The 57,288-nt window shown below is 66.3% G+C and carries 50 protein-coding genes and 1 tRNA gene (1 of these 51 only partly in view); 18 read left to right on the forward strand and 33 right to left on the reverse strand.

Annotated features, from left to right (window positions below; all coding sequences use genetic code 11):
• Positions 1-805, forward strand: partial view of a sigma-54-dependent transcriptional regulator gene (locus ACYKG1_RS16860; protein ID WP_478470952.1) — the 3' portion only. It extends 569 nt beyond the left edge of the window; only the last 805 of its 1,374 coding nucleotides appear in the window; the start codon falls outside the window, past its left edge; it ends in the stop codon at positions 803-805.
• Positions 806-887: 82 nt separating this feature from the next.
• Here the strand turns inward: ACYKG1_RS16860 and pilB are convergent, their stop codons facing one another.
• The 3 genes from pilB to ACYKG1_RS16875 all read right to left on the reverse strand — a co-directional run bounded on the left by pilB (position 888) and on the right by ACYKG1_RS16875 (position 3,783).
• Positions 888-2,618, reverse strand: a complete 1,731-nt coding sequence (gene pilB, locus ACYKG1_RS16865; RefSeq protein WP_478470953.1) for a type IV-A pilus assembly ATPase PilB — start codon at positions 2,616-2,618, stop codon at positions 888-890.
• Between the two features lie 224 nt (positions 2,619-2,842).
• Entirely contained in the window at positions 2,843-3,250 is a 408-nt protein-coding gene (locus tag ACYKG1_RS16870) for a pilin (protein ID WP_478470954.1), read from the reverse strand.
• A 116-nt stretch (positions 3,251-3,366) separates the two neighbouring features.
• Positions 3,367-3,783 (reverse strand): pilin, encoded by a 417-nt coding sequence (locus ACYKG1_RS16875; RefSeq protein ID WP_478470955.1) that lies wholly within the window; start codon positions 3,781-3,783, stop codon positions 3,367-3,369.
• 356 nt (positions 3,784-4,139) lie between these two features.
• Between ACYKG1_RS16875 and ACYKG1_RS16880 the strand changes: the two genes are divergently transcribed.
• The 3 genes from ACYKG1_RS16880 to coaE are packed head-to-tail and all read left to right on the forward strand — an operon-like array spanning position 4,140 to position 6,893.
• Positions 4,140-5,399 carry a type II secretion system F family protein gene (locus tag ACYKG1_RS16880; RefSeq protein ID WP_478470956.1) on the forward strand — a complete coding sequence of 420 codons (1,260 nt, stop codon included), beginning with the start codon at positions 4,140-4,142 and terminating at the stop codon, positions 5,397-5,399.
• 7 nt (positions 5,400-5,406) lie between these two features.
• Positions 5,407-6,270 (forward strand): prepilin peptidase, encoded by an 864-nt coding sequence (locus ACYKG1_RS16885; RefSeq protein ID WP_005418626.1) that lies wholly within the window; start codon positions 5,407-5,409, stop codon positions 6,268-6,270.
• 11 nt (positions 6,271-6,281) lie between these two features.
• On the forward strand, positions 6,282-6,893 hold the full coding sequence (coaE, locus tag ACYKG1_RS16890) for a dephospho-CoA kinase (RefSeq protein WP_478470957.1): 612 nt from the start codon (positions 6,282-6,284) through the stop codon (positions 6,891-6,893).
• Positions 6,894-7,687: 794 nt separating this feature from the next.
• Here the strand turns inward: coaE and ACYKG1_RS16895 are convergent.
• The 7 genes from ACYKG1_RS16895 to rimK form a co-directional block, all read right to left on the reverse strand.
• The gene (locus ACYKG1_RS16895; protein WP_262227604.1) at positions 7,688-8,074 is read right to left on the reverse strand and encodes a hypothetical protein; all 387 of its coding nucleotides are present in this window, start codon (positions 8,072-8,074) and stop codon (positions 7,688-7,690) included.
• A gap of 492 nt (positions 8,075-8,566) precedes the next feature.
• Positions 8,567-9,937, reverse strand: a complete 1,371-nt coding sequence (locus tag ACYKG1_RS16900) for a sensor histidine kinase (protein WP_100473729.1) — start codon at positions 9,935-9,937, stop codon at positions 8,567-8,569.
• Positions 9,900-10,577 (reverse strand): response regulator transcription factor, encoded by a 678-nt coding sequence (locus tag ACYKG1_RS16905; protein WP_005410804.1) that lies wholly within the window; start codon positions 10,575-10,577, stop codon positions 9,900-9,902. The genes ACYKG1_RS16900 and ACYKG1_RS16905 overlap by 38 nt, the downstream gene beginning before the upstream one ends.
• Before the next feature lie 161 nt (positions 10,578-10,738).
• Positions 10,739-11,200, reverse strand: a complete 462-nt coding sequence (locus tag ACYKG1_RS16910) for a hypothetical protein (protein ID WP_478470958.1) — start codon at positions 11,198-11,200, stop codon at positions 10,739-10,741.
• A 115-nt stretch (positions 11,201-11,315) separates the two neighbouring features.
• On the reverse strand, positions 11,316-11,786 hold the full coding sequence (locus ACYKG1_RS16915) for a hypothetical protein (protein ID WP_100473731.1): 471 nt from the start codon (positions 11,784-11,786) through the stop codon (positions 11,316-11,318).
• 95 nt (positions 11,787-11,881) lie between these two features.
• Entirely contained in the window at positions 11,882-12,361 is a 480-nt protein-coding gene (locus ACYKG1_RS16920) for a hypothetical protein (protein WP_478470959.1), read from the reverse strand.
• A gap of 258 nt (positions 12,362-12,619) precedes the next feature.
• A complete protein-coding gene (rimK, locus tag ACYKG1_RS16925) occupies positions 12,620-13,498 on the reverse strand; it encodes a 30S ribosomal protein S6--L-glutamate ligase (protein WP_100475240.1) in 879 nt (292 codons plus the stop codon).
• Positions 13,499-13,665: 167 nt separating this feature from the next.
• Here rimK and ACYKG1_RS16930 point away from each other — a divergent pair, with 167 nt between their 5' ends.
• The gene (locus ACYKG1_RS16930) at positions 13,666-14,031 is read left to right on the forward strand and encodes a hypothetical protein (protein ID WP_238381612.1); all 366 of its coding nucleotides are present in this window, start codon (positions 13,666-13,668) and stop codon (positions 14,029-14,031) included.
• Positions 14,032-14,110: 79 nt separating this feature from the next.
• Positions 14,111-14,533: an acyl-CoA thioesterase gene (locus ACYKG1_RS16935; protein ID WP_478470960.1), complete on the forward strand. Its 423-nt coding sequence runs from the start codon at positions 14,111-14,113 to the stop codon at positions 14,531-14,533.
• 178 nt (positions 14,534-14,711) lie between these two features.
• Here the strand turns inward: ACYKG1_RS16935 and ACYKG1_RS16940 are convergent, their stop codons facing one another.
• Positions 14,712-15,746 (reverse strand): hypothetical protein, encoded by a 1,035-nt coding sequence (locus ACYKG1_RS16940; protein WP_478470961.1) that lies wholly within the window; start codon positions 15,744-15,746, stop codon positions 14,712-14,714.
• Between the two features lie 79 nt (positions 15,747-15,825).
• Between ACYKG1_RS16940 and ACYKG1_RS16945 the strand changes: the two genes are divergently transcribed.
• Entirely contained in the window at positions 15,826-16,866 is a 1,041-nt protein-coding gene (locus ACYKG1_RS16945; RefSeq protein ID WP_478470962.1) for a PoNe immunity protein domain-containing protein, read from the forward strand.
• A 1-nt stretch (position 16,867) separates the two neighbouring features.
• On the opposite strand, the gene ACYKG1_RS16950 is transcribed toward ACYKG1_RS16945, so the two are convergent.
• The 3 genes from ACYKG1_RS16950 to ACYKG1_RS16960 form a co-directional block, all read right to left on the reverse strand.
• A complete protein-coding gene (locus ACYKG1_RS16950; RefSeq protein ID WP_100473737.1) occupies positions 16,868-17,272 on the reverse strand; it encodes a DUF805 domain-containing protein in 405 nt (134 codons plus the stop codon).
• 303 nt (positions 17,273-17,575) lie between these two features.
• Positions 17,576-17,649, reverse strand: a tRNA-Gly gene (locus ACYKG1_RS16955).
• Positions 17,650-17,764: 115 nt separating this feature from the next.
• The gene (locus tag ACYKG1_RS16960) at positions 17,765-19,618 is read right to left on the reverse strand and encodes an autotransporter outer membrane beta-barrel domain-containing protein (protein ID WP_478470963.1); all 1,854 of its coding nucleotides are present in this window, start codon (positions 19,616-19,618) and stop codon (positions 17,765-17,767) included.
• Between the two features lie 207 nt (positions 19,619-19,825).
• Here ACYKG1_RS16960 and thiS point away from each other — a divergent pair, with 207 nt between their 5' ends.
• From thiS to ACYKG1_RS16980, 4 genes are all read left to right on the forward strand, one after another.
• On the forward strand, positions 19,826-20,026 hold the full coding sequence (gene thiS / locus ACYKG1_RS16965; RefSeq protein WP_087923463.1) for a sulfur carrier protein ThiS: 201 nt from the start codon (positions 19,826-19,828) through the stop codon (positions 20,024-20,026).
• Positions 20,027-20,144: 118 nt separating this feature from the next.
• Positions 20,145-20,939 carry a thiazole synthase gene (locus ACYKG1_RS16970; RefSeq protein WP_005418798.1) on the forward strand — a complete coding sequence of 265 codons (795 nt, stop codon included), beginning with the start codon at positions 20,145-20,147 and terminating at the stop codon, positions 20,937-20,939.
• The gene (gene trmB, locus ACYKG1_RS16975; protein WP_010481468.1) at positions 20,939-21,673 is read left to right on the forward strand and encodes a tRNA (guanosine(46)-N7)-methyltransferase TrmB; all 735 of its coding nucleotides are present in this window, start codon (positions 20,939-20,941) and stop codon (positions 21,671-21,673) included. The genes ACYKG1_RS16970 and trmB overlap by 1 nt, the downstream gene beginning before the upstream one ends.
• A 27-nt stretch (positions 21,674-21,700) precedes the next feature.
• A complete protein-coding gene (locus ACYKG1_RS16980) occupies positions 21,701-23,548 on the forward strand; it encodes an SLC13 family permease (RefSeq protein WP_100473739.1) in 1,848 nt (615 codons plus the stop codon).
• 299 nt (positions 23,549-23,847) lie between these two features.
• On the opposite strand, the gene ACYKG1_RS16985 is transcribed toward ACYKG1_RS16980, so the two are convergent.
• A complete protein-coding gene (locus ACYKG1_RS16985) occupies positions 23,848-24,183 on the reverse strand; it encodes a Rieske (2Fe-2S) protein (protein WP_012511947.1) in 336 nt (111 codons plus the stop codon).
• 179 nt (positions 24,184-24,362) lie between these two features.
• Between ACYKG1_RS16985 and ACYKG1_RS16990 the strand changes: the two genes are divergently transcribed.
• The 4 genes from ACYKG1_RS16990 (at position 24,363) to ACYKG1_RS17005 (ending at position 27,546) form a co-directional block, all read left to right on the forward strand.
• Positions 24,363-24,644 carry a hypothetical protein gene (locus ACYKG1_RS16990; protein ID WP_262083495.1) on the forward strand — a complete coding sequence of 94 codons (282 nt, stop codon included), beginning with the start codon at positions 24,363-24,365 and terminating at the stop codon, positions 24,642-24,644.
• A gap of 75 nt (positions 24,645-24,719) precedes the next feature.
• Positions 24,720-25,436 (forward strand): fumarylacetoacetate hydrolase family protein, encoded by a 717-nt coding sequence (locus ACYKG1_RS16995; RefSeq protein WP_019660190.1) that lies wholly within the window; start codon positions 24,720-24,722, stop codon positions 25,434-25,436.
• 55 nt (positions 25,437-25,491) lie between these two features.
• The gene (gene mscL, locus ACYKG1_RS17000; RefSeq protein WP_478470964.1) at positions 25,492-25,896 is read left to right on the forward strand and encodes a large-conductance mechanosensitive channel protein MscL; all 405 of its coding nucleotides are present in this window, start codon (positions 25,492-25,494) and stop codon (positions 25,894-25,896) included.
• Positions 25,897-26,124: 228 nt separating this feature from the next.
• Entirely contained in the window at positions 26,125-27,546 is a 1,422-nt protein-coding gene (locus ACYKG1_RS17005; protein ID WP_262083493.1) for a M28 family peptidase, read from the forward strand.
• Positions 27,547-27,691: 145 nt separating this feature from the next.
• Here ACYKG1_RS17005 and ACYKG1_RS17010 read toward each other — a convergent pair whose 3' ends face one another.
• The 10 genes from ACYKG1_RS17010 to ACYKG1_RS17055 form a co-directional block, all read right to left on the reverse strand.
• Positions 27,692-29,143 (reverse strand): alanine/glycine:cation symporter family protein, encoded by a 1,452-nt coding sequence (locus ACYKG1_RS17010; RefSeq protein ID WP_478470965.1) that lies wholly within the window; start codon positions 29,141-29,143, stop codon positions 27,692-27,694.
• A 10-nt stretch (positions 29,144-29,153) separates the two neighbouring features.
• Positions 29,154-30,146, reverse strand: coding sequence for a hypothetical protein (locus ACYKG1_RS17015; RefSeq protein WP_100473745.1), 993 nt, complete (start codon positions 30,144-30,146; stop codon positions 29,154-29,156).
• 256 nt (positions 30,147-30,402) lie between these two features.
• On the reverse strand, positions 30,403-31,239 hold the full coding sequence (locus ACYKG1_RS17020) for a TrmH family RNA methyltransferase (RefSeq protein WP_478470966.1): 837 nt from the start codon (positions 31,237-31,239) through the stop codon (positions 30,403-30,405).
• Positions 31,240-32,748, reverse strand: a complete 1,509-nt coding sequence (locus ACYKG1_RS17025; RefSeq protein WP_478470967.1) for an alanine/glycine:cation symporter family protein — start codon at positions 32,746-32,748, stop codon at positions 31,240-31,242. It lies immediately after the preceding gene.
• Between the two features lie 210 nt (positions 32,749-32,958).
• Complete coding sequence (locus ACYKG1_RS17030; protein ID WP_478470968.1) at positions 32,959-33,498, reverse strand: GNAT family N-acetyltransferase; 540 nt, start codon at positions 33,496-33,498, stop codon at positions 32,959-32,961.
• Complete coding sequence (locus tag ACYKG1_RS17035) at positions 33,491-36,616, reverse strand: efflux RND transporter permease subunit (protein WP_100473749.1); 3,126 nt, start codon at positions 36,614-36,616, stop codon at positions 33,491-33,493. Before ACYKG1_RS17035 ends, ACYKG1_RS17030 begins: the two co-directional genes overlap by 8 nt.
• Positions 36,613-37,719, reverse strand: a complete 1,107-nt coding sequence (locus tag ACYKG1_RS17040) for an efflux RND transporter periplasmic adaptor subunit (protein ID WP_100473750.1) — start codon at positions 37,717-37,719, stop codon at positions 36,613-36,615. The genes ACYKG1_RS17035 and ACYKG1_RS17040 overlap by 4 nt, the downstream gene beginning before the upstream one ends.
• Positions 37,720-37,990: 271 nt before the next feature.
• A complete protein-coding gene (locus ACYKG1_RS17045) occupies positions 37,991-40,054 on the reverse strand; it encodes a TonB-dependent copper receptor (protein ID WP_478470969.1) in 2,064 nt (687 codons plus the stop codon).
• 72 nt (positions 40,055-40,126) lie between these two features.
• Entirely contained in the window at positions 40,127-40,558 is a 432-nt protein-coding gene (locus tag ACYKG1_RS17050) for a DUF2946 domain-containing protein (protein ID WP_100473752.1), read from the reverse strand.
• Between the two features lie 465 nt (positions 40,559-41,023).
• Positions 41,024-42,007 (reverse strand): LysR family transcriptional regulator, encoded by a 984-nt coding sequence (locus tag ACYKG1_RS17055; protein WP_262227622.1) that lies wholly within the window; start codon positions 42,005-42,007, stop codon positions 41,024-41,026.
• A 208-nt stretch (positions 42,008-42,215) separates the two neighbouring features.
• Between ACYKG1_RS17055 and cysK the strand changes: the two genes are divergently transcribed.
• On the forward strand, positions 42,216-43,175 hold the full coding sequence (gene cysK / locus ACYKG1_RS17060) for a cysteine synthase A (protein WP_087923478.1): 960 nt from the start codon (positions 42,216-42,218) through the stop codon (positions 43,173-43,175).
• A gap of 210 nt (positions 43,176-43,385) precedes the next feature.
• Positions 43,386-43,985 carry an O-acetyl-ADP-ribose deacetylase gene (locus ACYKG1_RS17065; protein WP_100473754.1) on the forward strand — a complete coding sequence of 200 codons (600 nt, stop codon included), beginning with the start codon at positions 43,386-43,388 and terminating at the stop codon, positions 43,983-43,985.
• A 92-nt stretch (positions 43,986-44,077) separates the two neighbouring features.
• Here ACYKG1_RS17065 and ACYKG1_RS17070 read toward each other — a convergent pair whose 3' ends face one another.
• The 8 genes from ACYKG1_RS17070 to gap all read right to left on the reverse strand — a co-directional run bounded on the left by ACYKG1_RS17070 (position 44,078) and on the right by gap (position 55,924).
• Positions 44,078-45,223: an ABC transporter substrate-binding protein gene (locus ACYKG1_RS17070; protein ID WP_478470970.1), complete on the reverse strand. Its 1,146-nt coding sequence runs from the start codon at positions 45,221-45,223 to the stop codon at positions 44,078-44,080.
• Positions 45,224-45,352: 129 nt separating this feature from the next.
• Positions 45,353-46,357, reverse strand: a complete 1,005-nt coding sequence (locus ACYKG1_RS17075; RefSeq protein ID WP_100473756.1) for a class I fructose-bisphosphate aldolase — start codon at positions 46,355-46,357, stop codon at positions 45,353-45,355.
• Positions 46,358-46,553: 196 nt separating this feature from the next.
• Positions 46,554-48,020, reverse strand: a complete 1,467-nt coding sequence (gene pyk, locus ACYKG1_RS17080; protein ID WP_049442695.1) for a pyruvate kinase — start codon at positions 48,018-48,020, stop codon at positions 46,554-46,556.
• A gap of 180 nt (positions 48,021-48,200) precedes the next feature.
• Positions 48,201-48,854, reverse strand: a complete 654-nt coding sequence (locus tag ACYKG1_RS17085) for an HAD hydrolase-like protein (protein WP_478470971.1) — start codon at positions 48,852-48,854, stop codon at positions 48,201-48,203.
• The gene (locus ACYKG1_RS17090; RefSeq protein ID WP_478470972.1) at positions 48,851-50,026 is read right to left on the reverse strand and encodes a phosphoglycerate kinase; all 1,176 of its coding nucleotides are present in this window, start codon (positions 50,024-50,026) and stop codon (positions 48,851-48,853) included. Before ACYKG1_RS17090 ends, ACYKG1_RS17085 begins: the two co-directional genes overlap by 4 nt.
• A gap of 707 nt (positions 50,027-50,733) precedes the next feature.
• Entirely contained in the window at positions 50,734-52,110 is a 1,377-nt protein-coding gene (locus ACYKG1_RS17095) for a DUF3999 domain-containing protein (RefSeq protein ID WP_478470973.1), read from the reverse strand.
• Positions 52,107-54,794: a DUF2339 domain-containing protein gene (locus ACYKG1_RS17100; protein WP_478470974.1), complete on the reverse strand. Its 2,688-nt coding sequence runs from the start codon at positions 54,792-54,794 to the stop codon at positions 52,107-52,109. Before ACYKG1_RS17100 ends, ACYKG1_RS17095 begins: the two co-directional genes overlap by 4 nt.
• A 125-nt stretch (positions 54,795-54,919) precedes the next feature.
• Complete coding sequence (gene gap, locus ACYKG1_RS17105; RefSeq protein WP_005414333.1) at positions 54,920-55,924, reverse strand: type I glyceraldehyde-3-phosphate dehydrogenase; 1,005 nt, start codon at positions 55,922-55,924, stop codon at positions 54,920-54,922.
• A gap of 193 nt (positions 55,925-56,117) precedes the next feature.
• Here gap and ACYKG1_RS17110 point away from each other — a divergent pair, with 193 nt between their 5' ends.
• Positions 56,118-56,747 (forward strand): OmpW/AlkL family protein, encoded by a 630-nt coding sequence (locus ACYKG1_RS17110; protein ID WP_478470975.1) that lies wholly within the window; start codon positions 56,118-56,120, stop codon positions 56,745-56,747.
• Positions 56,748-57,288 lie beyond the last annotated feature (541 nt).

Here is a 57,288-nt window from a genome sequence, read left to right on the forward strand (position 1 = left end):
CCCGTTCGTGCCGGTCAACTGCGGCGCCATCCCCGGCGAGCTGATGGAGAGCGAGTTCTTCGGCCACCGCAAGGGCAGCTTCAGCGGCGCCCACGCCGACAAGCCCGGGCTGTTCCAGGCCGCGCATGGCGGCACCCTGTTCCTCGACGAGGTGGCCGAGCTTCCCCTGCAGATGCAGGTGAAGTTACTGCGCGCGATCCAGGAAAAATCGGTGCGCGCGGTCGGCGCCGCCAACGAAGAGCCGGTGGACGTGCGCATCCTCTCGGCCACCCACAAGGACCTGGCCGAGCTGGTCGAGGACGGGCGCTTCCGCCACGACCTCTACTACCGCATCAACGTGATCGAACTGAAGGTGCCGCCGCTGCGCGAGCGTCGCCAGGATTTGCCGGAACTGGCCGCGTCGGTGCTGGCACGGCTGGCCCGCAGCCACGGCCGCCCGACGCCGCTGCTGGCGCCGTCGGCACTGGACGCGCTGGCCCAGTACGCCTTCCCCGGCAACGTGCGCGAACTGGAGAACATCCTGGAGCGCGCGCTGGCCCTGGCCGAAGAAGACCGCATCGGCGCCGACGACCTGCGCCTGCCGCAGCACGCACCGCGCGCCCCAGGCAGCGCCGCTCCCGCCGAAGCCGTGGCGGACCTGCAGCCGGGCAGCGCCGCCCTGCCCTCGTACATCGAACAGCTCGAGCGCAGCGCCATCCAGCGCGCGCTGGAAGAGAACCGCTGGAACAAGACCCGCACCGCCGCGCAGCTGGGGATTACCTTCCGGGCGCTGCGCTACAAGCTGAAGAAGCTGGGGATGGAGTAAGGGCCGGGTCGGATCCCTTTCCGCAGGAAAGGGCTCTGACCCGATGCCGGCCGACGTCATCCACGCACGGCGTGGATCTACCTCAATCCTTGGTAACGCGGTTGATCTCGGCCAGGCTGGTGATGCCCGCAGCCGCCTTCTTCAACGCCGACTGGCGCAGATCGTTCACCCCGATCTGCTGTGCGGCCTCGGCAATCTGCAGCGCATTGCCACCGGCCAGCACGATCGTGGCGATCTCGTCGGTCATCGGCATCACCTGGTACAGACCGGTACGGCCCTTGTAGCCCTCGGTGCACTCATCGCAGCCGACTGCCTCGTACAGATCGATACCCGCATCCAGCTGCGCCTGGGTGAAGCCTTCGGCCAGCAGCGCGTGCTCGGGCAGGTTGGATGGGCGCTTGCAGTTGTTGCACAGCCGGCGCGCCAGGCGCTGGGCGATCACCAGGGTCACCGAGCTGGTGATGTTGTACGGCGCGATGCCCATGTTCATCAGGCGCGCGATGGTCTGCGGTGCATCGTTGGTATGCAGCGTGGACAGCACCATGTGGCCGGTCTGCGCCGCCTTGATCGCGATCTCGGCCGTCTCCAGGTCGCGGATTTCGCCGACCATGATGATGTCCGGATCCTGTCGCAGGAACGAGCGCAGTGCCGCGGCGAAGGTCATGCCGCGCTTGTTGTTCTGCTGCACCTGGTTGACGCCGGGCAGGCGGATTTCCACCGGGTCTTCGGCGGTGGAGATGTTGCGCGTCTCGTCGTTGAGGATGCCCAGCGCGGTGTACAGCGATACCGTCTTGCCCGAACCGGTCGGGCCGGTCACCAGCACCATGCCGTAGGGCTTGTGGATGGCTTCCAGGAACAGCTTCTGCTGGTCCGGCTCGTAACCCAGCTTGTCGATGCCCAGCTTGGCCGCGCTGCCGTCCAGGATACGCAGCACCACCTTCTCGCCGAACAGGGTCGGCAGCGTGCTCACGCGGAAGTCGATCTGCTTGCTCTTGGACAGGTTGAGCTTGATGCGTCCGTCCTGCGGCACGCGTTTCTCGGCGATATCCAGCTGCGCCATCACCTTCAGGCGCGCGGCGATGCGCTGGTTCAACTTCACCGGCGCACGCGCCACCATCTTCAGCAGGCCGTCGATGCGCAGGCGGACGCGGTAGTCGTCTTCATAGGGCTCGAAGTGGATGTCCGAGGCGCCCTTGCGGATCGCGTCCACCAGCACCTTGTTGACGAACTTCACCACCGGGGTGTCATCGCCCTTGGCATCGATGCCGGAGTCGCCACCGGCACCGAGATCCTCGTCTCCGGCCGCAACGTCCAGGTTGCCCATGCCATCGTCATCGCCCCCCAACGCGTCGCCCAGCGTGTCATGGCTGGCATGCCACTGCTCGAGCGTGCGGCGGATCTGGTCTTCATCCACCAGGATCGGTTCCACCACCAGGTTGGTGTGGAACTTGATCTCGTCCAGCGAATGGGTCGGGTTGCTGGTACCCACGAACAGCTTGCCGCCGCGTTTGAACAGCGGCAGCACGTTGTGCTTGCGCAGCAACTCCTCGCTGACCAGGCTCATCGCGTTCTGGCTGGCGTCGAACGTGGACACGTCGAACAGCGGCATGCCGAACTCGACCGCGTTGGCCGCCGCCAACTGGGCCGCCCCAACCACCTTGTTCTGCGCGAACCAGGTCGGCAGCGGCTGCCTGGCGGAGGCGGCCTTGGCCATGGCATCGCGGGCGGAAGCCTCGTCCAGCGCACCATCCTGGACCAAGCGACGGGCCAGGCCGGTGATGCCGACGAGATTGGCGGTGGTTACGGCGTTCATATGGATCCTTGGCTCATCATGGGTCAGGCAGTGCGGCGCGCCTTCCAGGGGCACCGCACAGGGCAGCAGAACCTGCCGCGACCCGATGGCCGACGACGACGCCAATCCTTCAGCATGACTGCCTCGCCCGGCACTCCCAGCCCGGCAGGCACGATCCTGACTCCCCCGGGGATGATAGCCCCGTCAACGGCCCGCCAACATCCCATTGGCAGGCCGAAGTGTGATCAACAGCCGGTTGGGCGATAGCGCGCTTCGAAGGCGCTGCCGTCGCAGGTCCAGGTGCCATCGGCTGCGCGGCGGAGGATGAGGTCCTTGCCTTGCACTGCTCCACCTCCAGTCACTTTGCATGTGATGCTCCCCACTCCTGCATCAGAAAGCTCGGCCTTTACCACAGAGCAACGTTCCGTCGTCTTCAATCCAATATATGTGGCCGTAACGTCTGCGGCGTTCTTGCTGTCCTGCGCGACCGACTCAAGCGTTGTCTTGCCAGGGCGAATGTCGGAAAGCGCAGCCGCCAATTGCGCGCGCGACACGTAGTTCATGTAGATCGGAATGGACACCGCGGCAAGAATCGCGATGATTGCGATGACAATCATCAGCTCAGTCAACGTAAAACCACTGTTCCTCTTCATGCCCCCCTCCCCAATGAGAGACTTCTTCACAAGATGCCTACCCCTGTGGCATTTCATCATCCGCTAAACAAAAGGCCCCGATGAACGGGGCCTTTTGCCGAATGCAGAGTTAAGTATTACTTCTTCTCGGTGCAACCGCCCGGGATGTACTTCGCATCCAGGGTGGTCGCGGTGCAAGCCCAGGTGCCATCAGCGGCACGAGCCAGAACCAGCGAGCCCTTGGCAACCTTGGAATTGCCCGACAGCTTGCAGGTGATCGAAGCGGTACCAGCAGTCGAGTCGCCGTCAACCGTAATCGCGCAGCGGTCCGAATTCTTCAGGCCCAGCTGCGCCGGAGTCTTGTCGAAGGTCTTGCCTTCATTCAGCAGCACTTCTGCCTGGGTCTTGCCGGGGGTGATTTCGGCGAGACCAGCGGTAGCCTGCGACTTGGCCACGTAGTCCTGGTACATCGGCAGAGCGATGGCGGCCAGGATGGCGATGATCGCAACGACGATCATCAGTTCGATAAGGGTGAAGCCCTTCTGGTTCTTCATTTTGGTACATCCCCAAGATAAGTGGTGGTTGATTTCAGAGCGCAGGATCGGTCTGGCCGGCGGCCAGCTGAGCGGGTCCTGCCCCCTGCGGGTGGATCAACGCAGGTTGCGTGCCAACCCCGGCACGCCTCCCCTTGGATTTCCCCGCGCCCATGATGGCAGCTATTTCACGGATGGGAACCCCCTGAATGCGAATCTGCGATGGACGCGGCAATGTGACGCAGTGCGTCACCTTTGGTCGGCACCCGGCACGAATTCGCATGATGGGCCCTCCAGCAACTGCCCAGACGGGCATGAACCCGCTACCATCGGCGGCTAGACGCCCGCCTGGGGATGGCGGGTCTTGGGGAGCCGATATGTCTGTCAGTCGCAGTGCGATCAAGAAGGAGCCCGTGGCGCGCAGCACCACGGAACTACAGCCGTTTGTCTGGGAGGGGACCGACAAGCGGGGCGTGAAGATGAAGGGTGAGCAGACCGCGAAGAACGCGAATCTGCTGAGAGCAGAGCTACGTCGTCAAGGCATCACCCCAGGCACAGTCAAACCGAAGCCCAAGCCGCTGTTCGGTGCTGCAGGCAGCAAGATCACGCCGAAGGAAATCGCCTTCTTTAGCCGGCAGATGGCCACCATGATGAAGTCGGGCGTACCCATTGTGGGATCGCTGGACATCATTGCGAACGGGCATAAGAACCCGCGCATGAAGAAGATGGTGGATGGCCTGCGTACCGATATTGAAGGCGGCTCGTCACTCTATGAGGCCATCAGCAAGTACCCGGTGCAGTTCGACGAGCTCTACCGCAACCTTGTACGGGCTGGTGAAGGCGCTGGCGTCCTGGAGACGGTGCTGGACACTGTCGCCAACTATAAAGAGAACATCGAAGCGCTGAAGGGCAAGATCAAGAAGGCGATGTTCTATCCCGCCATGGTGCTGGCGGTCGCCCTGCTGGTCAGTGGCATCCTGCTCGTCTGGGTGGTGCCGCAGTTTGAGGACGTGTTCAAGGGATTCGGCGCGGACCTTCCCGCCTTCACCCAGATGATCGTGAACATGTCGCGCTTCATGGTCTCGTGGTGGTGGCTGATCCTGCTGGTCGTCATTGGTTCGATCGTCGGCTTCATTGCCGCCTACAAACGGTCGCCGAAGATGCAGCACAGCATGGACAGGCTGGTCCTGAAGCTGCCAGTCATCGGGCAGATCATGCACAACAGCTCGATCGCCCGCTTTGCCCGTACCACCGCCGTGACCTTCAAGGCCGGCGTGCCGCTGGTTGAGGCCTTGGGCATCGTGGCAGGCGCCACCGGCAATACGGTTTACGAGCATGCCGTATTGCGCATGCGCGACGACGTGTCGGTCGGTTACCCGGTCAACATGGCCATGAAGCAGACTGCCCTGTTCCCGCACATGGTCATCCAGATGACCGGCATCGGTGAAGAGGCGGGTGCCCTGGACGCCATGCTGTTCAAGGTGGCCGAGTACTATGAGCAGGAGGTCAACAATGCCGTTGACGCCCTCAGCAGCCTGCTGGAACCGATCATCATGGTGATCATTGGTACCATCGTCGGCGGCATGGTCATCGGCATGTACCTGCCGATCTTCAAGCTCGCTTCCGTCGTCGGATAATCACTACATGGCATTTCTCGACCAGCATCCCGGCCTCGGCTACCCCGCCGCGGCCGCCCTGGGGCTGCTGCTGGGCAGTTTCCTCAACGTCGTCATCCTGCGCCTGCCCAAGCGGCTGGAGTGGCAGTGGAAGCGCGATGCGCGCGAGGTCCTGGAAGAACCGGACTTCTACGAGCCCCCACCACCGGGAATCGTGGTCGAGCCCTCGCACTGCCCGCACTGCAAGCACAAGCTGAGCTGGTACGAGAACATCCCGCTGTTCAGCTGGATCATCCAGGGCGGCAAGTGCCGCCACTGCAAGGCGCCGATCTCGCTGCAGTACCCACTGGTCGAGGCCCTGACCTCGGTGCTGGTGCTGGCCTGCGTCTGGCAGTTCGGCTTCGGCTGGCAGGGCTTCGGCGCCATCGTGCTGACCTGCTTCCTGATCGCCCTGTCCGGCATCGACCTGCGCACCCAGCTGCTACCCGACCAGTTGACCCTGCCACTGATGTGGCTGGGCCTGATAGGCAACATCGACAACCTGTACATGCCGGCCAAGCCTGCCTTGGTCGGCGCGGCCGTGGGCTACCTGTCGCTGTGGATGGTCTGGTGGCTGTTCAAGCAGCTGACCGGCAAGGAAGGCATGGGCCACGGCGATTTCAAGCTGCTGGCCGCCCTCGGCGCCTGGTGCGGGCTGAAGGGCATCCTGCCGATCATCCTGCTGTCGTCGGTGCTGGGCGCCATCATCGGCTCGATCTGGCTGTATACCCGGGGCCGTGACCGCGCCACGCCCATCCCGTTCGGCCCCTACCTGGCCATCGCGGGCTGGCTGTACTTCATGTGGGGCGCACCCGTGGTGGAGCAGTACCTGGTGTTGAGCGGACTGCGCTGAGGGGAATCCCCATGAGCCGGTATGTGGTTGGCCTGACCGGCGGCATTGCCGCCGGCAAGAGCGAGGTGACCCGGCGCTTCGAGGCGCTGGGCATCGTGGTGGCCGACGCCGATCTGGCCGCCCGCGCGGTGGTCGCCGCCGGCAGCCCCGCCCTGGGCCGCATCGCCGAGCGCTTCGGCGCCGACATGCTGCAGGCGGACGGCAGCCTCGACCGGTCGCGCCTGCGCGCCCACGTATTCGCCGATCCGGCCGAACGGGCGGCGCTGGAAGCGATCACTCACCCGGCCATCCGCCTGCTGATGCAACAGCAGTGCGAGCAGGCCGCCAGTCTCTATGCGATTGCCGCCATTCCGCTGCTGACCGAGGTCGGTGGGCGGCAGGCCTACCCGTGGTTGGACCGGGTATTGCTGGTGGATGCGCCCGAAGCCGTGCAGCACGCCCGGCTGATGCAGCGCGACGGCATCGACGCCGCGCTGGCTGACAAGATGATCGCCGCCCAGGCCAGCCGCGCGCAGCGGTTGGCACTGGCCGATGATGTGGTGGTCAACGATGGTCACCCGGAAGACCTGCAGGCGCAGGTGGAAGCGCTGCATGAGCGGTATCTGGGGTTGGCTGGGGATTGAGTCCTAGTGTTGCGCGGGAATGCATTCGCGCATGGCTTGGATCCACTGAGACATTGCCACCCCCTCATCTCGATCAACGTCGACGTTGCCTTTTCCGCCTACGCCTATCCGCCGATCCTTTTCCGTGCCAAACCACAACGGAAACAAAAATGAACATCACTCCCGCGACAGCCCAGGAAAAGCCCATCAGTTTGTTATAGGCCGACTGCCCGAACAGACGAATCAAGGCGCTGTACAGGCTGCAGTTCGCTCGGCAAGGCCCCGTTCCAATCAATGCATCGTCCATGACTGCAACGCCATAGACGACCATCAATAGACCCACAAGAAAGCCAAATATCCGTAGGAACACCACTTACCTGCGCCCCTTCCAATTGATTAACGTGTCGCGCACTACCTCAATGATATCGGCAGACTCGACCTCGGGCCTTGAGAGAAGTGGCGGATACGGATTTATACAGTAGGCGCTCGCACAAGAGCAGCCGCGCGCATGAACCTGCGCCACAAACGATGGCCAGCCCGAGGACCTGCAGGCGCAGGTGGAAGCGCTGCATGAGCGGCATCTGGGGTTGGCTGGGGGCTGAGCCCTAGCTACCGGCCAGCGGCCGGCACTACCAAAGCAAATCCACGCATGGCGTGGATCTACTGGACGGCTCGATTGCCGGCCAGCGGCCGGCACTACCGGAGCGAATCCACGCATGGCGTGGATCTACTGGACGGTTTGGTTGCCGGCCAGCGGCCGGCACTACCGAAGCCAATCCACGCACTACCGAAGCGCATCCACGCGTGGCATGGATCTACTCCAGCTGCAGGCGGGCATAGCGGGCCAGTTCGCGGGCGCCGAGCAGCAGGCCGTCGACGACATCCGGGCTCAGCTGCTGGTGGGCACCACCCTGCTCGCGCGCGGCTTCGGCGGCGTGCAGCACCTGCATGAGTGCATTCAAGCCGGCCAGGGTGCGGCTGAGGCCGGCCATGGTGGCCGCCTGTGCCGGGCTGAGGCCCGCAGCTTCCAGCCGCCGGCCGTCGGCGGCATCGCGGCCGTCCATGCGGGCCAGCAGGGCTGGCAGCAGATCCTTGGGGTCATCGAGCAGGGTTTCGACGCGCTCAGCGACGTCGGCCGGCAGCAGGTCGGCGGCTTCGCCGATCAGGGCGTGCAGTTGGGGGAACACTGGGCGTGCGGACATGGTGAGGCTCCTCGCAGTCGGCAGGCCACCTGCGGATGCAAGGTGGCGGACGGTGCGGGTTGGCGTACCGGAGACCCAACAACTCAAAAGCTAAGGAAAAAGACTCCAGCGGATTCTGATGAATCCCCACGCACCGTCCGCCGAAACGAGGCAGGCGATGCATTTTCCATGATGGCCGCGGCGCATCTGGAGCTTTTGAATTGTTGGTTTTTTTCAGGACGCCAATCCCGGCCAGGGCACCTGCCCCAGCTGCCCCATCTGGCCATCACGCAGCAGCGTGATCTGTAAGGAAATTCTCAAGCCGCAGTTGGGTGCACGAATGCGTGCATGCGGACACGCGCGCGACGTGGCGGCGATCACGGCGATGTCGTGTTGGGCTTCTGGCCCGGAGTTCCCGTGAGGGGGATTCGATGGCACAAGCGACACAGGGCGCTATGCGAGGTCGGCAGGATTCGTGCCGAACAAGGTCGGCACCCACCAATGCAGGGGCTCTTACAACGGCTTCGGCGAGAACGTCAGGGTGGCGATCACGCCGCGCTCGCCACCAGGGCGCACGCTCACCTGCCAGCCGTACAGATCGCACAGGCGGCTGACGATCGACAGGCCGATGCCACCACCCTGCGAATGGCCTGCGTGCGTACCGCGATAGCCACGCTGGAACAGCTTGGCGGCGTCTTCTTCGCTCAGGCCCGGGCCACTGTCAGTCACCGACACCGAATTGCTGCCGACAAAGACGCGCACTTCGCCATCCTGCGAGTACTTCACCGCGTTGCCGATCAGGTTGCCCAGCGCCACCGACAAGGCCGCCTCGGGCGCATCGATCACCAGGTTGCGCTCGCCTTCCAGCGCCAGTTCCAACGGCTTGCCGCCCAGCTGTGCGCGGTGTGCATCCAGCAGCTGTTCGGCCACGCGGGCGACGTTGCTGGTGCCCTGCCCGCGCTCGTTGCGCGACAGCAGCAGCAGCGCGCCGATCAGGTCGCTGCACTGCTGTTCGGCACGCTGGATGCGCTGCAGGCGCTGCAGCACCTTCTCATCCAGGCCGGGCCGGGTCAGCAGCAGCTCGGTGGCGCCACGGATCACGGCCAGCGGCGTGCGCAGCTCGTGGCTGACGTCAGCATTGAACTCACGGTCGCGCTGCACCACTTCGGTCAGCCGCGACGAATAATCATCCAGCGCCTGCGCCAGCTGCCCCACTTCGTCATCGGGGAAACGCGGCGCCAGCGGCTCGGGATCACTGGTGCCGCCGCGATAGGCACGCAGCCGCGCGGCCAGGTCCGAGACCGGCTTCATCACCTTCGATGCCGACCACCAGCCCAGCACCAGCGACAGCAGGCTGAACACCAGCACCGACAGCACCAGCGCGCGGTTGAGCTGCTGCCCACCGCGCACGCTGTCGGTCATGTCGTAGGCCAGGAACGCCCAGGCGTCGGGCGTCTTGCGCACGGCCAGCTTGTAGGAATAGCGCTGGCCACGCTCGTCCACGCCGCCCATGTTGTACAGGCCATCCTTGAACTCATACCAGTCCGGCTCTTCCTCGCGCAGCGCATCAAACTTGTCAGGCTTGATCAGGCGCGCACGCATCTGCTGCACGGGCAGGTCGGGGTTGCGATCCGGGCTCTCGTAGAACCGCCGCACATACTCGTTGATGTTGCGGTTCATCACGTCTTCCACCAGCTGGTTTTCCACGCGCATGCGGGCCCAGTTGGTGGCGAACGCGAACAGTGTCGTCAGGCAGAAGCCCAACAACACGAAGGAGACGATGATGCGGCTGCGCAGGCGCCGCCGATACGGCGAACGCCGACGCTCCCCCTTGGTTGCCACGGAATCAGGCTTCCGGGGTGGCGATGCGGTATCCAATGCCATGGCGGGTCTGGATCAGCGGCACTTCAAACGGCTTGTCGACCACAGCGCGCAGGCCGTGGATGTGGACGCGCAGCGAATCCGAATCCGGCAGCTCCTCGCCCCAGACGCGGGTTTCCAGCTCCTGGCGGGTCACCACGGCCGGAGCGGCCTCCATCAGGGCCTGCAGGATCTTCAGTGCGGTCGGGTTGAGCTGCAGCAGCTTGCCCTGGCGGCGCACTTCCAGCGTGTCCAGGTTGTATTCCAGATCGCCGGTTTCCAGCACGCGGGTCTGCACGCCCTTGCCGCGGCGCGACAGTGCGTTCAAGCGCACTTCCACTTCCTGCAGCGCGAACGGCTTGATCAGGTAGTCATCGGCGCCGGAATCGAAACCGGCCAGCTTGTTGTCCAGCGAGTCGCGGGCAGTCAGCATCAGCACCGGGGTCTGCTTGCGCGCTTCGTTGCGCAGCTTGCGGCACACTTCGATGCCGTCCATGCCCGGCAGGTTCAGGTCCAGCACGATGGCGTCGAACTCGTGGACCACGGCCAGGTGCAGGCCGGTCACGCCGTCGGCGGCGAAGTCCACGGTGTGGCCACGATCCTCAAGGTAGTCGCCAAGGTTGGCGGCGATGTCGCTGTTGTCTTCGATTACGAGAATGCGCACTGGGACCTCTGGTTCTTGAAGGGTCGTCGGGGGGCCAGGCCCACCCGCTCAGGATGGCCCTGCGCGGGTGGACGCGACGTCTACCCGCTGAACGATACAGGTTCCATTCTTAACATTTCGTACCGAAGGGGCGACACCGGCAAAAGCCCCGGGGCGAGCGGTCAGCGGCTGATGCGCTGCTGGTCGGTCAGCGCCCGGCGGCTGTCTTCCTGGGCCTTGCGACGCTGGGCCACGGTCAGGCAGACGCTGGTCGGCATGTTGCTGCCGGTAAGGCGCTCGCGGCGGCAGATCATGCGGCTGTCGGCCTGGGCGCGGGTCATGATGGTGTTGACGATCTCCTGCTCGTTGAACAGGTCGTTGCGCTCCTGCGGCGCCAGCTCATCCACCTTCTCGCGGCCATTCATCTTGATCCGGATCCGGTTCAGTGCCTGCTGCACGCGGCTCTTGTCCTCCAGCCCGATCTCGCTGTAGTCCTCACTGCCCATGGCCGTTTCAACGCGGCGGATCTGTTCGGATACCGGGGTGAAGGAATCCATCTGCACGGTGTCCTTCTGTGCCCTGGCCTGCACGGTGGCAACCAGGCCCAGCGACAGCATCAGGGCGAGCGTAGTCTTGCGGTACATGACGAGCTCCATGTTCGTCCATGAATAGGGTCTCGACTTTACGGTTCCGCCGATGCGTCCACAAGGGACGCACGGCAGGGTGACCGATGGCGGCGTGCGATCGGCCCGCCAGCAATCAGGGCTTGTAGTTGTTGAAGCGCTGGTTGTCGTTGAGCGCCTTGCGGCTGTCTTCCTGCGCCTTGCGGCGCTGGGCCACGGTCATGCAGACGCTCTGCGGCATGTTGCTGCCGGTGGTGCGTTCGCGGCGGCAGACCATGCGGCTGTCGGCGTGGGCGCGGGTCATGATCGTGTTGATCACTTCCTGGTCGTTGAAGATCTCGGTGCGGTCCTGCGGACTGACCTGCTCCACGCGTTCGTGGTCGCCCATCTTGATCTTGATGCGGCCCAGCGCCTGCTGCACGCGGCTCTTGTCTTCCAGCCCGATCTCGCTGTAGTCCTCGGTGTTGATCGCCGCTTCGACGTTGCGGATCTGTTCGGCCACCGGGGCGTTGGCGTCGAACTTCACCTGCCCTTTCTCGGGCTTGGCGTGGGCAGTGGTGGCCAGGGCCAGGCCCAGCATCAGGGCGACGGGGGTCATGCGCTGCATCGTTACCTCCAGGTTCTTCCATGAGTGGAACATTGACCCTGCGGTGCCACCGCCATGCCACCAGTGCACGTTCGGTGGGCCGGAGGGCGGTGCGGTCAACGCCCGGCGGGCGGTGGGCTGAGCGTGTTGTAGCTGCGCTGGTCGTTGATCAGCGCCTTGCCTTTCTCTTCGATCCGGCGCCGTTCGGCCACGGTCAGGCAGCGGCTCTTGGGCATGTTGCTGCCGGTGGTGCGTTCGTACCTGCAGATCTGGCGGCTGTCTTCATGGCCACGCGCCAGCAGGGTGTTGATGCGTTCCTGCTCGTTGAAGACCTCGGCCTGCAGCTGCGGCGGCAGCTCCTGCACGCTCTGGCGCTCGCCCATGTACTGGCGGATACGCGACAGCGACTGCTGTACCTGGCCGCGATCCTCGGCAGACAGTTCGGCATAGTCGGGGGCGGCCAGGGCGATCTCCACCTGGCGCATCTGCTCGGCGACCGCCCCCTGCCGGTCCATCTGTACAGCGACCTTCTCCGGCTTGGCGGCAACAGCGCCAGACAGGCCCAGCAGCAACGCGATCGTCATGATGCGGTACATCGCCAACCTCCCGATCCATCCCGGAACGAAGGGCCAACTCTACGACCGTCACGCGGCGTCCACAAGAGACCTTGGGCACAGGGCCGACAGGCATAAAAAAGGCCCAGACGGTGCACCCGCCTGGGCCTGAAGTCGTATCCCGATACCGATCCTGCTGAGAGGCAGAGCTGCGGTTCGCTGAAGCCTACGCCGGAGCCGATTAAAGCCTCGTTAAAGCGCCGGATCATTTGGCCATGAGAATCGCAACCACCTGAATAATCAGGGCTTTTTGATCTTTTCCACGTGCTCGATGATGCGTGTGGCCACGTCGACCCCGCAGGCCGCTTCGATGCCTTCCAGCCCGGGCGTGGAGTTGACCTCCAGCACCAGCGGGCCGCGCGCGGAGCGGATCAGGTCCACGCCGCATACCGACAGGCCCAGCGCCCTGGCCGAGCGCACCGCCACCTGCTGCTCCGCGCGGCTGGCCTTGGCCGCCACGGCGGTGCCGCCGGCGTGCAGGTTGGAGCGGAAGTCGCCCTCCGGTGCCTGCCGCTGCATCGACGCCACCACCTGGTCGCCCACCACGAAGCAGCGCAGGTCCGCGCCCTTGGCCTCGCCGATGAATTCCTGCATCAGGAAGTTGGCGTACAGGCCGCGCAGCGCTTCGACGATGCCGCGCGAGGCACTGGCCTTTTCGGTCAGGATCACGCCGCGCCCCTGGGTGCCTTCGTTGAGCTTCACCACATGCGGCGGCGGGCCGAGCATGGACAGCAGATCGACGGTGTCGTCGGGGTTGTCGCCAAACACGGTGACCGGCATGTCGATGCCCTTGGCCGCCAGCAGCTGGTGCGCGCGCAGCTTGTCGCGCGAACGCAGGATGGCATCGGACGGATTGGGCGTGCGCGCCCCCATCAGCTCGAACTGGCGCAGCACCGCGGTGCCGTAGCGGGTGATCGAGGCACCGATGCGCGGAATGACCATGTCCACGCCGGTCATTGGCCGGCCCTTGTAGTGCATGGAAAAGCCATCGGCGGCGATGCGCATGTAGCAGCGCAACGGGTCGAGGATGCGCACGGTATGGCCGCGCGCGCGCGCCGCCTCGACCAGCCGACGGGTGGAATACAGAGAGCTGTTGCGGGACAGGATGGCGAGCTTCATCGCGGTGGGATCGGTCGGCAGGCGCGCAGCATAGCGCGGGCGTGTGGCGGGTGGATGATGCCCTGCCGGCAGGCGCATCTGCGTGCCTGCCGGGGCTGTGCGAAGATGCCTGTCGCCGGCTGCAGGACAGGACACGGCCGGCTTACACAACCCAAGGAGAACCACAGATGCGAATGGGAATTCCGCTGTTGTTGCTGTTTGGCCTGGTGGGAAGCGCCGCTGGAGTGCAGGCCGCGCCGACCCACGCAGTCTCCCGGCTCTACTTCGATGCCAACAACACCCTGATCGGCCAGGGCTTGCGCTATTGCACGGGCAAGACCCAGCACCAGGGCATTGCCTCACACGCCAATACCCGCTGGATCGATGTGTCCTACGCCTGCCAGGGCGACTCGACCGACGTCTCCTACGGCAGCTGGGTGCCTGCGCAGCTGCGGCAGGACTTCTGCACGCTGTATGACGCCTGCACGTCACTGATGCCGTGGCCGGAACCCGGCCTGCCCGGCACGCTCGGCAACGGCTTCTACTCGGACTGACGGCCGGTAACCGCTGCGCCATCTCCGGCGATGGCAGCGCCATCGCCGGGGACTCCACCCGCTACGCCCCGGAGACTTCATGCCACTGACGATCCTTCCGCGCTTCTCCGAAGTGGATGTGCTCGGTCACGTCACCAACACCGCCCTGCCCGTCTGGTTCGAGGAAGGCCGCCAGGAGATCTTCCGGCATTTCAGCCGCGAGGCCAGCATGCGCGACCTGACACTGATCCTGCGCCGCTACGAGATCGACTTCCTGCAGCAGATACAACCGGGACACGAAGTGCGCATCGAGACCCGCATCGAGAACATCGGCCGCTCCTCGCTGTCGATCGTGCAGCAGGCGTTCCAGTTCGAGGCCCTGGTGGCCAGCGGGCGCTGCGTGATGGTGCATTTCGACTATACAACCAACGCCTCGTGCGCCATTGATGCGGAGCAGCGCCGGGCGTTGTCAGGGCTGTTTACCGAGGAGTATGCGCAGCGGGTGCAGGCGGCAGGCGCATGAGCCGTGCGGAAATCCGGTCATCCGCACTCAGTACTGCCCGCAGCGCATTTCCTCAGCGCTTCCAGCGCTTCCAGCGCTTTCCCGGCATGCATCCCGGTATGCAACGTGACCGTCATGATGCCTTCCACTTGCACGTCTCCGGCGGTGGGAGGGCCATCGCCGGTGACATCCTCGTGACTCATCCAGGGGACACGTGCCGCTGATCCGCGCGGGGAAGGCGCAGCGAGAAGCAGCCATCGCGGACACGCACGGCCAGTGCGGTTTCCCGCCATTCCACAGGCAGCGCCAATGCCGTGTGGGGCGTGGGGATGCGTGTGATCGCCTCGAACGTCCAGTGTTCCTCATAGGCTTCGCAGCGAAGCGTTCCGTCATCGCCGACCTCGACCACATCGATCCAGGCCCCACTCCGGGCCTTGCCGCTGCCGCCCATCGCACGGCGGCCAATGGCCTGCCAATGCCCTTGCCAGTGGACGAGCCATACGCCCTCGATGGGACGCAGATCCCCATCAAGCACGCTGCCCGCGACTACCACGCATCGTCCGGACGGGCTGGCGATGACCGTCTGCAGATCACACGCGTGACGGTCACTGGGCTCGCCATCAAGACAGAGGGCGTACGGACAGATGCGTGTAAAGAGGGTCGGATGCGCGGTCAGGCGCAGGTCGTCGGGAAGCAGCGGGATGGCCTGCAGCACCCGGGCATCAGGCAGGACATGCCGCAATACCTGCGGCAACCCGGCGGCCAGCGCCGGATGCTGCTGTTCCAGCCATAGACCCCGGCAGGGGCGCAGCGTGGTTGCTCGGCCGGGAAGATCCCGCAACCACATCGCGGCTTCTGCATCCCCGCCAAGCTGCCGGCGCTCGTGCAGTTCCTGCCAGAACAAACTGGGAACAATCGCCTGCAGGTGCATCACCCTCTTGTCCGCTTCGTCGTAGACGATCACCGCTTCGCTGCGATCACTGTAGCCACTGGCCACACGCAGCGCGCTGCCCGCCAGCGCCTGCCACTCGCCGCTGGCATCGTGGCTGCCTGCGGTGGATACACCCTCGACAATGGCGCCATCGCGCAGCATCACGGTGCCGTAGGCAGGCCCGCCCATGCCCAGCTCGCCCCAATCCAGCAGGACATCATGCGTGGGCGGCCGGGTGGCGAAGGGCAGCTTCGCCCGTGAGCGCAGCAGTGCGCCACCTACGGCGTCGCCAACCAGATCCAAGCGCTGCAGCACGCCGCCCAGGGCAAAGCATGCGGCCAGGCCAACGACCACGCCCCAAGGCGACCACCACGCCACGCAGATGGCGACCCATATCAGGAATGGCAGCCACTGGGTGAAACGGCGGAGGGCGATTCGATCAACGGTCATGCGGGTTTGGTGGCGGCGACTGCGCACCATTCAAACCTTCAACGCTGTGCCAGGCAATGGGGTTCGAACCGGCAATGCCGCTAGACTCTCCCTGATGATGGAATCGATGACTGCCGTGAAGCGCCGGAATCGGCTGCAGGAAATCTTGCCGCGATGGAGAGCACTGGCCAAGGCCCCGGGCCTACCGCGTCGCACGCTTCGCCTGCCTGATTGGCAGGCGGACTGGAACGCAGGCATGGCCTTGCTTGCACGCCATGCGCGCAATGGCGGTGAATCTGCGGAGGAACCGCTGCACGGACATGCGGCCCTGGAGCATGCCTACGATTGGGAGACGGCCGCACAGACCGGCAGCAACCTGCTGCTGAAAGGCATCGACCGGGGCTTCGCCCCCGCGGCGTTGCAGCAGATGCATGCCGACGTAGCAGATCTCTGGCTCGAGCACGCGCGTTTGCTGGCCGTTGCCCGGGACAGCCTGCAACAGCAAGGCCACGACATCGCGCTGGCTGCGCCGTTGCAATCGCGTACAACGCAGCACTATGAATACGCGCTGCAACTGCTGTCACTGGGCGTGCTGCTGGATGCGCAGGAGCGCCTGCCGGCGCTGGTGGAGAAGGTGCTCTGCTTCGACACCGACCGCGTGCTGGACTACCTCACCGCGCCGGCGCTGGGCCTGGTGGAAGCCAGTGATGAGGTCTTTCATCCGCGACCGTTCGCCGAGCTGTTCGCGCCGCTGCGCGACGATGAAGCGTTCGACCCTTCGCTGCTGGCCGGCTACCTGCAGGTGCAGTACCGCGACTTCTTCCTGCTGGCGCCAAAGGCCCAGAAGCGGACCCGACGCCTGACCGGACCGAATGCATGGGGATACTGGGCGCTTGAGGTAGCAGCGCTGGTGGTGCTGTATGGCGGTGACGACGCCACACTGCGCACCTGCCCACACTACCCTTCCGACCTGGTGGACTTCGCCCGGCGCTGAGTCACGCACCCGGCAGGCCGGAAACATCGCCGAATCGATTCTCTTCCTCGTTGCCCGGCAGGAGCATGAGAGGGAACAGGACGAATACACCCAGCGGGATGAAGGCGATCACGACGTACCAGCCAGACTCGTCGATGTCGTGCAGTCGTCGAACGGCCAGGGCCAGCATCGGCGGAAGAAGGACGACGACCGCGCAAACCGTCATCACGCTTCCCAGCGTCCGGAACGGCCCGAAGGCCTCCCAATCGAGCAGCACGGTGCCTGTCAGCCAGTATCCCCCGTCCATCAAGGTGTAGCCCACTGCCACCGCAAGCGCAGCAAACAGAGAGTACGACCAGAACTCCTTCCGGTTGGATCGCCCTGAAAAATCAAAGCAACGCCTGATGGGCACGAGTGCGGCGATCATTCACGCTCCGGGCAGCGGACGAGGGGAGGCTATGGTTAACGATCTTTTAGCATCCCCGAACCCAGCACGAACTGAACCCTGCGGCCCGACGGCGTGGCAGACAGCGGAGGTTGCAAGAGCCCGCGTCGACGATTCAAATGCGATTGCAATGCGCCTTGTAAACAAGTCACTCGGGCTGTGGTTCGGAGAAGCCACAGTCCAACGCATTGAAGAGAGAAATCAGGGCGCTGTCGCCACACGCTGGACTTCGGCGTGGTTCCATGAGTGCGCCGCGTCTGTTTGGGGGTGGATACCCTGCAGACATGGAGCGGGCGATGGGAATCGAACCCACGTCAGTAGCTTGGGAAGCTACAGCTCTACCATTGAGCTACGCCCGCATTACAGGTGAAAGTCTATGCGGAGCGGCCGGTGTTGCGCAATGGTGGCCATCGCATCCGCGAGGGGTCAGAGCCCTTTCCTTGCGGAAAGGGATCCGACCCCGGCGGTTGCCGCTTAGAACGTGCCGCTGAAGTTGGCGAACAGGGTGGCGTCCTGCGCGCGCTTCTGGCCGGTCGAAGCGCTCAGGCCGAAGTTGCTCTGCAGCCCGAACAGTTCGGTACGCGCACCCAGCACGACGGTGGCGTAGTTCTTGTCGAAGTTCAGGCCCGGCACGCGGTAGTTGCCCAGTTCCGGCAGGGTCTGCAGCCAGGCGCTGGCCTGCTTGGTGTCCTCGAACTCGTGATCGTAGGTCACCTGCGCGTACGGCTTGACGGTGCCGCCATCGAAGCGGGCCTGCCAGCCGATGCGGCCGACGGTCGAATCGACGTTCTGGCGGTCGTAGCCCAGTGCGGTGGCCAGGGTGCCGGCCGCGGCGCTTTCGGTGTAGCCGTCGATCTTCACCTTCTGCCAGATCACCGAGGCGATCGGGCCGTGGCGGAAGCCGCCTTCGGTGCCGAACTCGTAACCGGCGTTCAGGGCGGCGGTCAGGTTGCTGCCGTCCGGCGAACCGCCGTGCTCGCGGGTGGCCGGGCCCAGCTGGACCTTGCGGTTCACGTCATAGGAGAGCCAGGTGTAGCTGACCTGGCCGTTCACCCAGATGCGGTCGCCATACCAGCCGGCGAACAGACCGGCGGTGGTGTCCTTCTGGGTGAAGTCGCCACGGCTGTTGCCGAAGTCGGCATTGAGGCGGCCGAAGCCGGCGAACCCGCCGAACACCATGCCGTCGCGCGCCCAGTCGATGCCGAACAGGCCGGCCGGGGCCAGGCCGTCGTACAGATCGGCGTGGTCGTAGCGCTGCAGGTCACCCCGCACGCCCCCCCACCAGGACAGGCCGTCAGCCGGGCGACCGCCCAGGTGCATGCTGACCTGGTCGGCACGCGAGCGGCCGATGGTCTGTGCCGAGTGGCTCAGCACCTGCTGCAGGCGCGGGCCTTCCAGCACCGAGATGGCGTACTGGCCCAGCAGCTGATGGCCGGCGGTGGTCGGATGCACGCCATCGGCGAACAGGTAGGTGTTGGCCGCATCGGGGCTGACGTAGCTGGTCGGGTTGCAGCCGATGATGCTCTGCGTCGAATTGGCCGGGTCAATCTTGCAGGCGGTGCCGGTGACGTTGGTAAAGCCGTACATGGCCGGATTGGCAGTCACCTCGCGCAGGATGCTGAAGGTGTCGAGCGGAATGAACTCGATGCCCGCCTGCTTCAGGCCACCGTACAGGGCCTTGTTGTAACCGGCCGAAAGTGCGGTGGCGGCGGCGGCGTTGGGGCCACGGAACTGCGGAGTGATGCCCACGTCCGGCAGATTGGGCACCAGCACGTACTGGGCACCGGCCTGCTTCAACGCGCCCACCAGCGCGATCTGGTCGGTGACCGCGGCGCCGATGATGCCCTGCACCTGGGCCTGCGATGCACCGCCGGCCGCTGCGCGCGTGGCCGCGAACAGATCATTGGCACCGCCCCAGACGGTGTACAGGGCATTGGCGTCAGCCTTGCCACCATTTGCGGCAAGGTAACGGGTGGCCTGCGACTTCAGCGACGGAATGGCTCCGAGGCCACCCGCTTCGTCGGCCGATACACGGGCGCCGCCGACGGCGTAGTTGTCACCGTTCTGGCCATTGCCGTTGGGCGTGCCGTTGACGCCGTAGTAGTTGGCCACCTGCTGCGACCACACCCAGCCCGGGTTGGTGGTGAACTGGCCGGTGACCGGCTGCACGCCCGGATCAAGCAGTGGGCGGAAATAGCCGGCATCGGTCAGGCTGTCGCCGAAGAACACGGCCCTGGAATACGGGGATTCGCCTGCCATGGCCGGAAGCGCGGCCAGCGCGATCGCGGCCGCCATCAGGGTGCGGATCGGGCGTTTGCTGAGCAGCATGTAAGAAACTCCTGTGGGGAAATCGTTGAGGACCCGGCGGACGTACGCCGGCGCACGGTGAATGGTTTCACTGCGCCGCATTTTGCTCACGCTGCGCCGCCGCATGGATTGTCGCCCGACCACGTGAAAACACGCTGTGCCAGAGCTGGCGTCCGGTTCAAATTGCAAACGTTCCGATCCCGGCGGGCTATCAGCGACAATGCACGGATGAACATCCAGCTCAATGGCGAATCCCGCACCCTGCCCGCTTCGGCGACCCTCCATGACCTGCTGCTGGCCGAGCAGCTGCTGCAGCGCCGGGTGGCGGTGGAGGTCAACGGCGAGATCGTCAGCCGCAGCCGCCATGGCGAGCACGTCCTGGCCGAAGGCGACGTGGTGGAGATCGTGCACGCGCTGGGCGGGGGTTGAGGCCTGCACGGGTGTTCAGGGGTCAGACCCCTTTGCCGGTGGCAAAGGGATCTGACCCCACACTCGACCCCGCCCTCTACGTGACCCCATCTTCAGGCGGATAAGCGATAATCGCGCCATGAACGTTCATGTCTCCCCCGATTCGCTGGTGATCGCCGGCAAGACCTATGGCTCGCGGCTGCTGACCGGCACCGGCAAGTTCAAGGACCTGGAAGAAACCCGCCTGGCCACCGAGGCCGCTGGCGCCCAGATCGTCACCGTGGCCATCCGCCGCACCAACATCGGGCAGAACCCGGGCGAGCCGAACCTGCTGGACGTGCTGCCGCCGGAGCGCTTCACCATCCTGCCCAACACCGCCGGCTGCTACACCGCCGAGGACGCGGTGCGCACCTGCCGCCTGGCCCGTGAGCTGCTGGACGGCCACAACCTGACGAAGCTGGAAGTGCTGGGCGACCAGAAGACCCTGTACCCGGACGTGATGCAGACCCTCAAGGCGGCCGAGCAGCTGGTCAAGGATGGCTTCGAGGTGATGGTCTACACCTCCGACGACCCGATCCTGGCCAAGCGCCTGGAAGAGATCGGCTGCGCTGCGGTGATGCCGCTGGCCGCGCCGATCGGCTCGGGCCTGGGCATCCAGAACAAGTACAACCTGCTGCAGATCATCGAAGACGCCAAGGTGCCGATCATCGTCGACGCTGGCGTGGGCACCGCGTCGGACGCGGCGATCGCGATGGAGCTGGGCTGCGACGGCGTGTTGATGAACACCGCCATCGCCGGTGCCCGCAGCCCGGTGCTGATGGCCAGCGCGATGCGCAAGGCGGTCGAGGCCGGCCGCGAGGCCTTCCTGGCCGGTCGCATCCCCCGCAAGCGCTACGCCAGCGCCTCCTCCCCGGTGGATGGGCTGATCGGCTGATGACCAATCCTTTCGACAGCGCCGGTTCCAAGGCCCCGCCCAAGCCCTTCACCGTGAGCGAGGGCCGCCGCGAGGTGCGCAGCTTCGTGTTGCGCCAGGGCCGTTTCACCCCTGCCCAGCAGCGCGCGTTCGACGAACGCTGGCCACGCTTCGGCATCGACTACAACGGCCAGCCGCGTGACCTGGACGCCACCTTCGGCCGCCCCGCGCACAAAGTCCTGGAGATCGGCTTCGGCAACGGTGCCGCGCTGCGCTTCGCCGCCCAGCACGACCCATCGCGCGACTACATCGGCATCGAGGTGCATGCGCCCGGCGTGGGCCGGCTGCTGAACGCACTGGCCGACGACAACGCCGACCACGTGCGCCTGTACCACCACGATGCGGTGGAAGTGCTGCAGAACGAGATCGCCGATGGCGCGCTGGATGAAGTGCGCATCTACTTCCCGGACCCGTGGCACAAGAAGCGCCACAACAAGCGCCGCCTGCTGCAGCCGGCATTCGCCGAACTGCTGGTGCGCAAGCTGCGCCCGGGTGGCCGCCTGCACTGCGCGACCGACTGGGAAGACTACGCCGAGCAGATGTGGGACGTGCTCGATGCCACCGCCGGCCTGGTCAACCGCGCCGGCCCGCGTGGCAGCGTGCCGCGCCCGGACTGGCGCCCGCAGACCCACTTCGAGACCCGCGGCCAGAAGCTCGGCCATGGTGTCTGGGACCTGCTGTACGACCGCACCTGACGATCGCCTGAGGACACCGCGCCCCACATGGATACCGCGCTGACGCTGACCAACGACATGAAGCTCGTGCTCGGGCTGGTCGGCTTCACGATGGCGATGTTCCTGTTCGAGCGCATCCGCGCCGACGTGGTCGCGCTGGTGGTGCTGGTGGTGCTCGGTGTCACCGGCCTGATCGCGCCGGAGGAAATCTTCGGCGGTTTCTCCGGTAACGCGGTGATGAGCATCATCGCCACCACCATCCTCGGTGCGGGCCTGGACCGCACCGGGGCGCTGAACCGGCTGGCCGCCTGGCTGCTGCGGCGCGGACACGGCATCGAGCAGCGGCTATTGATGATGACCACGGCCATCGCCGGCCTGAATTCGTCCTTCATGCAGAACCCCTCGGTGATGGCGTTGTACCTGCCGGTCGCCTCGCGACTGGCAGCGCGCACCGGGCTGACCCTGCAGCGGCTGCTGCTGCCGATCTCGGCGGCGATCGTGATGGGCGGCGCGCTGACCATGGTCGGCAATTCGCCGCTGATCCTGCTGAACGATCTGCTGGCCTCGGCCAACAACAACCTGCCCTCGGGCCTGGCCACCATCGAGCCGCTGCGCATGTTCGCGCCGCTGCCGATCGGTGTGGCACTGCTGGTCGCCTCGCTGCTGTACTTCCGCTACTACGGCGACCGCAAGCTGATCGAGGAAGAGAACCTGGTCAACGACGGGGTCACCCCGGCGCGCACCGAGAGCTACTTTGCCAAGACCTATGGCATCGAAGGTGATGTGTTCGAGCTGGTGGTCAGCGCTGAAAGCCCGCTGGTCGGCATGACCCTGGGAGAGGCCGAGAACCTGCACGATGCGCCGCTGCTGCTTGCCCTGAAAACCGGCAACGACACCCGCCTGGCGCCGCCGGCGGAGATGCGCATCTGGGTCGGCAGCGTGCTCGGCGCGATGGGCCCTCGCCAACAGATCAGCGATTTCGCGCAGAACCAGTTCCTGCGCATGTCTTCGCGCCTGAAGCACCTGGGCGACCTGTTCAATCCCAGCCGCGCCGGTATTTCCGAAGCGGTGGTGCCACCGACTTCGAATGTGATCGGCAAGAGCGCGGCCGACCTGCGCCTGCGCAAGGAGCGCGGCATCAGCCTGCTGGCGATCAACCGCGACAAGCAGGTGATTCGCGAGGACGTGCGCGACGTGCAGCTGCGCGCCGGCGACATGCTGGTGTTCCACAGCATCTGGACCGACCTGGCGCAGGCCGCCCGCAGCCGCGACTTCGTGGTGGTGACCGACTACCCGACCGGCGAGCAGCGCCCGCACAAGTTCAAGATCGCGATGGCGATCTTCGCGTTGACCATCCTGATCGCCCTGACCAGCAAGCTGCCGGTGGCGCTGACCCTGATGACCGGCGTGGCCGGCATGCTGCTGACCGGCGTGCTGCGCATGGACGAGGCCTATGCTTCGATCAACTGGAAGACGGTGTTCATGATGGCCGGGCTGATTCCGCTCGGCTGGGCGATGGACTCCAGTGGCGCGGCGGCGTGGGTGGCCGGCCACACCATCGACAAGCTGCCCACCGGCATTCCGGTGTGGGTGCTGGAAGTGGCGCTGGCACTGCTGACCACGGCGTTCTCGCTGGTGATCAGCCATGTGGGCGCGACCATCGTGATGGTGCCGATCGCGGTGAACCTGGCGTTGGCGGCGGGTGGCAACCCGACCGCGTTCGCGCTGATCGTGGCGCTGTCGGCATCCAACAACCTGATGACAGCCTCCAACCCGGTGATCTCGATGATCACCGGCCCGGCCAACTACACCCCACGTGAGATGTGGCGGGTCGGCGGACCGTTGTCGCTGATCTACACCTGCGTGGTGGTGTTGATGATCAACCTGATGTTCTGAGGGTTGGGGTTTGTTGGCAGGGCTGCGCCCTGCACCTGCAGAACGTCAACGTCAAAAGCTGTTTTCCTGGGGGATGGCGGGGCGGGTCCGGTTGCGGGGGACGCCGTAAACCCATCCATGGGGGCTTGGTCGCGGCATCCATGCCGCTCACACCCCCGCAACCGGACCCACCCCGCCTTCGACAATTTCCGTCGATCTGTCGGTGGATGAATCTCTGGATACCCATTGATGTGGATACCCATTGATGTGGATACCTATTGATCCTGTGGGTGCGAACCTTGGTTCGCACGCCGGTTGCCTCAAGCCAGGTAGACCTGCCCGTCGCGCACGTCCACCGGCACCGCACGCAGGCGGTCGCCCTTGCACGGGCCGGCGATGCAGTCGCCGCTGTCCAGCGCGAACGAGGCGCCATGCGCCGCGCACACCAGGTGGCCCTCACGGCTTTTCAGGAACTGGCCTGGCGCCCAGTCCAGGCGGCGGCCGGCGTGCGGGCAGATGTTCAGGAACGCGCGCACCTGCGCACCGTCGCGGTACAGCACCAGCGATTCGGCATCGCCATCGACCACCGCTTCGACCTCGGCAAACGCGCCATCGGCAATGGCATCAAGGGCGATCAGGGCAGCAGCGGCAGTCATGGCGAAGGCTCGGACACTAAAACCCGCATTGTCGCACGCCCACTCAGGTGACTGGCTGCGACATGAACACAAGTCATTGATCCGTAATAAGCACAGGCTATATTTAACGAGTTTTTCACTCAATGACAGTGGCGCGTCCCGATACTCTGGTTTCGCTGATCCCAGCCTATCGAGCCGCCATGTTCAATCGTGCATCCGCCGTCAACCAGTTCCGCACTTTGTTCGCGCCGCGCAAGCCGCGCCACCCGCTGGTGCGCGTAGCCGTAGGCCTGCTCGGCCTGGCGATCCTGGCCGCGATGGTGTTCATCGGTGTGTTCGTCGGTGCGGCAATGATCATGGTCGGCCTGGCGTGGAAGCTGCTGGCCTCGCGCAAGCCGGGCGTCGCCCGTCCGGTCGACCCGACCGTGGTCGAAGGCGAGTACCGCGTGGTGCGCAAGCCGGTGTTGCCGGCCTCGCGCTGATCCAGGTCTTCCGCGCCCGCTGACGGCGGGCGTCTTGCGTTCTAGACTGCGGGCACGCCCTTCCTGGATGCCCGCATGTCCGATGTCTCCGATGTGATCCCTGCCGTAGCCCTGCCGCGTGTGCCGGTAGCCGGTGGCGGCAGTTTCCCCGTGCACCGCATCTACTGCGTCGGCCGCAACTTCGCCGACCACGCCCGCGAGATGGGCGCGGCGGTGCCGGCGGCCGATGACCGTGGCCGCCCGATGTTCTTCAGCAAGCCGGCCGATGCGATCGTGGTCGGCCACGACGATGCCATCCCCTATCCGCCGGCGACTGCCAACCTGCACCACGAAGTGGAGCTGGTGGTGGCGATCGGCCGCGATGCGCCCGCCGGCGAGCTAGCCGTGGCCGACGCCGATGCGCTGGTCTATGGCTACGCCGTCGGCCTGGACCTGACCCGCCGCGACCTGCAGGCCGCGGCCAAGGACAAGGGCCACCCGTGGGATGCGGCCAAGGGCTTCGATGCCTCCGCGCCGATCAGCGAAATCGTCCACGCCGAGGAAGTCGGCGACCTGGCCGCGCTGAACCTGTCGCTGGAGGTCAACGGCGAGGTGCGCCAGCAGGCGCTGCTCGACCAGATGATCTGGAACGTGCCGGAGATCCTGCATGAGCTGTCCAAGCTGTGGCAGCTGCGTGCCGGCGACCTGGTGTTCATGGGCACCCCGTCCGGGGTGGCTGCACTGAAGCCCGGCGACCGCTTCAGCGCCCGCCTGGAAAACGTGGCCGAGCGCCACGGCGTGATCGCCGGCTGACATCACCTGCGTTACCCTGCGCGCTGTCCACTTTCCCCACCGGAGAAAAACAACAATGGGAATGCTCACCGAGTTCAAGGAATTCGCGATGCGCGGCAACGTCATCGACCTCGCCGTCGGCGTGGTGATCGGCGCGGCCTTCGGCAAGATCGTGACCGCGCTGGTCGAGAAGATCATCATGCCGCCGCTGGGCCTGCTGATCGGCAAAGTGGACTTCTCGCAGCTGGCGTGGACGTTGTCACCGGCCAGCATCGGTGCCGACGGCAAGGAGATCCCGGCCGTGGTGATCGGCTACGGTGACTTCATCAATACACTGATCCAGTTCGTGATCGTGGCCTTCGCCATCTTCCTGGTCATCAAGGTGATCAACCGCCTGTCGCGCAAGAAGGAAGCCGCGCCGGCGGCACCGGCCGAGGAAGTGGTGCTGCTGCGTGAGATCCGCGACAGCCTGAAGAAATAAGGCGGTAGCGCCGGGCCATGCCCGGCGGGACGCCATCTTGCCGCTGCGCTCGCCGGGCATGGCCCGGCGCTACCGCAGAAGCATGTGAAAGAAAGCCCCGCCCCGGCGGGGCTTTCGCTTTGCTGGACATGGCGGAAAACAGCGTTCGCGCCAGCCATGACCTCCCGCCCATGCGCCGGGCTGAACGACTGTTAAGCTCCAAGGCTTAGGTCCCTTCCGGAGTTGTCCATGCGTCGCCGCCTCCTTGCCATCGCATCCTCCCTCGCCCTGCTGGCCGGCCCGGCCTTCGCAGCGCCGCACACCACCACCCTGCCCCCCGCCTCGCTGGCCACCGCCGCCCAGCTGCGCGACCAGGCGCTGGCCGACGACACTGGCTGGAAGGTGGTCGAATCGCTCACCACCGAGATCGGCCCGCGCATCGCCGGCAGCGAGGCGGACGCCCGTGCGGTGGCCTGGGCCGAGGCCAAGTTCAAGGCACTCGGCTTCGACAAGGTGTGGAAGGAGCCGGTGACCTTCCCGAAGTGGGAGCGTCGCAGCGAACATGCCGCAGTAACCGGCAAGAACCCGCAGCCGCTGCAGATCACGGCACTGGGCGGCAGCCCGGGCGGTACGGTGGAAGCGGAAGTGGTGCGCTTCGCCGACCTGGCCGCATTGCAGGCCGCACCGGCCGGTTCGCTGAAGGGCAAGATCGCCTTCGTCGATTACCAGATGCTGCCCTTCCGCGATGGCCGCGATTACGGCCGCGGCGGTGCGATCCGCAGCAAGGGCCCGTCCGAAGCGATCCGCAAGGGCGCGGTCGGTTTCCTGATGCGCTCGGCAGGTACCGACTCGCACCGCGTGCCGCACACCGGCATCACCCGGTTTGACGATGGCCTGACGCCGGTGCCGTCGGCGGCGCTGTCGGTGCCCGATGCCGACCAGCTGGCCCGCCTGCTGGCGCGTGGCAGCACCACGGTGAAGGTGGCGCTCGATTGCGGCTGGGACGGCACCGCCACCTCTTACAACGTGATCGGCGAGATCACCGGCCGCAGCCTGCCGAAGGAAGTGGTGGTGATCGGTGGTCACCTGGATTCGTGGGACCTGGGCACCGGCGCGGTGGATGACGGCGCGGGCGTGGGCATCACCATGGCCGCCGGCCACCTGATCGGCCAGCTGAAGCAGGCGCCGAAGCGCACCATCCGCGTGATCGCCTTCGCCAACGAGGAACAGGGCCTGTACGGCGGCAAGGCGTATGCCGAGGCGCATGCCAAGGACGTGGCCCTGCACCAGCTGGCCGCCGAGAGCGACTTCGGTGCCGGCCGCATCTATGCCTTCAATACCGGTTCGCCGAACCCGGAAGGCTCGCGCGAGGCAACGAAGCAGATTGCCGAGGTGATGAAGCCACTGGGCATCGAGTACCAGGCCGACAAGGGCGGCCCGGGCCCGGACGTCGGCCCGCTGGCTGCCAAGGGCGGTGCGTGGGCGTGGCTGGCGCAGGATGGCTCGGACTACTTCCACCTGCACCACACCGCCGACGACACGCTGGACAAGATCGACCCGAAGGCACTGGCGCAGAACGTGGCCGCCTACACCGTGTTCGCGTACCTGGCGGCGGAAGCGGATGGCAGCTTCGGCAGCGAGGCCAAGACGACCACGCCGCCGAACGAATGATGCACTGGCGCCGGGCCATGCCCGGCGAGTGCAGCGGGAAGAGCGGTGCGAACCGAGGTTCGCACCCACCGGGCAAAGTCGCACGCACCGGGCCAAGGCGCGGGTCAGAGCCCCCGCCTTGGCGAGGGATCCGACCCCAGTCCTGTCAGCCTTCCCACACGCTGGTGTTGCGCACACCCAGCAGCTTCGGGTTGTACAACGGATCCTTGCCGGCCTGGCGATGCTGCTCGTAATCGCGCAGTGCCGCCAACGCCGGCTTCTGCAGCAGCAGGATGGCAATGATGTTCAACCAGCTCATCAGGCCCACGCCGATATCGCCCAGCGACCAGGCCACCGTTGCACTGTTGACCGCCGAGTAGCCGGTCGCCGCCAGGAACAGCAGCTGGAACACGCCCACCACCCACGGCGCCGGGCGATCACGGCACAGGTAGCTGATGTTGGTCTCGGCCATGTAGTACAGCGCCAGGATGGTGGTGAACGCGAACGGCAGGATCGCCAGCGCCACGAACGAACGGCCGAAGCCCGGCAGTGCGGATTCCACCGCATGCTGCACGAAGCGCGGCCCGGCCTCGACGCCGGGCAGGTTGCCCAGCAGCAGGCGCGCCTCATCCGGAATGCCGTTCACCGCCGGGTTGTAGACGTTGTACAGGCCGGTGGACAGGATCAGGAAGGCCGTGGCGCTGCACACCACCATGGTGTCGATGTAGACCGAGAACGACTGCACCAGGCCCTGCTTGACCGGATGCGAGACTTCGGCGGCAGCGGCCGGATGCGCGCCGCTGCCCATGCCGGCCTCGTTGGACAGCACGCCGCGGCGCACGCCCCACTGGATGGCAGTGCCGATCATCGCACCGAACGCTGCATCCACGCCGAAGGCACTGCGCAGCACCAGCATGATCACGTCCGGCACCTTCTCCGCGTTGAGCACCATCACCAGCGCCGCGACCAGCAGGTAGGCCACGGCCATCAGCGGCACCACCCATTCGGCCACGCGCGCAATGCGCCGCACGCCGCCGATGAGGATGGCACCCAGCACCACCAGCAGGACGGCGGTGGTCGTCATCACCGGCACATCCCAGGCTTCGTTGACCGCACTGGTGATCGCGTTGGACTGCGTGCCGGCCAGCATCGCGCCCGCAAGCACGGTCACCAGTGCGAACAGCACCGCATACCAGCGCTGGCCGAGGCCTTTTTCGATGTAGTAAGCCGGGCCGCCCCGGTACTGGCCCTTGGCATCACGATCCTTGTAGATCTGCGCAAGCGTGGATTCGACGAAGGCACTGGACGCACCGAGGAAGGCAACGATCCACATCCAGAAGATCGCGCCGGGGCCGCCGAAGGCGATGGCCATGGCGACACCGGCGATGTTGCCGACGCCCACGCGGCTGGACAGCGAAAGGGACAACGCCTGGAACGGCGAGACGCCGGCATCGGAACGCTCATGACGGAACATCAGGCGCAGCATGTCCGGCAATGCCCGCAACTGGATGAAGCGCGTGCGCACGCTGAAGTACAGGCCGGTGAGCAGGCACAGCACCACCAGGTAGGGACTCCAGACGATGCCGAGGATCGCGTTGACGATGGATTCGATGTTCATCGGCGGCCCCTCAGAAGAACATGCCCAGAGCGACCTGGGGGCTGATGATGCGGCTGGTGTTGCGGCCGGCCACGCTGAACTCGACACCGGCGATCAGGCCCAGTGATGGGCTGAAGTGGTACTCCACGGCCGGCGCCAGGGTGACGCTGCGGCTGGCCGGGCGATGCTCTTCGATCCGTTCGATCGCACCGCTGCTGTTGCGTGCGAAGCCGCTCAGGCGCTGGCCGGTCTCGCGGCTGGCGGCCACCTCCATCACGCCCACCCAGCGCGAATTGAAGCTGTACTCGGCGCCGACCGACAGGCCCAGCACCGACCCGCGGGAGATATGTCCCTGGAAGCTGTCATCGGTGCCGTACACGCTGGTGCCGGATATGGCGGTGCGCGACGGTGCCGGCCCGGCACTGAGCTGGGCGCGCCAGCGCAGCGGGCGCTCATTTCCCAGCCAGACCACCTGCTGCACGCCGAGTGCGGCGGTCGTGCGCTGCACGCCATCACCCTGGGCATCGAGTGCGTTGCCGGTGATGCGGTCGTGGCTGCCGGTGCTGAAGCGCTGCACCAGTGCGACCGAGATGGCCGGTCGCGTGCCATCGGCATTGGGGGCCTGCAACAGGTACTGCAGGCGCGCGGTGGTATCGCCAGCGCGGAAACCGCTGCTGCGCGCGCTGCCCTGTTCGGCACGGGAGGCACTGAGATTGACCTGGCCCATCACCCGGTCGCTGAAGCCATAGATGATCGGGACCACCGTGGCCCATGCGCCGCTGTGCTGCCCGCTGCGGCGACGGTGGCCACCATCGTCGTAGTGATCGCGACTGTCGACCCGCACCAGATAAGGTTCGATATACCAATGACCCTGCGGCAGGCCGGCCGGGTTGGGGGTGATCAACGGGCCGGTGAAATTGACCCCGTCCAGGCTGCGCTCTTCAGCCTGCACCGCGGGGACTGCAAGTGCGCACAGCACCAGCAGCAGGGATGCGCGCATCGCGTGGTGTTGGATTCGATGCATGGGAACCGCTCCTGTTCGACATTGGATGGAGGTCCACCGTGCGATGCAGGATGCGGCTCAACAATGAGACAAATTCTAAAAGTGCGTGTTCATGCATCAAGCATGCTTGATGCATCGTGACCGGTCGCAATCAGCATGTTTTGCAGACGGCACCCGGCAGGCGACCCGCACGATCACACTGAGCTTTGCGGAATGCGCGCAAAAAACCCGGCCGCGAGGGCCGGGTTCGGGGTCACGGCACGATGAAACAGCCGCGTCAATCGCCGCGGCGGCTCGCCCACTGCGCCAGCAGCACCGCCGTGGCCGAGGCGACGTTCAGGCTCTCCACCGCACCGCTGCCGGGAATCGAGACCTGCAGGTCGCACTGGCCCGCCAGGCTGCGGTCCATGCCCTCGCCCTCGGCACCCATCACGTACACCAGCCGGCTTGGCAGCGACGCGCGGAACACATCGTCACCGCCATCGACCAGGGTCGCGGCCAGGCCGAAACCGGATGCACGCAGCTGCGCCATCGCCTGAACGGTCTCCGGCAGCTGCACCAGTGGCACGGCTTCGGCACCGCCCTCGGCAACGCGCGCGGCGGCACCGGACAATGCCAGCGTGCTGCCGGCCGGCAGCAGCAGCGCCTTGGCACCGAAGTGCGCGGCCGAGCGCAGGATCGCGCCGAGGTTGTGCGGGTTGCCCACGCCATCAAGCCACAGCGCCAGTGCCGGGCCATCACCGACCTGCTCCAGCCACTGCGCCAGCGGCAGTGCCGGTGCGCGCAGCACATCGGCCACCACGCCTTCGTGATGGGTGGTACCGGCGAGCTTGTTCAGATCGCCATCTTCGACCACGCGATACCCCACGCGGTTGGCCACGCACCACTTCAGCAGCGGCTGCAGGCGCGGGATGCGCGCCTCCAGCAGGTACAGCTTGCGCAGCGCCTGCGGCCGCGCTTCGAACGCGGCCTGCACGGCATTCAAGCCGTACAGGCGCAGCTCGTCGCTGCCGCCGCGCCCACCACCGCCCGTGGCCGGCACCTCCGGGCGCGGCAACGGTGTTGCGCGCGGCGGACGGGCGGATGGACGGCGGTTGTTCCAAGGGTTGTTCACTTACACACTCTCCTGCTTGCGCTGGCGCCAGAAATCGGCGTTCTTGATGCCCAGGGCATCCGGGTCGAACACCGGATCCAGGCCCAGCTTCTTCTGTCGTTCGTAGTCACGCAGGGCCAGCATCGCCGGCTTCTGGATGATGAGGATGGCGATGATGTTCAGCCAGGCCATCAGGCCGACGCCGATGTCACCCAGCGCCCAGGCCAGGGTCGCATTATGGAATGCACCGAACACCACCATGCCGATGATGCCAAGGCGCAGCACAAGCACGGTCAGCGGGCGCTTCCTGTTGTGGTTCACATAGCTGAGGTTGGTCTCAGCCATGTAGTAGTAGGCCATGATGGTGGTGAAGGCGAAGAAGAAGATGGCGATGGACACGAACGCCGAACCCCAGCCCGGAAGCACCGCTTCCACGCCGGCCTGCGCATAGCCCGCACCTTCCGGAATGCCGGCCAGGCCCTGGAACAGCGGCGGCGCGCCTTCCACCGGCGAGTACACGTTGTAGGTGCCGCTGGCCAGGATCAGGAACGCGGTGGCGGTGCACACCATCATGGTGTCGAAATAGATGGCGAAGGCCTGCACGTAGCCCTGCTTGGCAGGATGCGAGACTTCCGAGGCCGCCGCCGCGTGCGGACCCGAACCCTGCCCGGCTTCATTGGCATAGATGCCGCGCTTGATGCCCCACTCCACCGCCAGGCCCATCATCGCGCCGAACGCGGCGTGGGTGCCGAAGGCGCTCTTGAAGATGATGCCGAACATCTCCGGCACGCGGTCGTAGTTGATGACCATGATGACGATGGCGGTCAGGATGAAGGCCGCCGCCATGAACGGCACCACCACCTCGGCGAAGTTGGCGATGCGCTTGACGCCGCCGAAGATCACCACGCCCAGCAGCAGGCCCACCACGATGCCGATGCCCAGCTTCAGAGCCTGCGTCGATTCCATGCCCAGCGTCTGGCCGTCCAGCGGACCGCACAGCGCGGTGCCACGGCAGGCGTTGATGATGCTGTCGGCGATGGCGTTGGCCTGCACGCCCGGCATCAGGAAGCCGGCCGCGATGATCGTGGCGATGGCGAAGGCCAGTGCGTACCACTTCAGGCCCATGGCCTTTTCGATGTAATAGGCCGGGCCACCACGGTAGCGGCCTTCGGCATCCTTGGTCTTGTAGATCTGCGCCAGGGTGCATTCCACGTACGAAGTGGATGCGCCGAGGAAGCCCATCACCCACATCCAGAAGATGGCACCAGGGCCACCGAAGGCGATGGCGGTGGCCACGCCGGCGATGTTGCCGATGCCCATGCGGCCGGCCATCGACATGGCCAGCGCCTGGAACGAGGACACGCCGGCGTCGGACTTCTCGCCCTTGACGGTGAGGCGGCACATCTCGACGAACCCACGGATCTGCATGAAACGGGTGCGCAGGCTGAAGAACAAGCCGGCGGCCAGGCACATGAAGATCAGTGCCTTGCTCCAGATGATGCTGTTGATGAAATGTACGGTAGCTTCCACGCGCGCTCTCTCCAGTCGGCGGGTTGTAAGGACGTCCCGTCGGCTGGAGGGGACCGGTCGATTCTCCCTGATCGACGGCCGCTGCGGTAGCGCCAGAAGGATGGGGTCGGATCCCTTGCGCGCTGCGCAAGGGCTCTGACCCGGTTCTACCGTTTGGCGGGTTGGGGGTCAGAGCTCTTTTCTGGCGAGAAGGGATCCAACCCCGCGCGTTCAGGGCAGCTGCGTGCGCACCCGGGCGAAACGGCGAAGGTCGTGCAGCACGCCGCGCTTGTAGACCGCACAGCGCTCCACGCCCTCCTCCTGGAAGCCGTTCTTCTCCAGCACCCGGGCCGATCCCAGGTTGAAGTCGACCACCGTGGCCTGCAGCCTGAACAGGCGCAGCTCGTCCATCACCCACGGGGCGAACAGACCGACCACGCGGGTCATCAGGCCCTGCCCCCAATAGGCCTGCCCCAGCCAGTAACCCAGTTCAGCACTGTGCCCACGCTCGGCCACGCCCTGCTGGGCACCGACGCTGCCGCAGGCCTGGCCGTCGATCTCGATGGCCAGGTTCAGGGTGCCCGGGGCCAGCACGCGGCCGGCCAGGAAGGCCTCGCCATCCTCGCGCGTGTACGGGTACGGGAAGCGGTCGCGCAGGCCGCGCGACACCTCGGCGTCATTGGCGTGGCGTAGCAGGGACGCCAGGTCATCGGGGCGCCAGGGTCGCAGCTGGAAGCCGTCGCCCTGCAGCACTGTGGCCGGATCAGGCATGGCCACCCACCGAGGGCGATTCCGCTTCCTGCTTCTCCAGCTCGCGCTTGACCGCTTCCGGCGAGCGGGTGTACGGGGCCAGGCGCGCGTAGAACGCCGGCACCACGAACAGCGACAGGAACGTCGAGAGGGTGACGCCGAAGATGATCACGATGCCGATCGTGCCACGGCTGGCCGAACCGGGGCCACCGGCCACGACCAGCGGGATCGCGCCGACCACGGTGGCGATCGAGGTCATCAGGATCGGGCGCAGGCGCACCATTGCAGATTCGATGATCGCCTCGCGCACGCTGCGGCCATCGTCGCGCAGCTGGTTGGCGAATTCGACGATGAGGATGCCGTTCTTCGCGGCCAGGCCGACCAGCATCACGATGCCGATCTGGCTGAACAGATTCACCGTGCCGCCACTCACCCACAACCCGACCAGCGCGCCGAGCACGCCCAGTGGCACGGTCAGCATGATGGTGAGCGGATGGATGAAGCTCTCGAACTGGGCAGCCAGTACCAGGTAGACCACCAGCAGGGCCATGGCGAAGGTCAGCAGCACGGCGCCACCGGCACTCTGGTATTCGCGCGATTCGCCCTTCCAGTTCACCTGCGCGTACTGCGGCAGCTCCTCGCGCGTGACCTGCTGCGCCCAGGCAATGGCCTCACCCAGCGGATACCCCGGTGCCAGGCCGGCATTGATGGTGATCGAGCGCAGGCGGTTGAAGCGATTCAGGGTGCCGGCCTCGGCCACTTCGCTCAGCGTGACCAGGTTGGACAGCGGCACCAGTTCGCCGGAGGTGGCGCGCACGCGGATCGCCGCCAGGTCGGCCGGGCTGGCGCGGCCGTCACGTCCGGCCTGCACCAGCACATCGTATTCCTCGCCGTTGTCGACGAAGGTGGTGACGCGGCGCGAGCCCATCATGGTTTCCAGCGCCGAACCGATCGCGGTGACCGGCACGCCGAGGTCGGCCGCACGCTGGCGGTCGATGTTCACCCGCATCTGCGGCCGGGTTTCCTTGTAGTCCGAGTCCGGGCCGACCAGGCCGGGGTTGTCGGCCATGCGCAGCAGGATGCGGTCGCGCCATTGCGCGATCTCGGCATACTCCGGCCCGCCCAGGACGATCTGGAACGGCTGCCCGCCGCTGCGCACCAGGCCACCGCCCACCTGCGTGCGCACGCGCACGCCGCGGATGGTGTCCAGTTCCTTCTGCAGCTCGTTGGCCACTTCCGGCGTGCCTTCGCTGCGCTGCCGCCACGGCTGCAGGAAGATGCTGACGCGGCCGGTATGCATTTCCTCGCTGGCGCCCCAGCCACCCGGCACGCGCGGGTTGGCGCGCACGATGGGCTTGTCCGGGCCGACATGCGGCGCCAGCATCGCTTCCACCTGCTGCACCTGCTGCACGGTGTAGTCGTAGCCGGCGCCTTCCGGGCCATCGATCATGATCTGGAACGAACCGCGGTCTTCGGCCGGTGCCAGTTCCGACGGCAGCAGCTTGAGCAGGCCCCAGCTGGCAGCCAGTGCGGCAACCATCACCAGCAGGTAGATCCAGGTGCGGTCGACATGGTGATCGAGCACCCGCCCGTAGGCCCCAGCCAGGCGCTCCAGGTTGCGGTTGACGAAGCCATGCAGGCCACGCGGCGCGTGCCCGGTATGCGGCTTCAGCAGTTTGGAGGCCATCATCGGTGTCAGCGTCAGCGCCACGAATGCGGACAACGCCACCGCCGCCGCCAATGCCACCGCCAGTTCGCGGAACAGGCGCCCGGTGTTGCCTTCCAGGAACCCGACCGGCAGGAACACCGCCACCAGCACGGCGGTGGTGGCAATCACCGCGAAGGCGACCTGCGCGGTGCCGCGCTTGGATGCCACCAGCGGCGGTTCGCCCAGGTCGATGCGGCGCTGCACGTTCTCCACCACCACGATCGCATCGTCCACCACCAGGCCGATGCACAGCACCAGGGCAAGCAGGGTCAGCAGGTTGATCGAGAAGTCGAACGCATACAGCGCGATGAACGCCGCGACCAGGCACACCGGCACCGTCACTGCCGGAATCAGCGCGGCACGGAAACTGCCGAGGAACAGCCAGATCACCGCCAGCACCAGGATCATCGCCTCCACCAGCGTGGCGTAGACGCGATCCACGGCGGCTTCGATGAAGGTGGTGTTGTCGAAGGCGACGAAGATCTGCGTACCCTTGGGCAGGGTCAGCGCCACACGCTCGGCTTCAGCGCGCGCGGTGCGCGCCACGTCCAGCGAGTTGGCGGTGGAGGTCTTGACGATGCCCAGGCCGATGCCCGGTTCACCATTGCTCCGGTAGTAGGCGCGACGCTCGGCCGAGGCCAGTTCGATTTTCGCCACGTCGCCCATGCGCACCACGTAACCGTCGCGGCCCTTGCCCAGCGGGATGGTCGCGAAGTCTTCGGGCTTGATGTAGTTGCGTTCCACCCGCAGGGTGAAATCGCGGTCGGTCGACTCGATGCGACCGGCCGGCAGTTCCACGTTTTCGTTGCGCAACGCGGTTTCCACATCGCCAGTGGTTAACCCGCGCGCGGCCAGCTGGTCGCGGTCCAGCCAGATGCGCATTGCATAGCGCTGGCGGCCACCGATGCGGACCTGGGCCACGCCATCGAGGCTGGAGAAGCGGTCGACTACGTAGCGGTCGGCATAGTCGCTCAGTTCCAGCGTGTCCATGGTCGAGGAGACCATGTTGAACCAGATGATCGGATCCGCATCGCTTTCGACCTTGGCGATTTCCGGTGGCCGCGCTTCTTCCGGCATGCGGTCGGCAACACGGCTGACCGCATCGCGCACGTCGTTGGCCGCCGCTTCGATATCGCGGTTGGAGGTGAACTCGATGCTGACCTGCGAGCGGCCGTTGGTGCTGCGCGCGTTGATCGTATCGATGCCTTCGATGCCGGCCAGTGCATCTTCCAGCACCTGGGTGATGCGGCTTTCGATGACCGCCGCCGAGGCACCGGTGTAGTCCACCGACACCGAAACGATCGGCGGATCGATGGCCGGCAGTTCGCGCAGGGTCAGCCGGGTGAAGGACATCACACCCAGTACCAGCAGCAACAAGCTCATCACCACGGCAAACACCGGCCGCTGGATGGAAACGTCGGACAGCTTCATCCGCCGTGGCCCTCGGCCGCGACCGGCGCCGGTGCCTCAGCCGGCTTGGCCCCGCTGGCTGGTGCTGCGTCCTTGGCCGCGACCTTCAGGCCCGGGCGCAGCTTGCCGGTGCCATCCACGACGATGCGCTGGCCGGCTTCCAGGCCCTGCCTGATCTCGACCACGCCGGCGCGGCGCGCGCCGGTCACCACATCCACGCGCTCGACGCTGTCGTCTGCGGTGATGCGATACACGTAGGTATCGCGGCCGACCTGCACCACGGCGATTTCCGGAATCACCAGCGCCGGGCGCTCGGGGCGGAACAGGCGCACGTCCAGCAGCATGCCCGGGCGCAGCGCATGGTCGCCGTTGGCGAAATCGGCGCGCACCGTCACCGCACGGGTGGCCGGATCGATGCGCGCATCGATGGTGCTGACCACGCCTTCGAAGCTACGGCCGGGCCACGCCACGCTGGTGGCACTGACCTTGTCACCGACGCCCAGCGCGGCCAGCTCCACTTCCGGCACCTGGAAATCGATGTGCATGTGCTCGATATCGTCGAGCGTGGCGATCACCGTGGTCGGCGTCAGCAGCGTACCCGGGCTGACCTGGCGGATGCCGAGCACACCGGCGAACGGCGCACGCACGCGGCGATCACCGATGTCCGACTGCATCTGCGCCACGCGCGCTTCGGCGGCATCGCGGATCGACTTCTGCGTATCCAGCGTGGCACTCGACACCAGCCGCTGCGTGGCCAGCTCACGCTGGCGCTTGTACAGCTGGTCGGCCTCGTGGAAGGTGGCCTGCGCCTGGACCAGTGCGGCCTCCTGGGCCTGGCCGCGCAGGGTCACGATCGGCGCACCGGCAGCAATGTGCTGGCCGCTTTCGAAATGCACCTTCTCGACGATCTCGCTGACCTTGGCGGTCACGCTGATCGATTCGCGTGCCTTGGCCGTGCCCAGTGCCTGCAGGGTGTCGCTCCACGGACGGGACTGCACGACCTGCGCGGTGACCGGCACCGCTTCTCCCTGCCGACGCGCGGCGGCCTCCTGTTTGCCTGCGCACCCGGCCAGCACGGCCAGGCTGAGGCCAAGGGCCAGGGTCGAAGCGATACGAGCCAACATGAACGGTCCTGATTGATCCACGGCCGCCGAGTGTAGGCATGTGCCCATAAAAGCGGTATGTGCCAAGCGTTTACCGGCGTGGAACCAACGCTGCGATGGCGCCTTGAACCCGTTCCGTGCAAGGCTGCCACGGGCAGTGTCGGCGTGTGTCGGGGTGTATCCAGCCGTGCACCGCCCGGGCCGTCATCGTAGAGTCGAATCTGCCCGACGGAGGGCGTCGGGCGGGGACGGATCCTGGCGGGGATCCGGCCCCGTTTTCTTGCCCGTTGCCTCAGTACCGGTAGTTCAGCTTCATCCAGACGCTGCGCCCCGGCTCATTGATGCGTACCGGGTCGGCCGGGAAGCCGAAGTCGGCGCTGCCCGCCAGATTCAGGTGCTCGCTGTAGGCACGGTCGAACAGGTTGTCGACACCCGCGCTGAGCTGCAGCTGCGAACTGAAACGGTACGCTGCATTGAGCGCGAAGGTGGCAAAGCCAGCGCTCGGCCCAAGGTCCTGCGCGACGACATTGCCTTGGCCATCTGCGACGCGATGCTGGTGGGTCACCGCGCGCAGCAGCGCACCGGCGCTCCAGCGCTGGCCTTCCCAGTTCGCACTCAGGCGCGCTTCCAACGGCGGCATCTGCGGCAGCGGGCGCTGCTGGTCGCGGTTCTCGCCCCAGGCATAGGCCAGCGTGCCGCCCAGTTTCCACTGTTCGGCCACGCTCACTTCCAACCCTGCTTCGGCACCGGCAATGCGGGCATCGATGTTGCTGGCCTGGCTCATGCCCATCATGCCGCTGCCATGGTAGGTGAACAGGATGTAGTCCTGGATCTGGCCAGCGTACGCCGACACCCATGCCTGCACGCGCGGCCCCTTGTACTGCAGGCCGACGTCGAGTTGGGTGGTGCGCTCGGGCTGGATACCGGCAAACGCGTTCACTGCACCGGCCGGGCCGTGGTTGGGCGAGAACAGCTCCCAGTAGTCGGGCATGCGTTCACTGTGGCCCAGGCCCGCATACCAGGTCAGGCCATCGGCCAGGTCCTGCTCGTAGCGCAGGAAGCCACTGCCGAGCCATTCCTTGCGGCGCTGGCCCGCGGTCGGATTGGGTCTGTTACCCATCATTCCGCGGATCGACTGCCGCTCGTCGCGCACGCTGGCGCGATCGATGCGCAGGCCGCTGATCCAGCGCTGGCCGGTACCGGCGCCAAGGGTCAACTCCGTGAACGCGCCATAGCGACGGAACTTGGCATCGGTCTCCCAGTCCGCCTGGCGGTAGGTGTCGCGGCCCATGCCCATGCGACCGCGGTGGCGGCTGTCTTCCCCGTCTACGCCCGCCACCAGCTGCACGTCCTGCCAGCGCCACTCGGAACTGACCCGGCCGCCCTGGGTACGGCGGTCCAGGTTCGAGGCCATCGGCATCGGCATCATGCTGTTCGGGTTCGGCGTGCGCAGCGTGTAGTTGTCCATCACGTGGTCGGCCTCGTTGTAGTACACGTTGGCCTGCACCGTGTCCCACGCACCCGGCAGGTTGCGCTTCTCGAAACGCGCGGCATAGCTGGTACGTTCGAACGCGGCCCCGTCCATGCCGCGCCCCGCGTAGCGTGCGATGGCATCACCGGCACCGGCGGAGACTTCCAGCAGCGTGTCGGCATCCGGCGTCCAGCCGATGGCCACGTCGCCATTCCACTTGCGCCACTTCGACGGCACCACGTCACCGTTGCCATCCTTGTAGTCATCGGCTTCGGAACGGTTGCCACTGGCGCGCACGTAGCCGGTCGGGTTGCCCAGGGTCAGGTCCAGCACCTGGTCGTTGCGGTTGCGCGAACCGACCAGCGCACTGGCATCGGCACGCACACCCGGTTCCTCGAAGCGCGGCGTATCGCGCTCGAAACGCACGGTGCCGGCCGAGGCTCCTGCGCCCCAGCGCACACTCTGCGGCCCCTTGATGATGGTCAGCCGGTCGAAGCTTTCCGGCGCGATGTAGGACAGCGGATTGTCCATGCGCGACGGGCAGGCGCCGATCAGGTTGCCGTCATTGCTGAGGATGTTCAGCCGCGAACCGAACATGCCGCGCAGCACCGGGTCGCCGTTGGTGCCGCCGTTGCGGATGGCGGAGAAACCGGGGACGGTCTTCAGGTAATCGGCGCCGTCACTGGCGGGCACCGGCTGCCGCGGCAGGCGCGGATCGGTCACCCAGTGCAGCGGCGAGGACGGTGCGGCGGCGGTCACCACCAGCGTGTCGAGGGTACGCGCCTCTTCGGCGGGCGCGGCGTGGGCCAGTGATGCGGCCACGGCCAGGCCAAGGGCAACCGGCAGGCGCGCACAGGCGCCCGCGGGGCGGGAAGTCGTTTTCATCGGAACAGCTCCAAGGTACGCATGCGCGCACGGCGCCCGGTCAGGCGTCGTGCGGCAGATTCGATAGGGACATCAGCGAACGATGGAGAAACGCGGCGGCCCGCGCGCGGCATGCGCCGGCCAGCACAGCGCGGGCAGCACCTGCTGCGACCACGGGAACACCAGCTGCGGCCGCCACAGCAGCGGCAACAGCAGCACCAGCACGGCCAGCCATGGCAGCAGGCGCATTGCCAGCACGCAGTATTCGCAGGCTTCGCCGTGCATGGCGTGGGGGTCGGCCGGGCGGTTGCGCGCTGCCGGCGCGGCCCCGTGCTGATCGTGCCCGGCCATGGCCATGCCGCGCATGTCATGGCTCATGGCAGCGTGGTCCATGCCGGCCATCGCAGCGTGGTCCATCGGCTGCGCCTGCAGCGCGCGGCTGACCAGCGGCGCAAGCACCATCAGCAGCGTCGCCAGGATGGCGAGCTGGAGCAGAAGGCGCTGCGGGCGGGACAGGCGGGTCACCCCGCCAGTGTAGAGCCGGGTCCAGGGTTGCTCATGCGACGAACCGTCGCAGGCATTTGCGACACCCGTCGCGGGGTGTTCGGCAGGGCTGCGCCCTGCACCCGCAGATGCCACGGCAGGTGCCGAAGCAACAGCAGAAGCGGGTTTCCTGAGGGATGACGGGGTGGGTCCGGTTGCGGGGGACGCCGTAAATACGTGCATGTAGGCTCGGTCGCGCCATCCATGGCGCTCACGCCCCCGCAACCGGACCCACCCCGCCTTCGACAGTTCTCCGCGATCTGTCGGAACCACTCTCGGGGTCAGATCCGTTTTCCGAAGGAAAACGGATCTGACCCCAGATGTATTTCGATATCTGACAGCTTCATCCACGCATGGCGTGGATCTACCGTGTCGACCAAGGTCGACACCTACCAACAGCCATCGGAATCTGTCAGAGGTGGGGCTGCAAGCCCTGCTCGACCCACCTCACACCGTGATGGTCTGGGTCAGCGACTCCCAGGTCGGTGGCACCGGCCACGCCGCCGCCTGGTTGCCGTCCAGCACCCGCCGCAGGTCGCGTGGATCAATCTGCGGTGCCAGCACGTGCACCAGCTCCAGCGCGTAATCACGCAGCACCCGGTCGCGTGGCAGCACCGCCCACGCGATGCACTCGGCAATCGGGGCCGGGGCCGGCCAGGCCTTCAGGTCTTCGTCGTTGGAACTGACCGCCATCTCGGCCAGCAGGCCCACGCCCAGGCCGGTACGCACATAGGTCTTGATCAGATCGGCATCAAGCGCGGTCAGCGCCAGATCCGGCACCAGGCCATGGGCGGCGAAGGCGCGCTGCAGCGAGGAATTCGGGCGGGTCGAGGATTCGTAGCTGATCAATGGCTGCCGGGCCAACGCGGCCAGGTCCGGTGCACGCCCGGCGCGGTCCAGCGGGTGGCCCTTGGGTACCACCACCAGCCGCCGCCAGCGGAACAGCGGCACTGCAACGCCATCAGTGGGTTCACCGCCAGCGGTGCTGATGATCGCGATATCGGCATCACCCTGGTTCAAGCGGTCCAGCGCGTCGGCTTCACCGGCCTGCTGCAGGTGCACGCTGACCTGCGGGTAAGCCTGCTTGATCGCTGCCACCGCCGGCGGCAGCACGAAGCGCGCCTGGGTGTGGGTGGTGGTCAGAATCAGCTGGCCCTGGCTCTCACGGCGCTGGTTTGCCGCGTAGGTGCGGATGTTGTTGGCCTCCGCCAGCACCGCGCGGGCACGGGCGATCACCTCGGTGCCGGCCGGGGTGACCGACTCCAGGCTGCGGCCCTTGCGCACGAACAACAGGAAACCCAGCTCGTCCTCCAGCTGCTTGAGCTGCTTGGACAGGCCAGGCTGGGTGGCGTGCACGCGCGAGGCGGCCAGCGTGATGTTCAGCTCGGCGTCGGCGATGGCAACCAGGTAGCGCAGCTGGGTCAGCGTCATGGGCAGGCAGGCGGCGTGGGGCGGAGGTCCACTCTAGGGTCAATTGCCGTCACCAGCTTATAACCAAAGGTTGTTTAAGAAAGGTATCTGGTCATTTCCGGGCGTCATATGCCGGCGCTACGGTCAGCCGGCAGCCGCTGGCCTGAACGGCCAGCCGTCCCCCTTCGCCCGCCGAAGCCCGGCGCGGCCCCGTTTCCGGAGCGCTTCCATGGCCCTGTACGACTCCATCCTCGATACCGTCGGTAACACCCCCATCGTCAGGCTGCAGCGCCTGGCGCCCCCGCAGGTCAGCGTCTACGCCAAGGTCGAGTCGTTCAATCCGGGCGGCTCGGTGAAGGACCGCCTGGCGCTGGCGATCATCCTCGACGCCGAAGCGCGTGGCCTGCTCAAGCCGGGTGACACCATCGTGGAGGCGACTTCGGGCAACACCGGCGTGGCGCTGGCGATGGTCGCCGCCGCGCGCGGCTACAAGTTCGTGGCGACCATGGTCGAGACCTTCTCGGTGGAACGCCGCAAGCTGATGCGCGCCTACGGTGCCAAAGTGATCCTGACCCCGGCCGCCGAGCGCGGCAGCGGCATGGTACGCAAGGCGGCCGAACTGGCCGAACAGCACGGCTGGTTCCTGGCCAGCCAGTTCGCCAACCCGGCCAACCCGGCGTATCACCGCAACACCACTGCCGCGGAAATCCTGCGCGACTTCGCCGGCAAGCGGCTGGACTACTTCGTCAGCGGCTGGGGCACCGGCGGCACGCTCACCGGTGTTGGCGAAGTGCTGAAGGTCGCGCGCCCGCAGACCCGCATCATCGCCACCGAGCCGGCCGGCGCCGCCCTGCTCAAGGGCGATGACTGGAAGCCGCACAAGATCCAGGGCTGGACCCCGGACTTCGTGCCGGACGTGCTCAACCGCGATGTGGTGGACGAACTGGTCTCGGTCGACGATGACCGCGCGATCGCCACCGCGCGCCGCCTGGCAGCAGAGGAAGGCATTTTCGTCGGCATCTCCGCCGGCGCAACTGTCGCCAGCGCACTGGACGTGGCTGCCCGCGCTGAACCGGGCTCGGTGATCCTGGCGATGCTGCCGGACACCGGTGAACGCTATTTCTCCACGCCGCTGTTCGCCGATGTGAACGAAGGGTCCGACGACGACTGGCTGGCCGGCCTGCCGTGATGCGCAGGATCGGATCCCTTTCCGTGCGGAAAAGGGGCTGACCCCTTTCTGCTTCAGCCTGCGTGAAGGCGTCGCACGCCATCGTGCGTGAAGGCCGTCGGATCGCAGCAGGTGAGACGGTCATGACGCAGTATCGATGCCCTGTCCCCTACCGTGGGAACAGCCGGCGCAGATGCTGCGCGGAACACCTCACAGGCAGGAGACGGACGCATGAAGATCGAAGTTTGGCAGGGCGACATCACGACCCTGGCGGTGGATGCGATCGTCAACGCGGCCAACGAAACACTGCTCGGTGGCGGCGGTGTCGACGGTGCGATCCATCGCGCCGCGGGCCCGGCGTTGTTGGCCGAGTGCGAGCAGTTGCCGGAGCTTCGCCCCGGCGTGCGCTGCCCGACCGGCGAAGTGCGCGCCACCGGTGCGCATGCGTTGCCAGCGCGGCATGTACTGCACACGGTCGGCCCGGTCTGGCATGACGGCCAGCGCGACGAACCTGCGCTGCTGGCCAACTGCTACTGGAAATCGCTGCAGCTGGCCGAGTCGCTGGGTGTGCAGTCGATCGCGTTCCCGGCGATCAGCTGTGGCGTGTACGGCTACCCTTTGTACCAGGCCGCGCAGGTCGCTGTGACCGAAACGCTGGCCTGGCAGCGCAGCCATGCGCAGCCGATGCGCATCGTGCTGGTGGCGTTCAATACGGCCACGGCCAAGGCTTACCAGCAGGCGCTGGCTGCCGCTGGACAGAATACTGAGAGTGAAGCTCGCGCGTCGATGCTGCCCCCGCTGGGCGATGCAGGCTTCGCCGTCGCACACTGATCCGCAGCATGGGACGCAAAAGAGAAGGCCGGGCGTTGCCCGGCCTTTTCCATTGCACCGCAGCTTTCATCCACGCATTGCGCGGATCATGCTCAACGACTGGCCGCCTCCACCGCAGCAGCATCTTCGGCCACGACTGCCGCAGCGTCGGCAGCAGCACGCGCGGCTGAGGCGGCGGCGCCCGCGGCGCTGGCGCCATCCACCTGCACGCGCACTTCCACCAGGCCCGCGCCATTGTTCAGGCTGGACACGTCGACGGTGTAGTGGCCGGCCGGCAGCGTTTCTTCCAGGCGCGCATTGGTGCCGTTGCCACCGTCGTCGTCGGTCAGTTCCACATCGCCGCCAACCACGCGCAGCACGGTATCGACCTGGCCCGAGATCGCATCCAGGCGGACATCGGCCGGACGATCCAGGGTCAGCAGGAAGCGGCGGCTGCCTTCGTTGTCGAGCATGGTATACGCGCTGCCCGAGGACGGCAGTGCGGTCCCGTCACGCTCGATCAGGTTGCCCGGCACTTCGATGCGGTTGGCCGACAGGGTGAACATGCCGTTGACGCCGTCACCGAGGCCGCGTGCGGTCAGGGTGTACTTGCCCGGCTTCAGTACCAGGTTCAGGCGCGAGTTGGTGCTGTCGCCGCCATCGTCATTCTCCGCATCCACGCCATGGCCCGACAGCTTGAGCACCGGATCGAACACGTCCGACACCAGGCGGATCTCGTACAGGCCTTCCTTTTCCACCTGGAGGGTGTAGTCCTGCGAATCACCGGCCAGCATGTCGACGATCTCGCCACTGCCCACCAGCGGCTTGCCGTCGTACGGCTTCAGCTTCTCGGCGCGCAGGCGGTACGGGCCGAAGGCGGTCGGGCCATCGGCGTTGACGGCCACCTGATAGGTGCCGCCGCCGTTGGCGCGGAATGCCAGCGAAACATCGCCCTCGCGCTCGTAACCGGTGTTGCTGGTGGACACCAAGGTGCCGTTGTTGAACACCGCGATCGAGCCGCTGAGCGCACCGGTGAGCTTCATGCCGACCAGTTCCTTGTCTTCCAGCTTGATCTGGTAGAGCTGGTGGTGGCTGCCGTCGTTGTAGTTGATGCCGCTGCGCGAGGTGATCTCGCCGGACACCGGCTTGTCGAAATCGAGCGACGCGGCCTTGCCCGCGTCCGCGCCGCCGCCGATGCGGTTGCAACCGCCGGCGACCAGGACCGTGGCAACGGCCAGTGTGAGTGCTGCCAAACGCATGTTGTTTCTCCTTGGCCTTCCATGTGGTTCCCGCATGCCGGCCGGGCATGCGGGGGCGGAAAAGATACCCGCAAAAGCAAACGCCGGCGTAAAGCCGGCGTTGCCCTGTTCATCCTGCAAGAGGACGGATCAGCCGTTCCACTTGCCCAGCGCGGCCAGGCCGTTGTCCCTGGCGCGCTCGTACACGGTCTTCTGGGCAGCGGCGTAGTTGCCCTTCATGTCCTTGGCCCACAGCTTCAGCGCGGCCTGCTGCATGGCGCGGCCGTAGGAGAAGCTCAGCGGCCACGGCAGGTTGCCCAGCTGGTTCATCGCGTTCAGGTGCTCGGTGGACTGCTCGTCGCTCTGGCCACCGGACAGGAACACCACGCCCGGCAGGATCGCCGGCACGGTGCTCTTCAGGCACATCACGGTCGACTCGGCCACTTCCTCGACGTCGGCCTGCTCATCGCAGCCCTTGCCGGAGATGACCATCGAGGCCTTCAGGATGGTGCCTTCCAGCAGCACGTTCTGCTGGTACAGGGCGTCGAACAGCGAGCGCAGGGTGGCTTCGGTGACTTCGTAGCAGGTCTCGATGTCGTGGTCGCCGTCCATGATCACTTCCGGCTCGACCATCGGCACCAGGCCGCATTCCTGGCACAGCGCTGCATAGCGGGCCAGTGCGTGGGCGTTGGACTCGATGCAGGTGCCCGACGGGATGCTTTCGCCGATGTTGATCACCGCGCGCCACTTGGCGAAGCGCGCACCCAGCTTGTAGTACTCCTGCAGGCGCTCGCGCAGGCCGTCCAGGCCTTCGGTGACCAGCTCACCGGGGCAGCCGGCCAGCGGGTGCGCACCCTTGTCCACCTTGATGCCCGGAATCATGCCGTGGTCGGCCATGTACTTGGCGAACGGCACGCCGTCCTTGGTCGACTGGCGGATGGTTTCGTCGTACAGGATGGCGCCGGAAATGTGCTCGTTGAGCTTCGGCGTGGTCAGCAGCAGCTCGCGGTAGGCGCGACGGTTCTCCTCGGTGTTCTCGATACCGACGCCGGCGAAACGCTTGGCGATGGTAGCGGTGGATTCGTCGATCGCGATGATGCCCTTGCCCGGGGCGACCATGGCCTGGGCGGTTTCAGCCAGCTGTTCGATGCTCATGTATTTCCTGTGGCGGGTGCGGGAAAAACGTAAGTATAGCCCCGCCGCCCGTTGCCTCGCCGTGGAGGACAGGATGGAAACGCTTCCATGCCGGCGCAGGACAAAAGATGTCCTGCGGCATGGGGTCAGAGGCCCTGCGGGGATCTGACTTTGGGGTCAGACCCGCAACGCGGCTCCGATCCCGGGCCAACACTCCTTACAGGTCGCCCAGGCCGCTGGCGCGGCCGTCTTCGCCCACTTCCAGCAGGCGCAGGGTGTTGGTCGCACCCAGGGTTTCCATGTGCTCGCCGCTGGTGAACACAACGCGGTCACCGGCCTGCAGCAGCTCGGATTCGACCAGCAGGCGGATGCTGCCGCGCGCGGCTTCGCGCGGAGTCAGGCCACGGCTGTCGAAGTTGATCGGGTAGACATCGCGCATCAGCGCCATCTGGCGACGGGCGCCGTCATGGCGGGTCACCGCGAACACCGGCGCCTTGGCGCGGAAACGCGACAGGTAGCGCGCGGTGCCACCGGATTCGGTCATCGCCACGATCGCACGCACGCCCACGTGCTGCGACAGGAACATGGTGGCCATGGCAATGGCCTGGTCGGCACGTTCCAGGTTGCGCGGCGAGGCGTTGAAGTCGGTCTCGGTCTGGAACTGGCGCTCGGCCCCCAGGCAGATGCGCGCCATCGCTTCCACGGCCTTGACCGGGTAGGCACCGGCGGCGGTCTCCGCCGAGAGCATCACCGCATCGGTACCGTCGATGACCGAGTTGGCCACGTCCAGCACTTCGGCACGGGTCGGGATCGGACTTTCCACCATCGACTGCAGCATCTGCGTGGCGGTGATCACCACCTTGTTCTGCGCCAGCGAGGCCTTGATGATCTTCTTCTGCAGGCCCGGCAACTCGGCATCGCCGATTTCCACGCCGAGGTCGCCACGGGCGACCATCACCACGTCGCTGGCCTCGACGATTTCTTCCAGGTTCTCGATCGCCTCGGTACGCTCGATCTTCGACACCAGCGCGGCATCGCAGCCGTGCGAGCGGGCGATGTCACGCGCATCGTTCATGTCCTGCGCGTTGCGGCAGAACGACACGGCGATGAAGTCGACGCCGATCTTGGCAACGATGCCGATCAGTTCCTTGTCACGTTCGGTCAGCGCGCCCAGCGACAGGCCGCCGCCCTGCTTGTTCAGGCCCTTGCGGTCGGACAGCACGCCATCGTTGAGCACGGTGTTGACGATGCGGTCGCCCTGCACTTCCACCACCTGCAGCTGCATCAGGCCGTCGTCGAGCAGCAGCACATCCCCCGGGCCCACATCCTGCGGCAGGCCGAGGTAGCTCACGCCCACCTGGCTGGCCGTGCCCGGGCCGGCATTCTCGCTGGCGATCAGGTCGAAGCGGTCGCCCGCCTTCAGCTGCACCTTGCCTTCGGCGAAGCGCTCGATGCGGATCTTCGGGCCCGGCAGGTCGGCCAGGATGCCCACTTCCACGCCCACACGGGCCGCAGCGGCACGCACTTCGGCGGCACGCTTGGCCTGGCCGGACGGATCGCCATGGCTGAAGTTCAGGCGCACCACATTGACGCCGGCGCGGAACAGATCCTCCAGCACGCCCGGCGGATCGGTAGCCGGACCGAGGGTGGCAAGGATCTTGGTGCGGCGCTGACGCTCGAACATGGTGGATGGGCCTCTCCCGTTAAAGGACGGAAATTAGCACATCCTTCACGCCGCATGTATACGGTTACAGCCTTGTGCTGCCTGACTCCGCGGGTCATGGAACGGACATGGTCCGGACATACGCTGGCGCAGGGATCGGTTCTGCAGAGCCGAGCACGGGCTCGGCTCTGCAGCAGTAGGCTAGGCCAACAGCGTTTCCAGCTGTGCCGGCTCACGGACGAGCTGGCCAGCACCGGCGGCGGTAAGTTCCTCCTCACCGCCAAAGCCCCACAGCACACCGACACTTCGCAGGCCATGATGGCGCGCGCCTTCGATGTCCATGCGGCGGTCGCCGATCATCCAGCACTGCGTGGGCTGTACCTGCAGCCGACGCAATGCCTCGCCGACAAGTTCCGGCTTGTGGCTGCGCGAGCCGTCCAGGGTCGAACCGACGATCTCCTCGAACAGCCCACCGAACGGCAGGTGGGCGAGGATGCGGCGCGCGTGCGGCTCGTTCTTGGCGGTAACCACCGCCAAGCGATGACCACGGCCATGCAGCGTGCGCAGCGTGTCTTCCACCTGCGGGTATACCGTGTGTTCGCGCCAGCCTTCGACGTCGAAACGCTCACGGTAGTAGCCCACCGCCTGCTCTACCCGCGCCGGCTCGACGAACAACGGCGCGAAGGTGGTACGTAGCGACGGACCGATCCAGCCCAACAGCGTCTCCTGCGGCGGCACCGGATGGTCCATCTTCTGCAGCGCATAGGCGATGCAGGCGGTGATGCCCACCTGCGAATCGATCAGCGTGCCGTCGAGGTCGAAGAACAGGACATCCTTGCTGCGCTCAGCACTCATGCGCCGCGCGCGACGAGAGCGGCGACGGCCGGCAGGGTCTTGCCTTCCAGGAACTCCAGGAACGCGCCACCGCCGGTGGAGATGTAGCTGACCTGCTGGGCGATATCGAACTTGTCGACCGCCGCCAGGGTGTCACCGCCGCCGGCGATGGAGAATGCCTTCGAGCTCGCGATGGCGCGGGCCAGCGCTTCGGTGCCCTTGCTGAAGGCTTCGAACTCGAACACACCGACCGGACCGTTCCAGACCACAGTACCGGCTTTCTCGATCAGCTGTGCGTACTGCGCGGCCGTCTGCGGGCCGATGTCCAGAATCAGATCGTCCTCGGCGACAGCGTCGACCGCCTTCACTTCGGCAACAGCGTCCGGCATGAACTGCTTGGCGGTTACCACGTCGACCGGCAGCGGGATATCGGCGCCACGTGCCTTGGCGTCAGCGACGATCTTCTTCGCGGTGTCCAGCAGGTCCGGCTCATACAGCGACTTGCCGACGTTGTAACCGGCGGCAGCGATGAATGTGTTGGCGATGCCACCACCGACGATCAGCTGGTCGACCTTGCCGACCAGGTTGGCCAGCAGTTCCAGCTTGGTGCTGACCTTGCTGCCGGCGACGATGGCCAGCAGCGGCTTGGCCGGTGCGTCCAACGCCTGCGCCAGCGCGTCCAGCTCGGCCATCAGCAGCGGGCCACCGGCCGCCACCGGGGCGAAGCGGATGACGCCATGGGTCGAGGCCTGCGCGCGGTGTGCGGTACCGAAGGCATCCATCACGAACACATCGCACAGGGCGGCGTACTTCTTCGACAGGGCTTCGTCGTCCTTGCCCTCGCCGACATTCATGCGGCAGTTTTCCAGCAGCACCAGCTGGCCCGGCTGCACGTCGACACCGTCGACCCAGTCACGCACCAGCGGAACCTCGCGGCCCAGCAGCGCGGACAGGCGCTGCGCGACCGGCGCCAGCGAGTCGGCCTCGCTCCACACGCCTTCCTTCGGGCGCCCCAGGTGCGAGGTGACCATCACCGCCGCGCCCTGCTCCAGCGCGCGCTTGAGCGTCGGCAGCGAAGCAGTGATGCGCTGTTCGGAGGTGATGCGGCCATTCTCGATCGGCACGTTCAGATCCTGGCGGATCAGCACGCGCTTGCCGGAGAGGTCGAGGTCGGTCATGCGGACGATGGACATGGGCAACTCTTTGGCTCAGGGACGGGATGCCGGGCTACGGCAGGCGGCCATTGTATCGGGTGCGGCTGGCGGGAGGGTCGATGCCTGCGGCAGGCAGAGGCGCAGGGCAACAGCAACGGCAACGGCCAAAGCCAAAGTGCTGGCGCTTCGTGGTGCTGTGAATGGGCCGGGGTGGTGTGGGCTGGCAGGGGACGCCGTAAACCCCGCTCCGCGGTCCGGCCCAGCCGCTGGCGGCTGTGCGTTCGGGCGCTTGCGAAGCAGTGCTTCGCAAGCAAAGCACCCTCACCCATGGGGGCTTGGCCGCGGCATCCATGCCGCGGACACCCCTGCCAGCCCACACCGCCCCGGCCTCGACAGGTTCATGAGGCAGAGCGGATGGCAAAGGCACAAGCAGTGTGTGGTGTCGGATGAAGAACGAAGCGGTCAGATCCGTTTTCCTACGGAAAACGGATCTGGCCCCGAGGGTCGTCGAGCGAAGCGACCCGCTTCCGCTCTTGCTCTTCTTATTTCTCTTCCGTGGGTGGACGCACACGGAAACTGTCAGAGGCCGGGCGGGTGGGCTGGGCAGGGGTATCCGCGCCATGGATGGCGCGGCTAAGCCTACAGGGACGTACTTGCGGCGTCCCCCTGCCCAGCCCACCCGCCCGGCCAGGCGCGGCTTTTGCTTTACGCGACCACCCACGAGGGGCTGCGCCGTTCGCTGGAACCTATTCCGAAGGCGCAGGCTTCTGCCGAAGCAGGCTGAGCGCCAGCCCACCCACCACCAGCACGCCCAGGCCCAGCAACGCCCACAGCAACCACGATTTCCAATCGTGCTGCGGCTTCAGCGCCGCATCGCCGGCGAGTGGTTCCGGGCTGCCCTCCAGTCGCGCCAGCGTCGGCTGCCACGACGGATCATTGCGCTGCCGCAGCTCTTCGATCAGCACCCCGATCGGTGCGTCCGTGCGACGCGCGGTCGCGCTGCCCACCGCCAGTGCGTAGGGCGCTGCACCCTGGCTCAGGAACACCAGCACTTCCGGCTGGTAACCCAGGCGCAGCGTCGGCGCGGTGGCGGTTTCCGCCGGATTCGCCACCAGCTTCCAGTAGCGGTCACGGTGCACGCCGCCCAACGGCTGCGCCGCCGACTGCTGGCGCTGGCCCTGCGTGCCCTGCTGCACCTGGTAGGCGATCCACGGTGCACTGCGGCGCTGCCACTCCGCACTCTCGTCATCGCGACTGAACAGCGTCCATTGCACCAGGCTGTTGTCGGTGCTGGCCACATCTGCGCGCGCCACCGGGAACCGGCCATCCATCTCGAAGGTGTACTCGCCCTTGCCTTTCAACGTTGGCTCCAGCGACAGCCATTCCCACGGCACGGTCGCCGGCGCTGGCGGCAATTCCGCCAGTACGCCACGCAGGCTCGGCAGGCGCGAATCGCCCTGCGCAAGCACGCGCAGGTAACGTGCAGTGCCATCCACCTGCAGCCGGCGTTGCAGCAAGCGCTTGCCGGCGCGCTGCAGATCCACCAGTGGCACGTCACTGCCAATCGAGCGCCAATGCTGCAGATCGTCGCTGGCGTCCAGCTGTACCTGTGCCTGCAGTGGCTGGCCGCTGTCGGCCCAATCCAGCACCAGCGCTGCCAACGGCTGCTGGTCCAGCATGCTGGCGTCGATCAGCCAACCGCCCTGCCCGTTCGCCACCGTCCCGCCACTCACCCGTGCCTCGACCCGGCGCACGCGGCCATCGGTATCGCGCTCGGTCAGCAGCTGCAGGTCGTTGCGCTGGGCATCGGCCAACGGCGGCAACACGAACCACGGCAGTTCACGCTGCACAGGCGGTTGCGCCAGCGGCTGGTCCGGTGCCAGCAGTGCCGACGGCAACAACTGGCTGGCCGCATTGAACACCTGCAGATCGCTGAGATCGGGGCTCACGGCACGGCGGTAGATCGCCGGCTCCAGCACGATGCGGTAAGCACCGGACTGCGCGCTGGACAACGTCAGCGGCCATTGCTCGGCATACTGCGTGCGGTAATCGGCCGCCTGCACCACGACGGCGGCCAGCATGCCGAACATCGCCGGCAGCAGCGCCCTGCTCCACTTCCTCATTGTTTTTCCTCCACGGACGGCGCCGCGCTCGGCGGTGCCGGTGCCAGATAGCCCACGACCGTGCACAGCAGGCCGTAGGCGATGAACGATGCGATGCCCAGCAGATTGCCCAGGTGCTGGCGATCGACAACAACCAGCTTGGCCAGCACCACGCCCATCAGCACGGCACCGACCATCCACAACACACGCTGGCCACGACGCGAACCCCACACCCAGGCGATCACGCCGAGCACGCTCCACAACACGGTCAGGCTGGTCTGCGCCAGGCTGAAGCGCATCATCGAGGCGTTCCACGACAGGCCACCCCATTGGTGCACGCCGTGCAGCACCAGGCTGGTCAGTGCGACGAAGGCCGCCAGTGCCAGCAACGGCATGCGGATATTCAGCAATGCTTGCGGTGCCTGCGGTCGCTGATCGCCGTAAAGCCAGCGCGCCAGCAGCAGCAGGCTCAACCACTGGCCGATCTCGGCCGGATTCAGCACCGGCAGCCACAACAGCGGCGCGGCGTCGCCCGGCAGCAGCTGGCCGAACAGCCAACCGATCGACAGCAGGCCGAACAGCACGCATTGCAGCGGCACGCGCACGCTGTCGAAGGCCTGCCCCAGCGGCCAGCGCAGCGCGTTCCAGCGCCATAGCGACAGCGCCGCCATCAGCAGCCACGGCAAGGTCACCAGCAGGGTGGTCCAGCCCTGCGCCAGATCGGCTTCGCCGCCGCCCCACAGGGCCAACAGCGATAGCAGCGACGGCCACAGCAGCCACCACAGGAACTGCGCGATGCGGGCCACGGTATCGCCGCCCTGGCGCAGGCACAGCAGGGTACGCACGCCCAGCACCGCGAACACCGCCCAGGCCAGCGCGCCGTAGCCGGCGAACGGCTGGTGGTGCGCATCGCTCTGCATCAGCGCCAGCGGGAAACCGAGCGCGAGCATGGCCAGTGCGGTCACGCCCAGCGCACGCGCCGGCTGGCGGCGCTGCACTTCGGCGGCCAGCCATGCAGTCACCGCAGCCAGCACCAGCAACGCGTCCGCTTCGGTGCGGTAGGGGAAGAAGCGGGTGATCTCATGGACCAGGCCACCCAGCCACCACAGCAAGCCCCACAGGTAGTACACCAGTGCGATCTCATGACGCGGCTTGCGCTGGTAGCTCCATGCCGACGCGAAGCCGGCCAGGGCCAGCAACAGCGCGCCAATGGCGGTCGGGTTGATCAGGAAGCGCAGATCCTCATGCCAGTGGTCGCCGCCGGCGACGAAAGCGAATGCGGCGCCAATCTGCAGCAACGCGCCAGACACCTGCGGCAGCCAGCGCTTCTGGCGCAGGCCCAGCCAGGCCAGGCCGGCACCTTCCAACGCGAACACTGCACCGGTGGCGCGTGCCGACAATGCCAGCGGCACCGCCAGCGTGGCAAAGCCCACCGCAAGCACGGCATGCGACTGCGCCAGCATGGTGTACGACGCACGCGCGATCAGTGCCCGTGCCAGTACCGCGTAGATCGCGGCCAGGCCCAGCGCACACAGTGCAAGCGTCATCGGCTGCTCGTGCAGCATGCCCGCCTGCAGCGAGAACGCGACCAGCGGCGTGCCGAACACCAGGCTGCCATCGATCAGGTCGCGCCGGCCGGCTGGCTGGCGGCGCGCGTACAGCAGCGGTATCAGCAGGTAGAACACGAAGAACAACACCAGGAACGGCTCGGTGCTGCTGAACTTGCCAGGTGCGTACTGCAGTACGCCCCAGAAGGTGCCGATGCCGAAGGTAAAGGCGAAGCCCAGCAGGTTCAGCGCGCGCCATGGGCGGAACCAGGCGATGGCGAAGATGCCCGCGTTGAGCACCGCGTAATAGCTGAACAGCCCCACGTGGTTGCCACTGCCGGTGGACAGCCACAGCGGTGCCATGAAGCCGGCCAGGATGCCCAGCACGGCCAGCGTGCGCGAGTTCTGCACCACCGCCAGCACGCACAGCCCGGCCACCAGTGCAATGGAACTGGCGAAGGCGACGCCCGGCGGAATCAGGTCGAAGCGCTTGAATGCAGCGAAGATGGTCAGCAGCAGCACGCCGATGGCACCGCCCTGCAAGGCCAGCGCAAACAGGCGGCGGCGCTCGCGCTGGTGCCAGCCGAAGGCCAGCAGGCCAAGCGCACCCACGGTGACGCCGGCCAGGCGCAGTTCGATCGGCAATACCAGCCAGCCCTGGTCACTGACGTACTTCAGCAGTGCAGCGACGCCGGCCAGCAGCACCAGCATGCCGATCTTGACCGGCACGTTGCCTTCGGTGAACCAGCGCTTGACCGCACCGATGCCGCGCTCGATGACGTTGGGCAGTGCCGGTTCGGATGGCAGCGGCGGCTGCACCGGCACCGGCGGTACCGGCGGTACCGGTGGTGGCGCGACAGGTTGGGCAACAGGCGCCTCGGTGGGCGCGGCTTCGCGCACCGGTGGCTGCGGGGGGGGCGGCGCAGCAGCGGCGACCGGCCGCAGGAACGGTGGATCGGCACTGGCTGCGGGTGTGGCCACAGGCCGTTCAGGCGCGGGCGCGGTCGCGGCCGGCCTGGCGGTGGCAGGCGCGGCGGTCATCGCGCTTTCCAGCGCAGCAACGCGGCGGCGCAGGCCGGCGATCATCACCAGCGCCACTACTAGCAGCAGCGGGATGGCCAGCAGGACCAGTACGACCAGGGCTATCAGTGCTTCCATTGCGTGCTTCCATTGCGTTCCCGCGCCCCAGCGGCAGCGGTCGACCGCCCCATGCTACGACAGGGTGGGTCCCATAAACGACGAACCCCGGCCAGGCCGGGGTTCGTCTGCGATCTGCGCCGGCCTTACTTGGCGGCGATGACCTTGGCCATTTCCAGGCACTTGTTCGAGTAGCCCCACTCGTTGTCGTACCAGGTCACCAGCTTGACGAAGGTGCCGTCCAGGGCGATGCCAGCATCGGCGTCGAACACCGAGGTGCAGGTTTCGCCGCGGAAATCGGTGGCCACGACCTTGTCTTCGGTGTAGCCCAGGATGCCCTTCAACGGGCCTTCGCTCTGTGCCTTCACTTCAGCGCAGATCTCGGCGTAAGTGGCTTCCTTCTCCAGCTCGACGGTCAGGTCGACCACCGACACGTCCGAGGTCGGGACGCGGAAGCTCATGCCGGTCAGCTTCTTGTTCAGTTCCGGAATGACCACGCCGACGGCCTTGGCCGCACCAGTGGACGAGGGAATGATGTTTTCCAGGATGCCACGGCCGCCGCGCCAGTCCTTGTTGGACGGGCCATCGACGGTCTTCTGGGTGGCGGTGGCCGCATGCACGGTGGTCATCAGGCCGCGCTTGATGCCCCACTTGTCGTTGATGACCTTGGCCAGCGGCGCCAGGCAGTTGGTGGTGCACGACGCGTTGGAGATGATCGCCTGGCCAGCGTAGGTCTTGTCGTTCACGCCGTACACGAACATCGGCGTGTCGTCCTTCGACGGGGCCGACATGATGACCTTCTTGGCGCCGGCATCGATGTGCTTCTGCGCGGTTTCCTTGGTCAGGAACAGGCCGGTGGCTTCCAGCACCACGTCGGCGCCGACTTCATCCCACTTCAGGTTGGCCGGGTCGCGTTCCTGGGTCAGGCGGATCTTCTTGCCGTTGACCAGCAGATCATTGCCCTGCACCGCCACGTCGGCCTTGAAGCGGCCGTGCACGGAGTCGTACTTGAGCATGTACGCCAGATAATCCGGCTCCAGCAGATCGTTGATGGCCACGATTTCGATGTCGTCGCCGAAGTTCAGCACCGCCGAGCGCAGGACGTTACGCCCGATGCGACCGAAACCGTTGATACCAACCTTGATTGCCATGTTCTCAAGCTCCTGCGGCCGCGACAGGTGCGGCGGGATGGATAGGGCCCACAAGTCTAGCAAACCGGGGCTGGCCACCGTGGGCCAGCCGGGGCCGGCATCAGGCCGACGGACAGGATTTGATCCGGATCAAAGCGTTAGCGCGGCTTGAGGCCGACACTGGCCCCATCCACCCAGCAACGAGAACACCCCCATGCGCAAGACCTCCCCCCTGATCGTGGCCAGCCTGGCCGCCGCCCTGTCGCTGGCCGCCGCCCCGGCCATGGCCCAGTCCAAGGGCGACTGGACCCTCTCGGCCGGCGTGCACCAGGTGGCGCCGAAGTCGAACAACGGCTGGCTGGCCGGCGGCACCCTGAAGGTCGACGTCGACAACGACGTCAAGCCGACCATCACCGGCGAGTACTTCATCGCCGACAACCTGGGCCTCGAAGTGCTGGCCGCGCTGCCGTTCAAGCACGACATCAACATCGATGGCCTGGGCCGCGTGGGCAGCACCAAGCAGCTGCCGCCGGTGGTGACCCTGCAGTACCACTTCAACAGCAAGGGCAAGGTGTCGCCGTTCGTCGGCGCAGGCGTGAACTACACAACCTTCTTCAGCGAAGACACCACCGGTGCGCTGGCCGGCAGCAAGCTGAGGCTGCAGGATTCTTGGGGCCTGGCCGCACACGCCGGCGTGGACTTCGCGATCGGCGAGAAGGGCGCCCTGCGCGTGGACATGCGCTGGATCGACATCGACAGCAAGGTGAAGTTGAACGGCGAGAAGATCGGCACGGTCAACATCGATCCGCTGGTCTACGGCGCTTCGTACGTCTTCAAGTTCTAAAGCGGTGTTTGAGTGCGGGGGCTTCGCCCCCGTTCCCCGCTACACGCAAAACCCTCGCAGCATGTTGCCCCGGTGATTACCGGGGCTTTTTTTTTCGCGAAAAGCACCGGCTTCTGGAATTGGGCGGAGAGGGTGGGGTGATCGGGACACGCCGTAAATACGTCCCTGTAGGCTCGATCGCCGCATCCGTGCGGCGAACGGTCCCGATCACCCCACCCTCTCCGCCCTTCCCATCTGCGCGCGCGTGCCAGCTCAAGCAAAGGCAAGAGCAGAACCCGAGCATCCGAGGCGCAATGATTGCCTGTAATTGCAGGAGGCCGATTTTGATCCTGCATTTGTTTTTGATGTTGCCTTTGACGTTTGCATCCGCCTCCGCGGCCATGTCTGGACGGGAGCGCAGAGGGAGGGGCGGCGGGACCGTTGGCGCCATGGATGGCGCCATCGAGCCTCCAGGGACGGATTTACGGCGTGTCCCGCCGTCCCTCCCTCTGCGCTCCCACTTCGGAACAGGTAACGCGCCGCTCTTCAATCCACCCACCCC

It is taken from the genome of Stenotrophomonas sp. 85239_Sma, from assembly GCF_056481725.1.

Coding starts and splice junctions, on each gene's coding strand:
- ACYKG1_RS17010 (WP_478470965.1), bottom strand. CDS start 29,143: ATGAACATCGAATCCATCGTCAACGCGATCCTCGGCATCGTCTGGAGT.
- coaE (WP_478470957.1), top strand. CDS start 6,282: ATGAGCCGGTATGTGGTTGGCCTGACCGGCGGCATTGCCGCCGGCAAG.
- thiS (WP_087923463.1), top strand. CDS start 19,826: ATGAACATCCAGCTCAATGGCGAATCCCGCACCCTGCCCGCTTCGGCG.
- ACYKG1_RS17040 (WP_100473750.1), bottom strand. CDS start 37,719: ATGTTGGCTCGTATCGCTTCGACCCTGGCCCTTGGCCTCAGCCTGGCC.
- ACYKG1_RS17110 (WP_478470975.1), top strand. CDS start 56,118: ATGCGCAAGACCTCCCCCCTGATCGTGGCCAGCCTGGCCGCCGCCCTG.
- ACYKG1_RS17030 (WP_478470968.1), bottom strand. CDS start 33,498: ATGCCTGATCCGGCCACAGTGCTGCAGGGCGACGGCTTCCAGCTGCGA.
- mscL (WP_478470964.1), top strand. CDS start 25,492: ATGGGAATGCTCACCGAGTTCAAGGAATTCGCGATGCGCGGCAACGTC.
- rimK (WP_100475240.1), bottom strand. CDS start 13,498: ATGAAGCTCGCCATCCTGTCCCGCAACAGCTCTCTGTATTCCACCCGT.
- ACYKG1_RS17045 (WP_478470969.1), bottom strand. CDS start 40,054: ATGAAAACGACTTCCCGCCCCGCGGGCGCCTGTGCGCGCCTGCCGGTT.
- ACYKG1_RS16950 (WP_100473737.1), bottom strand. CDS start 17,272: ATGATCGCCGCACTCGTGCCCATCAGGCGTTGCTTTGATTTTTCAGGG.
- ACYKG1_RS17085 (WP_478470971.1), bottom strand. CDS start 48,854: ATGAGTGCTGAGCGCAGCAAGGATGTCCTGTTCTTCGACCTCGACGGC.
- ACYKG1_RS16910 (WP_478470958.1), bottom strand. CDS start 11,200: ATGTACCGCAAGACTACGCTCGCCCTGATGCTGTCGCTGGGCCTGGTT.
- ACYKG1_RS16935 (WP_478470960.1), top strand. CDS start 14,111: ATGCCACTGACGATCCTTCCGCGCTTCTCCGAAGTGGATGTGCTCGGT.
- ACYKG1_RS16900 (WP_100473729.1), bottom strand. CDS start 9,937: ATGGCATTGGATACCGCATCGCCACCCCGGAAGCCTGATTCCGTGGCA.
- trmB (WP_010481468.1), top strand. CDS start 20,939: ATGACCAATCCTTTCGACAGCGCCGGTTCCAAGGCCCCGCCCAAGCCC.
- pilB (WP_478470953.1), bottom strand. CDS start 2,618: ATGAACGCCGTAACCACCGCCAATCTCGTCGGCATCACCGGCCTGGCC.
- ACYKG1_RS16895 (WP_262227604.1), bottom strand. CDS start 8,074: ATGTCCGCACGCCCAGTGTTCCCCCAACTGCACGCCCTGATCGGCGAA.
- ACYKG1_RS16970 (WP_005418798.1), top strand. CDS start 20,145: ATGAACGTTCATGTCTCCCCCGATTCGCTGGTGATCGCCGGCAAGACC.
- ACYKG1_RS17075 (WP_100473756.1), bottom strand. CDS start 46,357: ATGAGCATCGAACAGCTGGCTGAAACCGCCCAGGCCATGGTCGCCCCG.
- ACYKG1_RS16885 (WP_005418626.1), top strand. CDS start 5,407: ATGGCATTTCTCGACCAGCATCCCGGCCTCGGCTACCCCGCCGCGGCC.
- ACYKG1_RS17055 (WP_262227622.1), bottom strand. CDS start 42,007: ATGACGCTGACCCAGCTGCGCTACCTGGTTGCCATCGCCGACGCCGAG.
- gap (WP_005414333.1), bottom strand. CDS start 55,924: ATGGCAATCAAGGTTGGTATCAACGGTTTCGGTCGCATCGGGCGTAAC.
- ACYKG1_RS17090 (WP_478470972.1), bottom strand. CDS start 50,026: ATGTCCATCGTCCGCATGACCGACCTCGACCTCTCCGGCAAGCGCGTG.
- ACYKG1_RS16985 (WP_012511947.1), bottom strand. CDS start 24,183: ATGACTGCCGCTGCTGCCCTGATCGCCCTTGATGCCATTGCCGATGGC.
- ACYKG1_RS17015 (WP_100473745.1), bottom strand. CDS start 30,146: ATGCATCGAATCCAACACCACGCGATGCGCGCATCCCTGCTGCTGGTG.
- ACYKG1_RS16995 (WP_019660190.1), top strand. CDS start 24,720: ATGTCCGATGTCTCCGATGTGATCCCTGCCGTAGCCCTGCCGCGTGTG.
- ACYKG1_RS17070 (WP_478470970.1), bottom strand. CDS start 45,223: ATGCGTTTGGCAGCACTCACACTGGCCGTTGCCACGGTCCTGGTCGCC.
- ACYKG1_RS16980 (WP_100473739.1), top strand. CDS start 21,701: ATGGATACCGCGCTGACGCTGACCAACGACATGAAGCTCGTGCTCGGG.
- ACYKG1_RS16920 (WP_478470959.1), bottom strand. CDS start 12,361: ATGTACCGCATCATGACGATCGCGTTGCTGCTGGGCCTGTCTGGCGCT.
- ACYKG1_RS17005 (WP_262083493.1), top strand. CDS start 26,125: ATGCGTCGCCGCCTCCTTGCCATCGCATCCTCCCTCGCCCTGCTGGCC.
- ACYKG1_RS16930 (WP_238381612.1), top strand. CDS start 13,666: ATGCGAATGGGAATTCCGCTGTTGTTGCTGTTTGGCCTGGTGGGAAGC.
- pyk (WP_049442695.1), bottom strand. CDS start 48,020: ATGTTCGAGCGTCAGCGCCGCACCAAGATCCTTGCCACCCTCGGTCCG.
- ACYKG1_RS17035 (WP_100473749.1), bottom strand. CDS start 36,616: ATGAAGCTGTCCGACGTTTCCATCCAGCGGCCGGTGTTTGCCGTGGTG.
- ACYKG1_RS16915 (WP_100473731.1), bottom strand. CDS start 11,786: ATGCAGCGCATGACCCCCGTCGCCCTGATGCTGGGCCTGGCCCTGGCC.
- ACYKG1_RS16960 (WP_478470963.1), bottom strand. CDS start 19,618: ATGCTGCTCAGCAAACGCCCGATCCGCACCCTGATGGCGGCCGCGATC.
- ACYKG1_RS17100 (WP_478470974.1), bottom strand. CDS start 54,794: ATGGAAGCACTGATAGCCCTGGTCGTACTGGTCCTGCTGGCCATCCCG.
- ACYKG1_RS16870 (WP_478470954.1), bottom strand. CDS start 3,250: ATGAAGAGGAACAGTGGTTTTACGTTGACTGAGCTGATGATTGTCATC.
- cysK (WP_087923478.1), top strand. CDS start 42,216: ATGGCCCTGTACGACTCCATCCTCGATACCGTCGGTAACACCCCCATC.
- ACYKG1_RS17065 (WP_100473754.1), top strand. CDS start 43,386: ATGAAGATCGAAGTTTGGCAGGGCGACATCACGACCCTGGCGGTGGAT.
- ACYKG1_RS16880 (WP_478470956.1), top strand. CDS start 4,140: ATGTCTGTCAGTCGCAGTGCGATCAAGAAGGAGCCCGTGGCGCGCAGC.
- ACYKG1_RS16945 (WP_478470962.1), top strand. CDS start 15,826: ATGGCGACCCATATCAGGAATGGCAGCCACTGGGTGAAACGGCGGAGG.
- ACYKG1_RS16875 (WP_478470955.1), bottom strand. CDS start 3,783: ATGAAGAACCAGAAGGGCTTCACCCTTATCGAACTGATGATCGTCGTT.
- ACYKG1_RS16990 (WP_262083495.1), top strand. CDS start 24,363: ATGTTCAATCGTGCATCCGCCGTCAACCAGTTCCGCACTTTGTTCGCG.
- ACYKG1_RS17095 (WP_478470973.1), bottom strand. CDS start 52,110: ATGAGGAAGTGGAGCAGGGCGCTGCTGCCGGCGATGTTCGGCATGCTG.